The organism is Ruegeria sp. C10 (assembly GCF_056537805.1).
In genome coordinates this window covers 797,202-854,872 of sequence record NZ_JBQFSC010000001.1, presented here as the reverse complement: position 1 = coordinate 854,872, position 57,671 = coordinate 797,202, and the positions used below count along the sequence as shown (strand labels likewise).

The following is a 57,671-nucleotide window of genomic DNA, read 5'->3' as shown; positions in this document are numbered from 1 at the left end:
TTATGGCGGCATAACCTGCGTACCCGGCGGCATAGTTTCCAACCGGATCATAGTAGGGTCGATCCCGCAAAGCCGTGAAGCCCTGCGGCGAACCGTCAATTGTCAGCTTGCAGCCCCCTACCCGAACCCGGTTGTCATAATCCGCCGAGGTGTTTGCTCCGATATACTCCCTCGACTCGAGAACATCCGGAAACGCTACAACGTCGATAGGAAGCCCTTCTTCTGCGGCAACTTTCTTAAGAACTTCGACGATTTCACCTGAAGATCGACCTTCTTGTCCGGTCGTATATCCAAACTTTGCCCAGAGTTCGGTCCCAGCTCGGGCAAATGCTGCCAGACCTTCCTCACCCAAATTCCCCAGCATCGGCACGAGAACCGAAAAGAACGCGTACTCCTCCAGAACACCGTTTGGCTCTCCGGCCTCATCGCGTTGGATCACCCCGCCCGGAGGTGCTTCGGAAGCCGCCGTTATACCAGCCAATTCCAAAGCTTTCGAGTTTGCGACACCTATATGCCCAGACTGATGAATAATGACGACCGGCAAGTCCTCAGACACAATGTCCAGCTCTTGTCGTGTTGGGTGACGGAGTTCCCTTAATTGAGCATTGTCGTAACCAAAGCCGATGATCATTTTGACCTGCTCAACGGCTTGCGCATTCTCCTCGGCCCAGTCAGTCAGCGTGGATTGCAGACTGGCGATATCAATGACATCCCCGTCCGGTGGCGCAAGGAGGTTAGCGGACAGGGCTTGCAGGCCGCCCATGACGACATGTCCGTGGCTATCAACGAAGCCCGGAAGCATCGCGCGCCCTTCCAGATCATAGGTTTCGGTTTCCTCACCCTGATGCACCGACAAGTCAGATAGCGACCCAACCGCAAGAATGCGCCCGTCTTTGACTGCGACAGCTTCGGCGGACGGAGCCGTATCGTTCATCGTTACAATTGGTCCGCCCAAATAGATCCGATCCGCGATCTGTTGTGAGGACGCAGAGGTAGATGAGAAAGCAACCGCTGCGACAAGACAAACTGAACGCGCCCAAAAGTGCATCTTATGACCTCTTTCTAATTGCAATGTCTCAATACGAAAGAAGTTAGCATTACTGTTGGCTTAGGCAAAAACGAAAAAGGGCGCCCCGAGGGACGCCCTTTCTTTGTATATTCGCTTACGCGAATTACTCGATGATTTTCGAGACGACGCCGGCGCCGACGGTGCGGCCGCCTTCGCGGATCGCAAAGCGCAGGCCGTCTTCCATCGCGATCGGGGCGATCAGCTCGACGGTGAAGCCGACGTTGTCGCCGGGCATAACCATCTCGGTGCCAGCCGCCAGGGTCACGGTGCCGGTCACGTCAGTTGTACGGAAGTAGAACTGCGGACGGTAGTTCGCGAAGAACGGAGTATGACGACCGCCTTCTTCCTTGGTCAGGATGTAGGCTTCGGCTTCGAACTTGGTGTGCGGTGTAACCGAACCCGGCTTACACAGAACCTGGCCACGCTCAACGCCGTCACGGTCGATACCGCGCAGCAGGGCGCCGATGTTGTCGCCCGCTTCACCGCGATCCAGCAGCTTGCGGAACATTTCAACACCGGTACAGGTGGTTTTCTGAGTGTCACGGATGCCGACGATTTCGATCTCGTCGCCAACATTGATCACGCCACGCTCAACACGGCCGGTCACAACGGTACCACGGCCCGAGATCGAGAACACGTCTTCAACCGGCATCAGGAACGGCTTGTCGACTTCACGCTCAGGGGTGTCGATGTAGTCATCAACAGCCGCCATCAGTTCCTTGATCTTCTCTTCGCCGATTTCCGGGTTGTTGCCTTCCATCGCCGCCAGAGCCGAACCTGCGATGATCGGAATATCGTCGCCGGGGTATTCATAGCTGGACAGCAGTTCGCGAACTTCCATCTCAACCAGTTCCAGCAGCTCTTCGTCGTCAACCTGGTCAACTTTGTTCATGAACACGACCATCTTCGGGATGCCAACCTGGCGGCCCAGCAGGATGTGCTCGCGGGTCTGCGGCATCGGGCCGTCAGCTGCGTTCACAACCAAGATCGCGCCGTCCATCTGAGCGGCACCGGTGATCATGTTCTTGACGTAGTCGGCGTGGCCGGGGCAGTCGACGTGCGCATAGTGGCGGTTGTCGGTCTCGTACTCCACGTGGGCGGTCGAGATGGTGATGCCACGTGCTTTTTCTTCAGGCGCGCCGTCAATCTGGTCATACGCTTTGAAGTCACCGAAATACTTGGTGATTGCTGCGGTCAGCGTGGTCTTGCCGTGGTCAACGTGGCCAATCGTGCCGATGTTGACGTGCGGCTTATTACGCTCAAACTTTTCCTTTGCCATGATGGCCTCCTTTTTCGGTAATGAAGGGAGCGCGTTAGCCGCGCTCCCTCAAATCTTCGCTTATGCGTATTTCGCCTGAATCTCGTCCGAGATGTTCTGCGGGACCGGATCGTAGTGATCGAACTGCATGGTGAACTGGGCACGGCCCGACGACATCGAACGCAGAGTGTTGATGTAGCCGAACATGTTGGCCAGCGGAACAAACGCGTCGATCGCGATTGCGTTGCCGCGCGGTTCCTGACCAGACACCTGGCCACGACGCGAGGTCAGGTCGCCGATGATACCGCCGGTATATTCTTCCGGGGTGATCACTTCGACCTTCATGATCGGTTCCAGCAGTTTCGCGCCAGCTTTGCGCATGCCTTCGCGCATACACATCCGCGATGCGATTTCGAACGCCAGAACGCTCGAGTCAACGTCGTGGAACTTACCGTCCAGCAGGGCAACCTTGAAGTCGATCACGGGAAAGCCGGCCAGCGGGCCGCTATCCATGACCGAGTTGATGCCTTTTTCAACACCGGGGATGTATTCCTTCGGAACGGCACCACCAACGATGCGGCTTTCGAACGAATAGCCTTCGCCTGCTTCGGTCGGCTGGATCTCCAGCTTGACTTCCGCGAACTGACCCGAACCACCCGACTGTTTCTTGTGGGTGTAGGTGTGCTCGACCGGCATCGAGATGGTTTCGCGATAGGCCACCTGAGGTGCACCGATGTTCGCTTCAACCTTGAACTCGCGCTTCAGACGGTCAACCAGGATGTCCAGGTGAAGTTCGCCCATGCCCTTCATGATGGTCTGACCCGACTCCAGGTCGGTTTCCACGCGGAAGGACGGGTCTTCGGCGGCCAGACGGGCCAGACCCTGGGACATCTTCTCTTGGTCGCCCTTGGTTTTGGGCTCGACCGCGATTTCGATCACCGGGTCGGGGAAGGTCATGGTTTCCAGAACCACCGGATCCTTCGCGTCACACAGAGTGTCGCCGGTGGTGGTGTCTTTCAGACCCGCCAGCGCGATGATGTCGCCTGCAAACGCTTCTTCGATCTCTTCCCGGTTGTTCGAGTGCATCATCATCATACGACCGATGCGCTCTTTCTTACCTTTGGTCGAGTTCAGGATCGAGTCACCCTTGTTCATGGTGCCCGAGTAGATCCGGGTGAAGGTCAGCGAGCCAACGAAGGGGTCGTTCATGATTTTGAACGCCAGACCCGAGAAGGCCATGTCGTCGTCTGCACGACGGGCGATGTCACGAACTTCTTCCTCGTCGCCGGGTTTGAAGCCCATGTAATCAACAACGTCCAGCGGGCTGGGCAGATAGTCGATCACAGCGTTGAGGAGCGGCTGTACGCCTTTGTTCTTGAACGCCGAACCACCCAGAACCGGAACGAACGCGATTTCCAGAGTACCTTTGCGCAGCAGGGCGCGCAGGGTCGGAACGTCGGGCTCATTGCCTTCCAGGTATTCCATCATCGCGTCGTCGTCCATTTCGACGGCCGCTTCGATCATCTTGCCGCGCCATTCGTCAGCCATGTCTTTCAGGCTGTCGCGGATAGGAGCTTTGATCCAGCTTGCGCCCAGATCTTCGCCCTGCCACAGCCACTCTTCCATGGTGACCAGGTCGATCAGGCCTTCCAGCTCGGACTCGGCACCGATCGGAATACCAACCGGAACAGCGCGTGCGCCGGTGCGGTCTTCGATCATGTTGACGCAGTTGAAGAAGTCAGCGCCGATCTTGTCCATTTTGTTGACGAAAACCATACGCGGAACCTTGTAGCGGTCAGCCTGACGCCACACGGTTTCGGTCTGGGGCTCAACACCGGCGTTTGCGTCCAGAACGCAGACAGCACCGTCGAGAACCGCCAGCGAACGCTCAACTTCGATGGTGAAGTCAACGTGGCCGGGGGTGTCGATGATGTTCAGGCGGTGCTTAGGAGTTTCTGCGGTCTGACCGTCCTCGGTGCGTTCCCAGAAAGTGGTGGTCGCAGCCGAAGTGATGGTGATGCCGCGTTCCTGCTCCTGCTCCATCCAGTCCATGGTGGCTGCACCATCGTGCACCTCACCGATGTTGTGGGATTTACCAGTGTAATACAGGATACGCTCCGAGCAGGTGGTCTTACCTGCGTCGATGTGCGCCATGATACCGAAGTTACGGTACAGTTCGAGCGGATATTCGCGTGCCATTGGTCTAAGCCTCTCGGATTACCAACGATAATGGCTGAAGGCTTTGTTCGCCTCGGCCATCTTGTGGGTGTCTTCGCGTTTCTTGACGGCAGTACCGCGGGACTGAACGGCGTCCAGCAGCTCGCCTGCAAGGCGCTCTTCCATGGTGTTTTCGTTGCGGCCGCGCGCAGCAGTGATCAGCCAGCGGATGGCCAGTGCTTCGCGGCGCTCAGGGCGCACTTCGACCGGAACCTGATAGGTTGCACCACCAACCCGGCGCGAGCGAACCTCGACCGACGGTTTGATGTTGTCGAGCGCTTCGTGGAACACTTCGACAGGAGCGCGCTTTACCTTGTTCTCAACGCGGTCAAACGCGTTGTAAACGATGCGCTCTGCGACCGACTTCTTGCCGTCGATCATCAGGTTGTTCATGAATTTGGTCAGTACCTTGTCGCCAAATTTGGCGTCAGGCAGTACTTCGCGTTTTTCGGCGGCGTGACGACGTGACATATCAGCCTCTCCTTCTTACTTGGGACGCTTCGCGCCGTATTTCGAACGACGTTGCTTACGATCTTTGACGCCCTGAGTATCCAGAACACCGCGCAGGATGTGGTAACGCACACCGGGAAGGTCTTTTACACGGCCGCCACGGATCAGAACAACCGAGTGTTCCTGCAGGTTGTGGCTTTCACCCGGGATGTACGAGATGACCTCGAACCCGTTGGTCAAGCGCACCTTGGCAACCTTACGCATAGCCGAGTTCGGCTTCTTCGGTGTGGTGGTGTACACGCGGGTGCAGACGCCGCGCTTCTGCGGGCACTGCTCCAGGTGCATGGACTTCGAGCGTTTTACTTTGGGCTGCCGCGGTTTGCGGATCAGCTGTTGAATAGTTGGCATTCCGGTTTCTTCCCCGTTTTGCAACACACATGACATGCACGCGCGCTGCGTGCGGTTAAATTCGCTGCACTCATGCGTCCACAAGCGCAAAACCCGCGAGCGTTCCCATTCCGAGGTGAACGTCGCGGTTTGTTATCAGAGGGCGCGAACGATAAAAGTGTCCGGGCCTTGACCAGTTCATTACTGAAATCGGTTATGGGGCGGCCCCCGGTACCGAGATGTCGCGCGTATTAAGGGGAGTCGGCCCAAGTGTCAACAGCCCAGCGGGAAAGGCGTGTTGTACATAAGAGCTCCGGCCGTCTATCAGGAACTAATGGAGATTCCCACTGCGCCGACACATTGCAGCACTTCGGCACCGGATGCATAGTGAACATGCCCTGCAAACCATTGGATGCCCCATGCAAGTCTTTGGCCTGTGCCGATTTTCATTCCCTGCTCTGGGCGATTTCCAGATCGAACATGACACGGTCGCAGATCGGCGCGCCCATCTCTACAACCCTGCTCGTCTGGAAGAGCGGTTCCGCTTGTTCGAATCTGTGACGTTGCCCAGCTTTCGCACGCAGACAGATGGGGACTATCAGCTTCTGGTCGTTGTTGGGGACTGTCTGCCGCGAAAGGCGCTCGACCGGCTTAAGGACCTTACCGCTGACATCAAGCAGGTACGAATTGTCCAAAGACCCGTCGAACCAAGCCATAAACACCGGCAGGTCATGAAACGAATCCTTCAGGAAGCGCGTTCAAACCCGGACCGGCCCTGTCTTCAATTTCGCCATGATGACGACGACAGCATTTCGATTGATTTCATCGAAAGACTGCGCGAGTCCGCCGATGATGTTGCCGGGCTGATTGGAAAAAATCAGGCCATAGGCCTCGATTTCAACAACGGATACCAGGCCAGCTTTGGGCCGAATGGGGTTCGGGCGGCACAAGTCTACAAATCTTTGCTTGGGGTGGGCTTGGGCATGCTTATCGCGGGCGGGTGCGCCCACACGATCATAAGTTTTACCCACAACCGGATCGGGCGTTTCATGCCAGTGGTCAGTTATCCTGATCGCCCGATGTGGATCAGGACATTGAACAACTCCAACGACTCGCCGCGCGCTGAAAAGCAGAAGGCGCAGCTTGCGCCGATCACGCCCGAAATCGAGACCGATTTTGCCACGCGTTTCGCGCTAAACCCCGGTTTCGTACGTTTGCCTCACTTCTCCGCTTGACGCGACCGTTCGCGAAACAGAGTGAACATCCCTGCCCCAACTACCAATGCACCACCCAGCATTGTGATCGCGTCCGGCCAGTCACCAAACACAGCCCACCCCAGTCCCAGTGCCCAAAGCAGGCTGGAATAGCGAAATGGCGCAACAAAACCGACCTCGCCCACGCGCATCACCATGACACTGAACAGATAGCCTATCAGAACAAAGACCGCAGCGCTGGCGATCATCGCTCCAGATGCGGTCGAGACCGGCACCCATCCTTCAAACGTGGAGACGATGATCGCTGCCAATGTGATAGTGAGGGATGTCGCCAGTGTTACCACCATAGAAGGTACTTCAGCTGACATTCGGCGGGTGATCAAATCGCGAACTGTAACGGAAGCAACCGCAATCAATGCGTAAATCGCATAGATGCTGAATCCTTCAGGACCGGGCCGAACGATCAACAACATACCGACGAACCCAAGCGCAATTGCAGCAATACGTCTCCATCCAATTACTTCACCGAAGAATAAGGCAGCACCCAAAGTCACGGTCAGCGGCAACGCCTGTAGAACTGCCGTAACGTTGGCAAGCGGCATGTGCATCAGAGCCGTTAAAAAGAAGATGGTCGCCGCCAACTCTGCCAGGCACCGTAATGCGATAAGCCATTTGTCATGGAGGGGAAAATTCAGGTGAAGCGCCCCAAGATAACGGGCCATTATCAACACAAGAACTGTCGCCAAAACTCCGCGCATGGTCACAAGTTGGAACAGAGGCAGATCTTGCCCCACCACTTTCACCAACGCATCATTGACGGTAAAGGCCGCCATGCTGCCCATCATCAGCAGCGCGCCTTTAACGTTAGGACTCATTTAATCAACACCCGGTCTTCAATATATCGTCGTACTAACTGTTCAATCGATCACGAAGTCAATTTGCGCCTGACAATCCTACAGTAATAGTTCCGACGAGCTACACAAACTGTCGACTTTTCAGTCGTTTCAATCTGTCATCTGGGCGGAAGGCGTAGATTTCGAGATCTCGATCTCATCATCCGTCATCTCTTCTTCTACGCCATCAAACAATGGCGTCGAAAGGTAACGCTCGCCCGTATCTGGCAACATTACCAACATGACGGAACCTTCCGGAGCAGTCTCGGCCAGTTTCATCGCGACCGCAAAGGTCGAGCCACCAGAAATACCGGTAAAAATCCCCTCTTCCGCGGCCAAACGGCGCGACCATGCAATACCGTCGCTACCGGGAACGGGAATCAACTCATCATAGTACGAGTTATCAATGGCCTCCTGCAGAACCCACGGAATGAAATCAGGCGTCCAGCCTTGGATCGGATGCGGCTCGAAGTTCGGATGGCTCTCGGTCGGCTGGTGTATTTCATTGCGCGTGTTCACATATCCTGACGACACAATGGCTGCGTTGGCAGGCTCTGTCAGGATGATCTTGGTCTCAGGGCGCGCTTTTCTAAGAGCCCGGGCCACGCCCGAGACGGTCCCACCAGTGCCATAGCCCGTAACCCAATAATCCAGATTCTGCCCGTCAAAATCACCCAAGATTTCCCTCGCGGTGGTATTTTCGTGAATATCGGCATTGGCTGCGGTTTCGAACTGGCTGGCCAGGAACCAGCCGTTCTGCTCGGCCAATTCCTTGGCTTTTGTATACATGCCGAACCCCTTTTGCGCGCGCGGTGTCAGGACAACTTTTGCCCCCAAAAACCTCATCAGCTTGCGCCGCTCGACCGAGAAACTGTCGGCCATCGTCACAACCAAGGGATAGCCTTTGGCCGCGCAGACCATCGCCAGCCCGATACCGGTATTCCCCGAGGTCGCCTCAACTACTGTCTGACCGGGTTTTAAGCTACCGTCGCGTTCTGCCGCTTCGATGATGTTGAGGGCAAGGCGATCTTTGACAGAACTGGCCGGGTTAAACGCTTCGAATTTTACGTAAACCGTCACGTTTGAGGGCGCGATCCTGTTTATTCGTATGCTTGGCGTGTCTCCGACGGTGTCCAAAATACTGTCATACAGTCGCTTTCGCCCATGCGTTTGACGGGTTGTCATTGCGGCCCCCTCCTCTGTTGACGAAAGCATGCCACAAACCGGGTCACATTAGTAACTATCTTTGTGAGAGTTCGCCTCGGAGCGCTCACAACAAGAAAGGCCCCGCGAAATCGCGGGGCCTTTCTTAGTTATTGAGGGTGCCTATTCGCGGCTTTCCGGTGTTTCCACCAGAACGTCCAGCTCATCACCGACCATGTCGTCGTCGAAGGTCGGAGCGGCCAGAGCAGCGGCTGCTTCGGCCTCTTCCCGGCGCGCTTCGATAACCACGTTGTCACGCGACTGCGCGATGTGGCGGACGGCCTGAGTGGCCCCACCGGTCCCGGCGGGGATCAGACGACCAACGATTACGTTCTCTTTCAGGCCAACCAGCTTGTCTTTCTTGCCCTGAACCGAGGCTTCGGTCAGCACGCGGGTGGTTTCCTGGAACGACGCCGCCGAGATGAACGAACGCGTCTGCAGCGAAGCTTTGGTGATCCCCAGAAGGATCGGCTCACCCTGAGCCGGACGACCGCCACGCGAGATAGTCTTCTCGTTGGCTGCGTCGAACTCTTGCTTGTCGACATGTTCGCCTTTCAGCAGGGTGGTGTCGCCTGAATCCAGGATCTCCCACTTCTGCAGCATCTGGCGCACGATGACTTCGATGTGCTTGTCATTGATCTTCACGCCCTGCAAGCGATAGACGTCCTGCACTTCGTCGATCATGTAATCCGCCAGCGCTTCGACACCCATGATGGACAGGATGTCATGCGGAGCCGGGTTACCGTCCATCAGGTATTCACCCTTCTGGATGAAGTCCCCTTCGGCGACCGGGATGTGCTTGCCCTTGGGTACCATGTATTCGATGGTCTCCATGGACTCGTCAGCCGGTTCGATGCTGATGCGGCGCTTGTTCTTGTAGTCGCGGCCAAAGCGCACGTAACCATCGGCTTCTGCGATGATCGCGTGATCTTTCGGACGACGGGCTTCGAACAGTTCGGCCACACGTGGCAGACCACCGGTGATGTCCTTGGTCTTGGCGCCTTCACGCGGGATACGCGCAACAACGTCACCGGCTTCGATGGTCTGACCATCTTCGACGGACAGGATCGCATCCACCGACATCGGATAGTGAACCGGGTTGCCCGCATCGTTGCGGACCGGCTCGCCATCTTCACCGACCAGAATGATCTCGGGCTTGAGGTCGCTGCCTTTGGGGGCCGCGCGCCAGTCGATCACGATCTTCTGGGTCATGCCGGTTGCATCGTCGGTCTCATCCCGGACCGCAAGGCCCGAAACAAGGTCGACATATTTCGCGGTACCGGCTTTCTCGGCGATGATCGGCAGGGTGTAGGGGTCCCATTCGAACAGCTTGTCGCCACGAGCAACCTTGGTGCCGTCCTTGACGAACAGCTTGGAGCCATAGCCCAGCTTGTGGCTGGCACGCTCTTCGCCGTGTTCGTCGCTGATCACCAGCTTCATGTTCCGGCCCATAACGAGGCTTTCGCCTGCGGCATTGACCAGAATCTGCGGGTTCTCGAAGGAAACGACGCCTTCCTGGCTGGCTTCCTGGAACGACTGCTGACCACCTTGCGCAACACCACCGATGTGGAAAGTACGCATCGTCAGCTGCGTACCGGGTTCACCAATGGACTGCGCGGCGATGATGCCGACAGCCTCACCTGTGTTCACCATGGTGCCGCGTGCAAGGTCACGACCGTAGCAGGTGGCGCAGACGCCTTCCTCGGACTCACAGGTCAGAGGCGAGCGGATGCGCATCGACGCAACACCAGCTTCGTCAATGGTGTCCGCCATGCGTTCGTCGATCAACTGACCAGCGGCCACGATCACCTCATCCGTGCCCGGACGCAGAACATCGTCAGCCGCCACACGACCCAGCACACGTTCGGCCAGCGAGGCAACAACCTCACCGTCATTCACGGCGGCTTCGGCTGTGATCGCACGCTCAGTACCACAGTCGATCTCGCGAACGATGCAGTCCTGTGCGACGTCTACCAGACGACGGGTCAGGTAACCCGAGTTCGCCGTCTTCAGAGCGGTATCCGACAGACCCTTACGGGCACCGTGGGTCGAGTTGAAGTACTCGAGAACGGTCAGACCTTCTTTAAAGTTCGAGATAATCGGCGTCTCGATGATGTCACCGTTCGGCTTGGCCATCAGGCCGCGCATACCGCCCAGCTGTTTCATCTGAGTGACCGAGCCACGCGCACCGGAGTGGGCCATCATGTAGACCGAGTTCGGCTCCTGATCCGACCCGTCTTCGGCCTTGGCAACGTCAGAGATGGTGCTCATCATCGCTTCGGTGACGCGGTCGTTACACTTCGACCAGGCATCAACAACTTTGTTGTACTTTTCGCCCTGAGTGATCAGGCCGTCCATGTACTGCTGTTCAAAGTCCTTCACCTGACCGCGGGTGTCATCAACGATGCCCCACTTGTCATCCGGGATGACCATGTCGTCCTTACCGAACGAGATGCCCGCCTTGAACGCTTCTTTGAAGCCCATCGACATGATCTGGTCACAGAAGATAACCGACTCTTTCTGACCGCAGTAACGGTAGACGGTGTCGATCACCTGCTGCACTTCTTTCTTCCGCAGCAGGCGGTTGACCAGCTCGAACGGGGCTTTGTTGTTCATCGGCAGCAATGCACCCAGACGCAGACGGCCCGGAGTGGTTTCATAGCGCTTCTGAACTTCGTTGCCTTCGTCGTCGATCTGCGTGATCCGCGCGGTGATTTTCGAGTGCAGATGCACCTCACCGGCGTCCAGCGCGTGCTGAACTTCTTCGATCGAACCGAAGACCTTGCCTTCGCCCGGCATGCCTTCGCGTTCGAGGGTCACATAGTACAGACCCAGGATCATATCCTGCGACGGAACGATGATCGGTGCACCGTTTGCAGGCGACAGAACGTTGTTCGTCGACATCATCAGAACACGCGCTTCCAGCTGCGCCTCAAGGCTTAGCGGGACGTGAACGGCCATCTGGTCCCCGTCGAAGTCGGCGTTAAAGGCCGAGCAGACCAGCGGGTGCAGCTGGATGGCTTTACCTTCGATCAGAACCGGCTCGAACGCCTGAATGCCAAGACGGTGCAGCGTCGGCGCACGGTTCAGCATGACAGGATGTTCGCGGATCACCTCGTCGAGGATATCCCACACTTCGGGACGTTCTTTCTCGACCAGTTTCTTCGCTTGCTTAACAGTCGAAGACAGACCCTTGGCTTCAAGGCGCGAGTAGATGAACGGCTTGAACAGCTCCAACGCCATCTTCTTGGGCAGACCACACTGGTGCAGTTTGAGTTCCGGACCGGTCACGATGACCGAACGGCCCGAGAAGTCGACGCGCTTACCAAGAAGGTTCTGACGGAAGCGGCCCTGCTTGCCTTTCAGCATGTCCGACAGCGATTTCAGCGGACGCTTGTTGGCGCCGGTGATCACGCGGCCACGACGGCCGTTGTCGAACAGAGCGTCCACGGATTCCTGCAGCATCCGCTTTTCGTTGCGGACGATGATGTCAGGCGCGCGCAGCTCGATCAGACGCTTCAGACGGTTGTTCCGGTTGATGACGCGGCGATACAGATCGTTCAGATCCGAGGTCGCGAACCGGCCACCATCCAGCGGAACCAGCGGACGCAGTTCCGGCGGAATGACCGGGATCACGGTCATGACCATCCACTCAGGCCGGTTGCCCGACTCGAGGAAGGATTCGACAACCTTCAGACGCTTGATGATCTTTTTGGGCTTCAACTCGCCGGTTGCTTCGGCCAGATCAGCGCGCAGCTGCTCGGCTTCGGCTTCCAGATCGATCTGGGCCAGCATCTCACGGATGGCTTCGGCACCGATATTCGCGGTGAACGCATCCATGCCATAGGCATCCTGCGCATCCATGTACTCTTCTTCGGTCAGCATCTGGCCGTAGGTCAGGTCGGTCAGACCGGGCTCGATGACGACGTAGTTTTCAAAGTACAGAACGCGTTCCAGATCGCGCAGCGTCATGTCCAGCATCAGACCGATGCGGGACGGCAGCGATTTCAGGAACCAGATGTGTGCGACGGGCGCGGCCAGTTCGATGTGGCCCATACGCTCGCGGCGGACTTTCTGCAGGGTGACTTCCACACCGCATTTCTCGCAGACAACGCCGCGATATTTCATCCGCTTATATTTACCGCATAGACATTCGTAATCTTTGATCGGGCCAAAGATACGCGCGCAGAACAGACCGTCACGCTCGGGCTTGAACGTCCGGTAGTTGATGGTTTCGGGTTTCTTGATCTCACCATAGGACCAAGACAGGATCCGTTCAGGGCTGGCCAGCGAAACCTTGATCTCGTCAAAGACTTTCGGCGGTGTCAGCGGGTTGAACGGGTTGTTGGTGATTTCCTGGTTCATTTTGATACCTCAAATTTTGCGGAAGGGGGGACGGGAGGAAGGGCCGAGGCCCTTACTCCTCAACCTCCGCATCCAGGAGTTCCATATTCAGGCCGAGGCCACGGACTTCTTTAACCAGAACGTTGAACGATTCCGGTACGCCCGCTTCAAAGTTATCCTCGCCCTTGACGATCGACTCATAGACCTTGGTCCGACCGGCGACGTCATCCGATTTCACGGTGAGCATCTCCTGCAGGGTGTAGGCGGCGCCGTAAGCTTCCAGAGCCCAGACCTCCATCTCACCAAAGCGCTGACCACCGAACTGCGCCTTACCACCCAGCGGCTGCTGGGTAACCAGGCTGTACGGCCCGGTCGAACGCGCGTGGATCTTGTCGTCCACCAGGTGGTGCAATTTCAGCAGGTACTTGATGCCCACGGTGACCGGGCGCGCGAATTGCTCACCGGTGCGACCGTCGAACAGAACCGACTGACCGCTTTCCGAGAAGCCCGCACGCACCAGCGCGTCGTTGACGTCTGCTTCTTTGGCACCGTCGAAGACCGGAGTAGCGATCGGAACACCACGGGTCACGTTGCCCGCAGCCTCGATCAGGCCATCCTCGTCCAGACCGGTGATGCCTTCTTCGTAGACATCCTCGCCATAAGCCAGCTTCATCGCTTCGCGAACCGGGGTCAGATCGCCGGACCGGCGGTATTCACCCAGAGCGTCGTCGATGTTCAGACCCAGACCGCGCGCGGCCCAACCCATGTGGGTTTCAAGGATCTGACCGACGTTCATACGCGAAGGCACACCCAGCGGGTTCAGACAGAAGTCAACCGGAGTACCATCGGCCAGGAACGGCATGTCTTCCATCGGAACAACCTTGGAGATAACACCTTTGTTCCCGTGACGACCGGCCATCTTGTCGCCCGGCTGCAGCTTACGCTTCACGGCGATGAAGACTTTGACCATCTTCATCACACCCGGCGGCAGGTCGTCGCCACGACGGACTTTCTCGACCTTGTCCTCGAAACGGGCGTCCAGAGCACGCTTTTGCACTTCGTATTGCTCGTTCAGAGCTTCAACGATCTGTGCATCCTGCTCGCCTTCCAGCGCCAACTGCCACCACTGACCGCGGGTCAGGGTTTCCAGCAGATCCTCGGTGATCACCGACCCTGCCTTGACGCCTTTCGGGCCTTTGACAGCGGTTTTACCCAGGATCAGACCTTGCAGACGCGCGTAGATGTTGCGGTCAAGAATCGCCAGCTCGTCGTCCCGGTCACGGGCCAGACGTTCGACTTCCTCACGCTCGATCTGCAGCGCACGCTCGTCTTTCTCGACGCCGTGACGGTTGAAGACGCGGACCTCAACGACCGTACCGTAGTCACCCGGCTTCACGCGTAGCGAGGTGTCGCGCACGTCAGATGCTTTTTCACCAAAGATGGCGCGCAGCAGCTTTTCTTCCGGGGTCATCGGGCTTTCGCCCTTCGGAGTGATCTTGCCGACCAGAATATCGCCCGGCTCAACATCCGCACCGATGTAAACGATGCCTGCCTCGTCGAGGTTGCGCAGCGCTTCTTCACCGACGTTCGGGATGTCGCGGGTGATCTCTTCCGGGCCCAGCTTGGTGTCACGGGCGGCGACTTCGAATTCCTCGATATGGACCGAGGTAAAGACGTCATCACGCGCGATACGTTCCGAGATCAGGATCGAGTCTTCGTAGTTGTAACCGTTCCACGGCATGAACGCGACGACCACGTTCTTACCAAGCGCCAGTTCACCCATATCGGTCGACGGACCGTCGGCAATGACTTCGCCCTTTTGGACGGTGTCACCCACCTTGATCAGCGGACGCTGGTTGATGCAGGTGTTCTGGTTCGACCGCTGGAATTTGCGCAGACGATAGATGTCAACGCCAGCGTCGCCCAGTTCCAAATCCTCGGTGGCGCGAATAACGATACGCTGGGCATCGACCTGGTCAATGATACCGGCGCGTTTCGCCTGAATCGCAGCGCCCGAGTCGATCGCAACCTTTTCCTCGATCCCGGTACCGACCAGCGGCGCTTCGGCGCGCAGCAGCGGAACCGCCTGACGTTGCATGTTCGAGCCCATCAGAGCGCGGTTGGCGTCGTCATTTTCAAGGAACGGGATCAACGATGCAGCAACCGAGACCAGCTGTTTCGGCGACACGTCGATCAGGTCCACATTCTCGCGCGGGGCGAGGGTGTAGTCACCGGCCTGACGGGTCGAAACCAGATCGTTGATGAACTTACCATCGGCATCCAGCGTCGCGTTCGCCTGCGCCACGGTGTGACGCATTTCTTCGGTCGCGGACATGTAGTGTACCTCATCGGTCACCTCGGCGTCTTTGACGACGCGGTAGGGTGTTTCGATGAAACCATACTTGTTCACGCGGGCAAAGGTGGCCAGCGAGTTGATCAGACCAATGTTCGGACCTTCGGGCGTTTCAATCGGGCACATCCGACCATAGTGGGTCGGGTGTACGTCGCGCACCTCAAAGCCCGCACGCTCACGCGTCAGACCACCCGGGCCAAGCGCCGAGAGACGGCGTTTGTGGGTGACTTCCGAAAGCGGGTTGGTCTGGTCCATGAACTGCGACAGCTGCGACGAGCCAAAGAATTCACGAACAGCAGCCGCAGCCGGTTTCGCGTTGATCAGGTCCTGCGGCATGACGGTGTCGATTTCGACCGACGACATGCGCTCTTTGATCGCGCGCTCCATGCGCAGCAGACCGACGCGGTACTGGTTTTCCATCAGTTCACCGACCGAACGCACACGGCGGTTGCCGAGGTGGTCGATATCGTCCACGTCGCCTTTGCCATCACGCAGCTCAACCAGCGCCTTGATGCAGGCCACGATGTCTTCGCGACGCAGGGTGCGCAGGGTGTCCGGCGCGTCCAAAGCCAGACGCATGTTCATCTTCACACGACCAACGGCGGACAGGTCATAGCGCTCGCTGTCGAAGAACAAGGTGTCGAACAGAGCCGACGCAGCCTCGACGGTGGGAGGCTCGCCCGGACGCATGACGCGGTAGATGTCCATCAGCGCGCTTTCACGGTTCAGGTTCTTGTCCTGAGCCATGGTGTTGCGCATGTAGGGGCCAACGTTGACGTTGTCGATGTCCAGAACCGGGATGTCGGTGATGCCCGCATCCATCAGGTCCTTGACGGTGCCGCCGATCAGGTCGCCGTCTTTATCATACTCCAGGGTCAGCTCATCACCGGCTTCGACATAGATCGCGCCGTTTTCTTCGTTGATGATGTCCTTGGCGACATACTTGCCGACGATGTTGTCGAAGGGCACCAGCAGGTCGGTAACAGCACCTTCGTCGATCAGCTTCTTGACCGCGCGCGGGGTGACTTTCTTGCCCGCTTCGGCAATCACTTCGCCCGATTTCGCGTCGATCAGATCATATGTCGGACGGGTACCGCGCACACGCTCGGGGAAGAAGGGCGTGACCCAGCCTTTCTTCTTGTCCAGCTTGTAGGACACGGTGTTGTAATACGCGTCCATGATCGCTTCCTGATCCAGACCCAGCGCGTACAGCAGGGTGGTCACAGGCAGTTTGCGGCGACGGTCGATTCGGGCGAAGACGATGTCCTTGGCGTCGAACTCGAAGTCCAGCCAGCTGCCGCGATACGGGATGATGCGGCAGGCAAAAAGCAGTTTGCCCGAGGAATGGGTTTTGCCCTTGTCGTGGTCAAAGAACACACCGGGCGAGCGGTGCATCTGGGACACGATCACACGCTCGGTGCCGTTCACGATGAAGGTACCATTCGGCGTCATCAGGGGCATGTCGCCCATGAACACGTCCTGTTCTTTGATGTCTTTGACCGATTTCGCGCCGGTGTCCTCATCGACATCAAACACGATCAGACGCAGAGTGACCTTGAGCGGCGCGCTGTAGGTCATGTCGCGCTGCATACACTCTTCGACGTCGTATTTGGGTTTTTCCAGATCGTATTTCACGAACTCCAGCACGGAGGTTTCGTTGAAATCCTTGATCGGGAAAACCGACTGGAACACGCCTTTGATGCCTTCGCCGTCTGTGGGCTGTTCTGCATCGCCGGAGCGCAGGAAAAGATCATAAGAAGATTTCTGCACCTCAATGAGGTTCGGCATCTCCAGCACTTCGCGGATTTTGCCGTAATATTTACGAAGACGTTTCTGGCCAAGGAACGTTTGAGCCATGTCAGATGTCACCTTTCGATGTTCTCAGCGGGCAAAGACACCGTCGGGCCCCGGCATCTTGCACAATCGAGACGACACGTCCGGATCAATTCGTGACCACCGTCCCGAAGGTGGCCTCCCGATCCGAAAACCGTGTCTTAGAAAACGCCCCAGACAATGAGGCCCTTTCTAAGACAGGTTCGGCTGGACCCGGATTTCTCCGGACCCAGCCAAATTTTGCGGCGCATCAGCGATGCACCTGTCGGTTGGCTTAGGCCAGCTCGACTTCGGCGCCAGCTGCTTCCAGCTTGCCTTTGACTTCTTCGGCTTCGTCTTTCGACACGCCTTCTTTGATCTTGCCGCCAGCTTCGACCAGCTCTTTGGCTTCTTTCAGGCCCAGACCAGTGATGCCGCGAACTTCTTTGATCACGTTGATTTTCGAAGCGCCGGCGTTCTTCAGAACGACGTCGAATTCGGTTTTTTCTTCCTCAGCTGCGCCACCGGCGTCGCCACCGGCTGCAACCATTACGGCGCCGCCAGCTGCGGGCTCGATGCCGTATTCGTCTTTGAGGATGGTTTTCAGTTCTTGTGCTTCCAGCAGGGTCAGACCCACGATGCTTTCTGCGAGTGCTTTCAGATCAGCCATTGTATTAGCTCTTTCCGTTTTACAGTGTGTGTTCCAACGTCAGGGTGGTCCCCCTACGCAGATCATTCAGTGCCAACCGCTTACGCAGCTTCCGCCTTCTCTTCGATGGTGGAAAGGATGCTTGCGATGTTGCTTGCAGGTGCGCCAATCGCGCCGGCGATGTTCGAAGCAGGTGCGCCAATGCAGCCCACGATCGAAGCAATAAGCTCCTCGCGAGACGGCATTTTCGAAACGGCTTCAACGCCTTTGCGGTCCAGAGCGTTCTCGCCCATTGCACCGCCGAGGATCTCAAAATTCTTGTTATCCTTGGCGAAGTCCTCGGCCACCTTGGCAGCTGCCACGGGGTCCTCGGAATAGGTCAGAACGGTCATCCCTGTCAGCAGGTCGGCCATGCTTTCACACGGCTTACCCTCAAGGGCGATTTTGGCGAGCCTGTTCTTGGCAACACGCACGGCACCACCCGCGTCACGAGCACGTGCGCGAAGGTCCTGCATCTCGGCAACTGTCAGACCGGCGTAGTGCGAAACCACTACGACGCCAGAGCTTTCGAAGATTTGGCCGAGTTCCTCGACCACTTTCTCTTTCTGGGCTCTATCCACAGTTCTCTCCAAGTTAGGGGCGATATCTCACCCCGGCTCATATTTGCCGCAGCTTTCGCTCCGGCGTTCAGGTCCGTTGTTACGGGATTGGCCAAAATGCGCCCGAGGATCGTGACCCTCAGAATTCTTTGGTCTTACCCGTCTCAGGCAGGGAATTAAGGGGCCAGATGGACCCACCCACCGTCTTGGACGAAACAAAATAAAGCGCACGACGAATCGCACGCTTTATTCCGCAGGTCTACTTAGGACAGATAGGCCGAGTTTCCAAGAGGTAAATTTAGGCGACTTGCCCCTCCCGCGCAGGGGCTGCGACATAGTTGAAACTGTTCTGAGGCATCTCGGTTTCCAGAAAACGAGCCGACACTAAGGCTTGCGGATTTCGCTGCGCGCACCATAGCTACACGCCTGCTAAGACATCGCTCAATATCTGTGCGCAGAGCTGGCCAAGCATTCTGCCAACTAACCGCTATCGTGCAAATGCGGTCGCTGCTTGAGGGCACGGCGGCGGGGCGCTTTCAACCGCCGGTAAAGTCGTGCCGAAGCATAGGTGCAAACCTGCGGCGCGCAGTCCGCCAACGGAAATGAAAAAGCGGGTCCGGTATTCGCCAGTTTTCACCGTAACTCTGAGCCAGCAATGCTGGCGCGTCCTGCGGCAGCATGATTTCCCCACCATTAAGTGGTTTTAGCGGGAAAATCGCGCTTTCCGGCAAGTCGTTGAGTGAGTACGGGTACACGCTAAAGCGCCCGTTTTCCGTCCACGCCGGAAATAGATCTATATCAATACCCAAATTATTTTTAACTTTGAAGATTGGTATATTACGCTTTAACGAATTGGTATCCAGGCACTCATTGGCGAGCAACTCTCGCTGATAATCAATCCATTTTTCAGCGACGCCTTCAAGCGTAGACTCACCCAGATGCACTGCAAAATCGACATCGTCGTCGTGACCAATCAATCCACCCTCTCGAACGAGACCCAACAACGCGCCAGCGTATAGAATGATCGGCTTCCCTAAACGAATTACGGATTCAAGCTCGGCGTCAAGTTTTGAAAAGATATCATCGCCAGCCTTTTCTCCGAATGTTCTGTTATAGCCATGTGGTGTAATGTAATCGGGGTGTAGCGTCTGCTTCACGCGCTCAAAAAACGAGGCAAAGCGCGCCTCCATACCCTGTTCTGCATAGCGAATTTCCATATGCTTCAGCCTACCGTGCGTCCGGGCAGGCTTTAATCTTCTGTGGCAGCACAAAAGAAGAAATGTCTCTTCCCAATCATCATAGAGCGACTGGTTCTCCAAGCGCATTATGGGATCCTTTAGCGCCTCAACCGCAAGGCGCGTTTTGCGAGGTCGTGGTAGTGCCGTTTGGGCCGCAGCATGCGTAAAAACATGCTCGCGAAGCGACGCGAGCTCCTTGATCAATTCTGCTTCGGTCATGGTGTTTTTTCATAGATCGCGCGGGCGACGATCGCATCTTCTGTTTTATATTTTGCGAAACCACTGCCTTCGACGCCATAGCATTTTCGGAATTCGGAGGCTTCCATTTTTGAATCCAGATCCGCCGCACTTACGTATCGCCGGAAATGCGGCGCCGCAATTTTCGTTGTGGCTCGGTCCGCCAACGTTCGATATTCGAACGCTACGACATCGCCAGGCCTGCACCCGCTCCGCAGCGCCCGGATCAGAGCATCTTCTTCATCATCTGTGATCGCATGCAAAAAGAACCGAGCATAAACGCAAACGATTTCAGATCGTCGCTCGGACAACACACGCTCAACCAATCCATCTTCGAGATTGGTCTGAACAAATTCAAGATCGTCGCCGCCCTGCTTTTGTGCATGCTTTTGCGCTGACGCAATCGCTGCCTCAGACGCATCCATGCCGGTCACTTTGAACCCGTGTCGTGAAAAGAAAAAACTGTCACGGGCATTCCCACACCCTACGTCAATGACATGTGACTGCCGATCAATCTCATTTGCCACAAACGCTGCGAATTGCGACGGCAAGGTAAGCTCCCATGACCCTGCCGATTTCGCATAAAACTGGTCCCAAAAGGCGCGTCGATCTTCTGGAAGTGATTTCTGACGAATATTTTGGTTCATTGATGGGTATTCTCTAACAGCTACTACACGACAATGGGGGAACTGTGTCAGACCGCACCCCCTAGTTCAATCGCTTCTTTAGCCACCGCTGCTGAGGCATTGAATCTATGTTTGTGCGTATCGCTGCTTTTTAGTCAGCGTAGCTGTAACCGGGTTTGAAATTGGCAAAACTTCAAGATTTCAATTGATGTGCAAGCAACCACGCTATCACAAAACTACAGCCTGTTTCTCATGTGGCACGCAATAAAAATCCCGGGCAGTTCGCACCACCCGGGATCAAGTTCTCACAGCTTAACGCTAAGGCTTATTCGCCCGCAGCAGCCGCCACGTCCAGAGTCACACCCGGGCCCATGGTCGAGCTCAGCGCGATTTTCTTCATATAGGTGCCTTTTGCACCCGACGGTTTGGCCTTCGCAACAGCCGAGATGAAGGCACGGACGTTTTCGACCAGCTTGGCTTCGTCGAAGGACGCTTTGCCAACACCGGCGTGCACAACGCCGCCTTTTTCCGCCTTGAACTGAACTTCACCACCTTTTGCTGCTTCCACGGCTGCTTTCACGTCCATGGTCACGGTGCCAACTTTGGGGTTTGGCATCAGGTTGCGAGGGCCCAGAACTTTACCCAGACGACCGACGATCGGCATCATATCCGGGGTTGCAATGCAGCGATCGAATTCGATGGTGCCGCCCTGAATGGTTTCCATCAGATCTTCCGCGCCAACGATATCTGCGCCCGCTTCTTTCGCTTCGTCTGCCTTGGGGCCACGAGCAAATACAGCAACGCGCATCGCTTTGCCGGTACCGTTCGGCAGGCCAACAACGCCGCGAACCATCTGGTCCGCGTGACGGGTGTCAACGCCGAGGTTCAGAGCGATCTCGATGGTCTCGTCGAATTTTGAGGTTGCGTTGCCTTTGACCAGGGAAACAGCTTCTTCGACCGACAGGTTTTCCTTGCCAGCGACAGCTTCGCGCGCAGCGCGGGTACGTTTACCGAGTTTTGCCATCTTACTTCACCTCGATGCCCATTGAGCGGGCCGAGCCCAGGATGATCTGCATTGCGCCTTCGACGTCGTTGGCGTTCAGATCTTTCATTTTGGCTTCGGCGATTTCACGAACCTGCTTCGAGGTTACGGTTGCCACGGTCTCACGACCTGGGTTTTCCGCACCACGAGGGCGGTTCCGCTTGCCGACCGGCTTCAGACCAGCCGCTTTTTTCAGGTAGTAAGACGCGGGCGGCGTCTTGATGTCCATGGTGAAGGACTTGTCCTGATAGTAGGTGATCACGGTCGGGCACGGGGCGCCGGGCTCCATGTCTGCGGTCTTGGCGTTGAACGCCTTGCAGAATTCCATGATGTTGATGCCGCGCTGACCCAGCGCCGGACCAACTGGCGGCGACGGGTTCGCCTGACCTGCAGGAACCTGCAGCTTCATTGTACCAGCAAGCTTCTTGGCCATTTGGTTTTCCTTTCAACTTAGGTGAAACGCGTTTCACCCAGACTATGTTGCGTGGTCCGATCCGGGATCGCGATCCCAGCAACCTCCCACGAGAGAATCTCGCCCGAAGACGATAGGGGCGGCACTTACAGCGGAACGGCGGGGTTGGCAAGTGGCCTGCCCTGCTCTCACACATCGAATCAAGCCCCCAAGTGGGTCTTATACGCTCACGGCGTACAGATCGTTACTAACAAGGTGCGACTGACAACTCTTAAGAAATTAATATCAATGCAGAATCTGCGCGGTGGTTGCGGGATGGTCGGGTTTCCGCCACCCCCCTCACCTCAATACTCGCAGCTGTGCTATACTCGACGAAATTAGTATTTTTGGTGGAGGTTAATTATGATCATTCGTTTATTAATAACAGTTGGCATCGCGCTGTCATTTGCGGCGTCTTCTCCTCAGACCGCGCGGGCCGATGCTGGCGAGATACTGGGCGGTGCTGTGGTTGGTGGCGTCATCGGCTACGCTATCGGCCGGGATCAGCAGAGAAAACAGCAAGCCCGGACGAGGTCAACAACAACACGCACCTATCGCCCCGGAATTCCGTCGACCACACAAGGGGCGCAAACCCAGACCGCGCTCAACTATTTTGGCTACAACGCCGGTCGCGTTGATGGTCAGGTCGGTCGTGGCACGCGGTCTGCGATCGAACGCTATCAGGTCTCGATGGGCTACCCCGTGAATGGCTATGACTTCCAGCCCTATCAGCGCGACTTCCTGATGCAGGCCTATTACTGGGCGACAAGCGGCGGTCAGACGACAACCCAACTCGCAGGCCAACCGCTTTTGATGGAATACCGTCGGCAGATACAAACCGGCTCTGCCCTGGCTGCTGCCCCTCAGGCACCAGCACAAGCCCCAGCAACCACGATTCCGGTTGTGGTTCCTCAAGCTCAGGAACCAGAGCCCGAGGCCAATACAACTGAAACCGCCTCTGCCAGCCTGCCAAGCCTGTTTTCCGGCGGGACCGGCGGCCCATCGCTGGCCAATCGGTGTAGCGGGGTGATGCTGCAGACCTCGACAAACGGGGGCTACACGACGCTGTCAAATATGACGGATGCCGATTTTGCCCTCAGCGAACAGTTCTGCCTTGCTCGCAGCTATGCAATGGCGCGTGGCGAAGATCTGATGGCGGATATCCAGGGGCTGACGCCGGATCAGGTGAGCGCACAATGCGACTCGTACGGCGAAATGTTGGCACCGCAAGTTGATGCGCTGTCGATCAGCTCGAAGGCAGAAGCTGAAACCCAGGTACGCAAGCTTGCGCTGGACTCGGGCCTTAGCCCCGCTGATCTTGCAGCGACAAGCAAGGTTTGTCTGTCGATGGGCTACCGTCAGGACAACATGGACACGGCAGTCGGTTCTGCATTGATGCTAGTCGCGATGGGTGAGCCTGCCTATGGAGAGTTGATCGGCCACCACCTGCGCGAAGGCTTTGGTGTGCAACAGCGTCGCGATCTTGCGATGCAGTGGTACGATGCGAGCCTTTCGGCGTTGGATGCCGGTTCGCAGGCCGTCTTCCTGCCATCCCAGACCGACCGCCCGCAACTGTTGCGAGCCGCTATGGTTCAAGCGCAGTAAGTCGCGCACTCAGTCGTTTCAGCCTCTGCGAAGCTGATACAAATAACGCCGCGGTGTCAGTTTGCATCGCGGCGTTCTATATTGAGGGTGCCATTATGCCGACCCCACCGGAACCGATCTCAAAACATGACAAGATCGACGCTTTGATCGAGTGGATGGTTGACGGTGCCCGCCCAGCTGGAAATGCGGTCGATATCATCGAAGGTATCTGTACCCGTCTGCTGGATGCCGGTGTCGCCATCGACCGGTTCGGTTTGTTCATCTGGACGCTGCATCCCAATCTGATGGGTCGACGTTTCCTGTGGAAAGCGGGCGCTGGCGTTGATCGTGTCGACGCGCCGTCTCAATTGTTCACCGAGGCGATCTACACCGATAACCCCCTTCCGCATGTGATTGAGCGTCAGCAACCCATCCGCCGCCACCTGGAAGACCCCAGCTGTCCCGAGGATTACATCATTGTCGGCGAATTGCGCGAGCAGGGCTTCACCGATTATCTGGCGCAACCGCTGATCTATCTCAACGGCGATACCCATGTCTGCACCTGGTCAAGTGCCACGCCCGGTGGCTTTTCAGAGAGTGATCTGGCGATCCTGAACCGGGTTCGCGGTCCGCTCGCCCGCCTGACCGAGACCTATATGCTGCGGCTCGACGCGACCTACCTGCTGTCGACCTATGTCGGCCGTAACAGTGGCGCCCACATTCTGGACGGTAAAGTACATCGCGGTGATGGCAGCAAAATCGAGGCCGTTATCCTGTTTGCGGATCTCAAGGGATTTACCCGCCTTTCGAATTCGGTTTCCGGCGATACGCTGGTCCGGCTGCTGAATGACACGTTTGATTGCCTTGTCCCGTCGGTCATGGACCACGGCGGAGAGATTCTGAAGTTCATGGGCGACGGCTTTTTTGCCATCTTCCCAACCAGCACGGATCTTCCGCCAAAGGTGCAGATTCAGGCCGCCATCGCAGCGGTGCGCGAGGGTGTGGCGTCGCTGGCCGAGGCCGATTTCCAGCACAAGCTAGGCGTACGGACTGCGATCCATCATGGTCGCTTCCACTATGGAAATGTAGGTGGTGGGGATCGGCTGGATTTCACGGCCATCGGTCCCGACGTCAATTTGGCGGCTAGACTTGTAGCGGCGGCCACAGACTTGGATTGCGACCATGTCCTTTCGGATACAGCCGCAGCATTTCTCCCGAATCTCTGCGAACCGGTCGGAACTGTATCACTTAAAGGTATTGGTGAGGATCAAACTGTCTGGCAGATGAGCACGCCCCAAACGTAAAAAGGGTGCCCATAAGGCACCCCAAACGATGGTTCGATGGAAACCAATCAGCTCTGCTTGGTGACCTGCGTAAAGTCCAGCTCGACCGGTGTTTCTCGGCCAAAGATCGAAACCGAAACTTTCAGTTTCTGGTTCTCGTCGTCCACACCTTCGACCATGCCGTCGAAATCCTCGAACGGGCCGTCGTTGACCTTGACCTTCTCGCCGACCTCGAAGCTGATCATCAGCTTGGGCGCTTCTTCACCTTCCTGAACGCGGTTGAGGATCTGGTTCACCTCGGCGTCGCGCATCGGCATCGGGCGGCCCTGAGGGCCCAGGAAGCCGGTAACGCGATTGATCGAGTTGATCAGGTGATAGCCCTGATCCGACATTTCCATGTGTACCAGCACGTAACCCGGCATAAAGCGACGTTCGGTGGTGACCTTCTTGCCCCGGCGCACTTCGATCACCTCTTCGGTGGGCACCAGAACCTCGTCGATATCGTCTTCAAGGCCCTGCTCAGCCACCGACGTGCGGATCTGCTCTGCGATCTTCTTTTCGAAATTCGAAAGAACGCTGACCGAATACCACCGTTTCGCCATGAACCTGTCGTCCTTGTTTGCCTTTGGGCTGCGACGCATCGCGCCCTTCGTTGAAATCCTATTGCGTCACCCGGAATAAAAAGCGGCGCGCAGCCCGATTCGCCGCACGCCCATTCCGAATAGTCATGTCACCTACTCTGACATCGCAAGCTGTGCAAGGGGGCAGTCGCGTTTCAGCTTGCCCAAACCGGCTTAGCTAAACGCGCCGAGTACCAGTTGCAGACCGCCGCGAATGCCCAGATCAACCAGCGCAAAGAACACAGCCGTCAGCGCAGCCATGATGAACACCATGACCGTGGTCAACAGCACCTCACGACGGGTCGGCCAGACGACCTTTGCGACTTCGGCGCGGACCTGCTGAATGAACTGGATCGGGTTTAAGGTTGCCATGAGGCTACAATCTCTCTTCTAGCGGATGGGCCGGACATAGCCGGGCATTGCGGCAATTTCAAGGGCTGTTGACGCCTCTGTCAGGGCTTGGGCTTGTCATCCCATTCGTCGCTTAGGATACGGCGCGCATCGCCTTCCGGATCCTCATACTGGTTCGAGCGGACCGTGTAGATAAACGCAACCAAGCCAACCCCGCCCAAAAGCAGGGAAATCGGGATCAGATAGGCAAGCACTTCCATCAGAGTTACCTCAGCCGCAAGGCGTTCAACGACACGGTAATCGACGAGGTCGACATCGCCAATGCCGCAATAAGGGGTGTCGCCAACCCGGCAACGGCCAGCGGGACCGCGATGATGTTATAGACAGTGGCGATCCGGAAATTCTCGCGAATCCGACGGGTCGCCCTGACGGCTGTATCGCAAGCCTCAGCGATTGGGGACAGATCATTGCCCAGTAGCACGATATCCGACGCTACCCGCGCGGCATCCAAGGCGCTGGCCGGAGAAATCGACACATGCGCCGCCGCCAATGCCGCCGTATCGTTCAGCCCATCGCCGACCATCAGAACGTGCCGACCCTGATCACTCAGCTGCTGCACCTTGGCGGCTTTGTCTTGAGGCAAGGCCTGGGCGATCCAGTTCTCAATGCCAAGCTTGCCCGCCAAGGCCTGAACCGCGCCTTCCGTATCGCCGGAAATCAGGATGACGTCTTTGCCTGCCGCACGGAAAGCCGCGACCGCCTCGGCAGCGCCTGCGCGCAGACTGTCGGTAAAAGTAAAGCGTGATGGCGTCCGCGATCCGATTGCGAGCCAGGCTGCGGTCTGCTCACCATCTTCGCCGCCGACCCAGGCCGCTCGACCCAGCCGGACCTGCTGATCACGGTAAACGCCCTCAGTGCCATATCCCGGCACCTCAACAACATCGTGCAACTTGGCAGGCTTGATCCCGGCTTCACGCGCAGCCTTTGCAAGGGCAAGAGACAAGGGGTGCGAAGACGCTTCGGCCAATGCCAGAGCCACTTGCAAATCGGTACGCGAATGATCACCAAGGTTGGTCAACTCAGGCGCACCGGATGTGAGGGTTCCGGTCTTGTCGAACACCACCGTATCCACTTCGGCCAACCGTTCTAACGCGGTCGCGTGTTTGATCAGCATGCCACTGCGGAACAATCGGCCTGATGCTGCAGTGGTTACCGCCGGCACTGCCAAGCCCAGCGCGCAGGGACATGTGATGATCAAAACCGCCGCAGCGATATTCAGCGCCGTCCGGATATCGCCCGAATAAATATACCATCCTAAGAAGCTGAGCGCGGAGAGTATATGCACCCCCGGCGCATAAAGCTTGGCCGCCTTGTCTGCCAGCGAGGTATACCGTGACCGGCCCGATTCAGCGATGGCTACCAGATCCGCCATACGGTGCAGCGAGGTATCTTCCCCGACTGCCGTCGCACGGATGGTCAGAGGGCCGGTCAGGTTAACCTCACCTGCACTGACGTTCAGCCCGGCCTCGGCAAAGACCGGGAGGGTTTCCCCGGTCAGCAGCGACCGGTCCAACTCGGACTGGCCCGAGATGATTTCGCCATCCACTGGCATACGCCCTCCGGGGCGAACCAGAATCAGATCACCCACGTTAAGGCTCGCCACCGCCACTTCCGCTTCGGTCCCATCCACGAGCCGGATGGCGCGCGGGACCTCCAGCGCGGTTAGTTCTTCGGCAGCCGAACGTGCCGCGGCACGGGTGCGATAGTCCAAATACCTGCCCGCTAGCAGGAAGAATGTCAGGGTCAAAGCCGCGTCGAAATAAGCATGTTCACCGCTGAGTGCAGTTTCCCAAAGCGACGTGACCAGAGCTAACAGTATCGCCAAAACAATCGGCACATCCATATTCAACCGGCGTACGCGCAGCGCGCTCCAGGCGTTGGAAAAGAAAGGCTGGGCCGAGAACGCAATTGCAGGCAGCGCAATCGCCGCAGATATCCAGTGGAACATGTCGCGCGTCGCATCGGTGGCGCCGGACCAGACCGACACCGATAACAGCATCACGTTCATCGAAGCAAAACCCGCCACTGCCAGCCGCATCAGCAGATCGCGCCCGGCCTTATCGGTTTGCGTAGCCGAAAGCGCACCCGGATCCAGTTCGTGGGCTTCAAAGCCAGCGCGCTCCAGCACCGGGATCAGATCGGCGGCGCGCGTATCCGGTGCCGCCTTGATCATCGCGCGTTTCAGCGTGAGATTGACCCGCGCGTCTTCAACGCCGGGATGGGCATTCAACTCACGCTCGACCGTAGAGATGCAGGCCGAGCAGTGGATGCCCGGCAGCGACAGCGCGATCTGCACATCCTCTGGGATTGGCCGCGCCGCTTCCGCCGGGGCTGCGATGCAGCCAGGACAGGCTGCCCGAGATGGAGTGGCTTGCGCAACCATCTCTAACCTTTCACATACAGGGGCACACGTTGCGCGAACTCGGCACCATCTTTTGCTTTGGCCACAAGGCGAATGTTCCAGTTCCCTTCGCCCAGGGCAGCCGGAGCGGCATAGGTGATGCCATCAAAAGTAAAGTCCGGCGAGAAGTCTTCCTTCACATGGGTGGCGCGCCCCACCACGGCCTGCAGATCTGCCACTTCAACAGGGGAACCGGTCTGATCGGTTATGTATAGCACCAGCAGCCCTCCGGTCAGCTCGGCCTTGATGTTCCAACCCAGGGCCTGCTGTTCCTTCAAACGTTCATTGAACTCCTGGCTGGCTACATAGGAGTTCTTCACCTCAAGCCCCGGAAAGGTCTTGATTGCACTATAAGCCAAGACGAGGTTCACCGTGATGATCACGCCAAAGGCCGCCACAAATACCGCCAATGCGTGTTTGCCTGTGAATTGACGTTCTGCCATTCTCAGCTTCCTCGTCCGTTGAAACTGGTATCCTTGTAGGCCCGCTCACCACTTTCCAGATCTTCGACCCAGATGCGAACCGATGTGCTGTCAGCCGCTGCAGGGGCAGTACCCTGCGGAGCGGTGATATAGACGCGGGTCAATTGTGCCGTATCTGCAGTGACATTAACAGTCTCGCCTTCAACACCTTCGATTTCAATCTGCAGCGATGGATCGCCCGCAATCGTCAGTTTGAATGGCCGATCCTCGCCATGTTTGTTGCGCAGGCGTACATCATAGGTGTTACGGATCGTGCCATCTGAAAGGGTAACGAAAGTCGGGTTCCGCACCGGCGCAACCGTCAAATCGATATCCGAACGAATGAACAGCGCAAAGAGCAATGCAAATCCGACCAGTGACCATAGCGCCGTGTAGAGGATCGTGCGCGGACGCAGGATGTGTTTCCAAACGTTTTTGGGTGGCTGACCTTCGCGTTCGCGGGCCTCATCACTCAGCGCCATGTAATCGATCAGACCACGGGGCTTGCCTATCTTGGCCATCATGTCATCGCAGGCGTCGATGCAAAGCGCACACGTAATGCATTCCAGTTGCTGACCGTCTCGGATGTCGATCCCTACCGGGCAGACATTGACGCAAGCCATACAATCGATGCAATCGCCCAGCTCGCTGTCAGCCGTACGTTTGCCTTTGCCGCGTGGTTCACCCCTCCATTCGCGATATCCGACGACCAGGGTATCCTCATCCATCATCGCGGCCTGAATGCGCGGCCATGGGCAGGCATAGATGCAGATTTGTTCGCGTGCAAAGCCACCGAAGAAAAATGTGGTGCCGGTCAGAATCAGCATCGTCGTATAGGCCACTGGATGCGCGTTTCCGGTGACCAGATCACGCGCCAGAGTTGGTGCATCCGCAAAATAGAAAACCCAGGCGCCACCGGTTGCGAGCCCGATGAAGAACCAAGCGATCCACTTGGTCAGGCGCAGCCGCGCCTTGCGGAAATCTAACTTTTTCTGCCTGTGCAGACGCAGGCGCGCATTACGGTCGCCCTCGATCCAGCGCTCGACAAGGATATACAGGTCCGTCCAAACCGTCTGCGGGCAGGCATATCCGCACCAGACCCGCCCAAGCGCCGAGGTGAACAGGAACAGACCCAATCCTGCCATGATCAGCAGCCCAGCGACAAAATAGAACTCGTGCGGCCAAATCTCGATCCAGAAGAAATAGAATCGGCGGTTCGCCAGATCTAGAAGAACGGCCTGATCCGGAAGGCTTGGCCCGCGATCCCACCTGATCCAAGGCGTCACATAGTAAATGCCCAGCGTCACCGCCATGATGATCCATTTCAAATTGCGAAACGGGCCGGACACACGTCTCGGGAAAATCGGCTCTCTGGCGGCGTAGAGACTGGGGGTGGGATTGGAATCGCTCACAGGCTGGCTCCGCAACTGGCTATTCTGAGTGTGTGTTCTTCCAGATCACGAGGCAAGGGACTTTGACATGGGTCAAAACGCGCATCGAGCAGACACCTTTAGACGCGTGAATTACTGCTGGCTTCGCGCTTCGCGCCTCAGCCAGTTGATGAAGATTTTCACGGATCGCCTAAGAACTTGTTTTTGCGTAACTATATGATACCCGCGCGTATCCGGCTCGGCGAACAGTTCGACGATGCGGCCCGCTTTGATGTCCGCTTCGACGAATTGTCGCACAGTGACGGTGACCCCTTGCCCAGACCGCAAACCATCCAGCAGAAGGTTACCGGGAAGCTGCGTACGCCCCGCGCCGCGTTCGGGTCCGACACCTCGCTCAGTCAGCCATTTTGTCCCCTCAGTCGTGCCAATTTCCTCAAGCCACGGCAACTGCGCAAGTTCTGCCGGGGACCAATCGGTCTTGTTACCCAATAGTGTGGGTGAGGCGACGATGACCATCGGCGTCTGCAACAACATCTCACACTCCACCCCCGGCCAACCGCCGGCGCCATAACGGATCGCTACATCCACCCCACCCGGTTGCAGCTCGACCACCTCAAAGGTTGGATCGAGGATCAGGTTTACGTCGGGATGCGTCGCGCGGAAACTCGGCAGTCGCGGCATCAGCCAAGATGCAGCGAAGGAAGACGTCAGCGACACATGAACCGGGCGGTCCTGAGCCGAGCGAGCCAGATCACCCACAGCAGCCTCGATCGCACCAAATCCAAGCTGCAGGGCACGGGCCAGATGCTCACCTTCCGCGGTAAGTGTCAGCGCTTTGCCCGTTCGGTCCAGCAGAGCCGCGCCCAGATGTTTCTCGAGCGCGCGAAGCTGCTGGCTGATTGCAGCGTGGCTAACATTGAGCGCAGCACCGGCCTCGACAACACTTCGCTTCTCAGCGAAGGCTGCAAAGGCCCTGAGAGAGGCCAACGGCGGCAGTGATAGCCAGTCCATATGTAAACCCTACTTACACATTAAAATGGTAATTGAGTCGCATTCGGCGTGCGAAAGGTCAATCTTAAAGCTCAGAAACGACTCTGCACAGGAGGGAAACCATGCTGACCGTATTCGCCAGATCTTTTTTGAACGCGACACGCATCAATACGCCTCACATCTACGATGCGCCAAAGCCGGGCCGTCGCAAGCGGCGCTGGCTGCCCGAACATCATTGGTGGAGAGAAAACCCGCGCGATGTAAATCTGAACGATCTTTGATACTGGTTTGAATGCCGTATCTGGACCGGCAGAGATTGCAGCCCTATTGTTTGAAAATCGGCACCGGCTGTTCTGGAAACGCGCGAACAGATGGAACAGCCGGTGCCTAGACCTTCGGGCGGGAGACCGCCCGGAGGTGTTCTTTTAACCCTTACTGACCACCACCCAACTGATGAACATACGCCGTCACGGCGCGGATTTGCGCGTCGGTCAGGCGATTTTCCCATGGGGGCATCACGCCAAAGCGGCTGTAGGTGACCGTCTCGGTCAGGGCCTCTTGGCTGCCGCCGTAAAGCCAGATCGCATCGGTCAGATTCGGCGCACCCTGGGAAACGTCGCCTTTGCCGTCATCACCGTGGCAAGCCGCGCAGTTGTCTTCGAACACAACCTTGCCTGCCTGCGCCGCCGCGTCATCGGTCTGGGCGTTGGTCAGGGACATGACGTATTGAACCACTTGAGTGATCTCATCCTTTTCGAGGATCTCACCAAAGGCCGGCATCTCGGAATAGCGTGCGTCGTCGCTTTCCTCGTTCCGGATGCCATAGGCGATGGTGTACTCGATATCCTCAAGCGAGCCGCCCCACAGCCAGGCATCATCCAGCAGGTTCGGGAAACCCGGCGCACCCTGCGCCCCCGATCCGTGGCACTGCGCACACCAGGTTCGGAACACAGCGCCACCAGAGTTAACTGCGTATTGTTGCAGCTCCGCGTCGGCCGAGATTTCTTCCAGCGGCGTTTCCACCAACTTGGCATTCCACGGCGCATTCGCTTCTTCGAACGCGACCATTTCCTGCTGCACCAGCTCGCGCGAGGACCAACCCAGCACACCGGCGGTTGCCGATTGAACCAAGGGCCATGCGGGGTACATGATCGTGTAGATCACGCCCCAAATGATGGTCGCGTAAAAGGTCCAAAGCCACCAGCGTGGCATCGGATTATCGAATTCCTCGATTCCGTCCCAGCTGTGACCCGTGGTGTTAGGATCGCCCGGCTGTTTTTCAGGTGTCTTACTCATTGCCGCGCCTCCTTGGATGTGGCGGGTTTGTCGTCGCCCCGACGGGGCGCTGGGGCATCAGCGTGCCGGAACGGGATGTTGGCGGTGTCCTTGTATTCCTTGCTGGCACCAGGGCGGAAAACCCAGATGATGATGCCAATAAAAAACGAGAACAGGAGCAGCAACATCCAGCTATCCGCGAACTGCCTTAGAATTGTGTATAGTTCCATCACACCCTCCTTTAACGGCTTGCGTCCGGGGTGAAGGTCGAGAAATCGACCAGCGTGCCCAGCATCTGGAGGTAAGCAACCAACGCATCCATTTCAGTCAGCTCGGGCTGACCGTCAAAGTTACGCACATTGACCTTGTCGCCATAGCGTTCCAACAATCCATCATAATCGCTGTCCGGATCGGCCTGCGCCCGAAAATCGGCCTGCGCCTGTTCAAGCATCTCGTCGGTATACGGGGTGCCGACCACGGCATTTGCCGCCATGATGTCACCGATATACTTGCCGTCTAGCTTACGATCCTCAAGGAAGCCGTATTTCGGCATCACCGATTCCGGCACCACCGATTGTGGATCGCGCAGGTGGTCCACCTGCCATTGATCCGAATACCGGCCACCGACGCGGGCAATATCCGGCCCGGTGCGTTTGGACCCCCATTGGAACGGATGATCATACATGGATTCAGCCGCCAGCGAGTAGTGGCCATAACGTTCAACCTCATCCCGCATCGGGCGGATCATCTGGCTGTGGCAAACATAGCAGCCTTCGCGCAGATAAACCTCACGCCCCGCCAGTTCGAGAGGGGTGTAAGGGCGCATACCCTCCACCTTCTCGATGGTGTTCTCAAGATAGAACAGGGGCGCGATCTGTACGATGCCACCGATGGTCACGACCAGAAAGCTGAAGATCAGCAGGAGGGTCGCGTTGGTCTCGAGGATCTTGTGTTTGTCGAGAATTGCCATTGCTCCGGCCCTCCTTATTCAGCCGGGACCGCGACGGTCAGGCTGGCCTCTTTGGCCGGCGCTTTCCGTACAGTCATCCACAGGTTGTAGCACATGATCAGCGAGCCAGCGACGAACATCACGCCACCCAGCGCACGCACCACATACATCGGGAACTTCGCGGCAACGGTGTCAGCGAACGAATTCACCAAGAAGCCATTGGCGTCCACTTCACGCCACATCAGGCCTTCCATGATACCGGTGACCCACATCGACGCCGCGTAGAGAACGATGCCAATGGTGGCGAGCCAAAAGTGCCAGCTGACCAGCTGCAGCGAGTACAGACGCTCACGCTTCCACAGAACAGGGACTAGGAAGTAAAGAGCACCAAAGGTGATCATACCGTTCCAGCCCAGCGCGCCCGAATGTACGTGACCGATAGTCCAGTCGGTATAGTGGCTGAGGCTGTTCACAGCGCGGATCGACATCATCGGACCCTCGAACGTGGACATGCCGTAAAAGCCGACCGAAATCACCATCATCCGGATCACTGGGTCAGTGCGTAGTTTGTCCCATGCACCCGACAGGGTCATCAGACCGTTTATCATACCACCCCACGAAGGCATCCATAGGATCACCGAGAATACCATGCCAAGGGTCGAGGCCCAATCAGGCAGCGCGGTATAGTGCAGGTGGTGCGGGCCGGCCCAGATATACAGGAAGATCAGCGCCCAGAAGTGGATGATCGACAGCTTGTAGCTGAATACTGGACGCTCAGCCTGTTTCGGGATGAAGTAGTACATCATACCCAGGAAACCGGCAGTCAGGAAGAAGCCCACGGCGTTGTGGCCATACCACCACTGGATCATGGCATCCTGAACACCAGACCAGACGATGACCGATTTCGATCCCCAGATGCTGACCGGGATGGTCATGTTGTTGACCAGGTGCAGCATGGCGACAGTCACGATAAAGGCCAGATAGAACCAGTTTGCCACGTAGATGTGCGGCTCTTTCCGCTTGATGATCGTGCCCAGATAAACAGCCAGGTAGGCAACCCAGACAACGGTCAGCCACAGGTCAACGTACCATTCAGGTTCGGCATATTCTTTCGATTGCGTTCCACCAAGTATATAACCGGTTGCCGCAAGCACGATGAACAGCTGATAGCCCCAGAACACGAACCATGCCAGGTTTCCACCCCAAAGTCGCGCAGCGCTGGTGCGCTGTACGACATAGAACGAAGTTGCGATCAACGCGTTACCGCCAAAGGCAAAGATAACCGCCGATGTATGTAACGGCCGCAGACGCCCGAAATTAAGATAGCCCTGCGCCCATTCGAAGTTCAGCGCCGGAAAGGCTAGCTGGAACGCAATAAAAGTCCCCGCCAGGAACCCGACTACCCCCCATAATGCGGTTGCGATCACGCCGTAGCGGATCACGTCATCCATATACTCACCAGAGCGGTCGACGAGGATATCTGGCTCTTCCGTGTTTCTAAGCGTCCAGATGAACAGACCGCCGGCGATCAACATCACCAGAATCGCGTGCACCTGATACGCCAAATCCCGTGCGTAGTTAGAGCCGATGGCTGCGAACAGCACCACCAGCCCAAGCACGATCAGCTTGATGTAATTTGACATATTGCGTCCCTTTGCCATGCCTCGCGCGATTCTTCGTGTCACGCGAAACCTTTTTGACTGCATGCTGTAATGCAGCGAGGTCGCCTTTGACGCTTTGATCTGCATCAAGACAAGCCCCTGTTTTCTGTGAGAGGTATTTTGCAGAAACAGACACGCGCTGGCAACGGACAGCGCCGGAAACATGAGGTCGACATGGCATTTAAATCTCTTCTTACGGTCATGACGGAAACCAAGCTTTCTCAGAACGCACTGGCACAAATGGTGGCATTGGCAGAAGGGCAGGACGCCCATGTCGAAGCGTTGTGTCTTGGCGTCGATCGCAGTCAGACCGGTTATTATTATGCCGGTGCAAACGCTTTGATCCTGCAGGAGACCCTGAGCCGCGCCAATGCCGAGGCGGACGAGATACTCGCCTACGCTCAGGATTATCTGGGTAAGTCGGGCGTGCGCTGGTCCGCTGAAAACGGGGTAGCTCAGATCGCTGATCTCGGGCGACATGTCGCACGCCGCGCACGCTTTTCGGATCTCGTGGTATTGCCGCGACCTTATGGAAAAGACCGCGACGCAGAAGCGGAACCCATCGTCGAGGCCGCCATGTTCGAAGGCCATTCGCCGGTGCTATTGGTGCCCGATGATAACAAACCGATTTCGGCCCCTAAAACCGTCATGGTGGGCTGGAACGAAAGCGTCGAAGCGATGCGCGCCATCCGTCGCGCGTTGCCATTCTTGAAGCAGGCCGAACTCACACGGATTGTTGTGATTGATCCACCGCGTCATGGGCCGGATCGATCGGACCCGGGCGGTCTGCTATCTCAGATGCTGGCGCGACATGGGGTGAAGTGCGAAATCGACGTGCTCAGCAAGACCATGACGCGCGTCTCGGACATCCTCAATCGCCACGCTGCCGATACCGAGGCCGATATGATCGTTATGGGGGCCTATGGCCATTCGCGCTTTCGCGAGGCCATTTTGGGCGGTGCGACCCGCAATATGCTGGAGCAATCAGAAATCCCCGTGTTTCTGGCTCACTGACGACGCCAACAAACGCAAAAGCCGCCCGTCTCTGGTGCGGCTTTATGTCTTGCGGATCAGGCCGATCAGGAACAGCAGGATCACCGCGCCGATAGTGGCAAAGAAGATCGAAGAGATGAGCCCTCCGCCAACCGCAAAGCCCAGGGCTGGAAAGATCGTGCCTGCCAGAAACGCACCGACAATCCCGACTATAATATTCCCGATCAGGCCGAACCCACGCCCTTCCATGATTTTTCCCGAAAGCCAGCCAGCAATCGCGCCGATGAACAGCATGGCGAGTAAACCGCTAAATTCCATAAGGGACTCCCAATTGTTCGAGGGCGGCGGGCTGAGGCATCAGACCAGAAATCCGCCATCGGTATCGTCGCCCGCCTCTTCCATTAGGCGCCCCATATCGGGGATTGTTACATGGCGTTTACCTTCCAGAGTAATGACCTGATCTTTCTTCAAGGCGGAAATCTGCCGGCTGACAGTTTCCAGGGTCAGCCCAAGATAGTCGGCCATCGCCTCGCGCGTCAGTGGCAGGTCAAAGACAATCGGAGCTACCATTCCGGCTTGATGAATCGATGCGTCCCGGCGCGCGATGATCGAAAGCAGGCTGGCAATCTTTTCCCGCGCCGTCTTGCGCCCAAGCACCAGCATCCACTCACGGGCCGCATCCAATTCGTCCAGCGTCATTTCCAGCAGACGCTGCGAGATGTGCGGCGTCGTGATCATCATGTCCTCGAACGGCTTTTTGCGGAAACAACACATCATCAGATCGGTGGTCGCCACCACGTCGTATGGCGCGTTGTCTCGTCCAGGGCGACCCACGAAATCGCTGGGCAGCAGCAGGCCGACCATTTGCCTGCGCCCATCCTCCATCGTCTGTGTCAAAGACGCGATTCCCGACACGACCGAGCCGACAAAATTCATCGGATCGCCGGACCAGATGATTGTCTGCCCCGCCTCAAAGCTGCGGTAGTACTTGATGTTCTCAAGCTCTTCCAGCTCGTCCTTTTCGCAATGCGCGCACACCGCACGATGCCGGATCGGGCATTCTGCGCAATTGGTGTGGTCGAATTGGGCCTTGAGTGTCATTCGCGCTTCCATTTGATTTCGGTCAAAGTACCCTGGGCCCTCCAGCTATAGTCATATCTTTATGACACTGAAACCTCAACTGGCACGGCTTGGACTTTTTGACGCGAAAGTACCGCGTTACACAAGCTATCCCACCGCACCCCACTTCAGCAATGACGTTGGGGCCGATCTGTTTAGCGACTGGATTTCCGGGATTGCTCCGGGCAGTTCAATCTCGCTTTACATCCACGTACCCTTCTGCCGTCGGCTGTGCTGGTTTTGCGCCTGCCGGACACAAGGCACCCAGACTGATAACCCGGTCATTGCCTATGTCGACGTGCTAAAGGCCGAGCTGGACCTGCTGGCGGCACGCCTGCCAGAGGGTGTTAAATTGTCGCGGCTACACTGGGGCGGCGGTACGCCGACGCTGTTGAATGCAGACCTGATGCGGGATCTGGCCGCGCGAATCCTTGAGATTGTGCCTTTAGGCCCAGACGCCGAGTTTTCCGTCGAGATCGATCCGAATGAGATCGACGAAGCTCGGCTGGATGCACTGGCCGAAGCCGGGATGAACCGCGCATCGATCGGCGTTCAGGATTTTGACGACGAAATCCAGAAAACCATCGGTCGCATTCAAAGCTATGACACCACCCGCGAAGCTGCCGAGATGATCCGAGCGCGTGGTATATCCAGCCTGAATGCGGACATCCTTTATGGCCTGCCCCACCAAACCAAGGCACGCATGACCGAAAGTGTGCAAAAGCTGTTGTCGCTGAACCCTGACCGGGTCGCACTCTATGGCTACGCGCATGTGCCGTGGATGGCCAAGCGCCAGCAGTTGATTCCATCAGATGCCCTGCCCACACCGGAACAGCGACTGGAACTTTTTGAAACCGCCCGGCGACTGTTCCTATGGGACAATTATGCCGAGATCGGGATCGACCACTTTGCAACGCAGGACGATGGACTGACCCACGCGTTGCGCGCGGGTCGCCTAAAACGAAATTTCCAGGGCTATACAGACGATCAAGCTCCTATTCTGATTGGCTTGGGTGCCAGCTCGATCTCACGCTTCCCGCAAGGATATGCGCAGAACGCACCGGCAACCTCGGCTCATACGAAGGCCATACGCGAAGGGCGGTTCTCGACGTCGCGCGGGCATTTGTTCAAAGATCAGGATGTTCTACGGTCTCGTCTGATCGAAGCATTGATGTGCGATTTTCAGATCAACTCGGCCGAGATTCTGCGCGATTATGACATTTCAACTGCGGAACTGCAGCAAATGTACGCAACGGCAAACGCGGCCTTCGACGGGTTGCTACGCGTGGATGAAAACGGATTGTTCATACCGCCCGAAGCACGTGCGCTGACCCGCATGATCGCGCGCAGCTTTGACACGTATGATCTGAGTAAGGCTGGGCATAGTTCCGCGATCTGAACACTCTTCGGCAGGTCGTTTTTCGCGACCTTCCCTTACAAACCGGCACGGGGGCTTGACGCATGCCTTCGGTTTTCTCCACACTCAAGGGGTGGAGAGACCCACCTCTTCACAGCCTGAGGCAGGCAAACGCAGACAGTTCTTGCCGACGCGCATGCGTTCGACAGCCCTTTTCGTGCAGCCATACTGCAACCTGAAAGAGGGACAGCACTCATGCGCGTTTTCACCGTCCTCGGCCCCAGCCAATCGGGCAAATCCACCTTGGTCGAAGCGATCAGCCGCCTCGACGGGCGGCCCACCACATTCGATGTTGCCGGAACCGTGCATCTGCACGGTTTTTCTTATTTAAACGAACCGTGGTGCGCGGTGGACGTAGACGGAGGCGGCGATGCGCTGGCCTATGTCGGCCCGGCCATGGCGATCTCGGACGCAGCAGTTGTGGTTGTCCCACCTGACCCCGATGCTGCCGTTCTGTGTGCCCCGTATCTGAGGTTGGTCGAAGAAGCAGGCATTCCCTGTTTTTTATTCATCAACCGCATGGACAGCCCCAACGGTCGCATCCGCGACATCGTTGCTGCACTGCAGACCTATTGCACCCACCACATCGCCCTGCGGCAGGTGCCGATCCGCGACGGAGACACCATTATCGGCGCAGTCGATCTGATCTCGGAACGCGCCTGGAAGTATCAGGAGGGGCAGCCCTCGGCCCTGATCGAGCTACCGCAATCAGTGGAAGACCGCGAACAGGAAGCACGCACCGAGTTGTTGGAGACCCTATCGGATTTCGATGACAATCTGCTGGAGCAACTGATCGAGGACAAACAGCCCCCCAGCGAGGAGGTCTACGAGCTGGCTGCACAGGTCTTGCAGAACCATCAGCTGATCCCGGCTTGTCTGGGTGCCGCGAGCCATGGCAACGGTCTGACCCGCTTGATGAAGGCGCTGCGCCATGAGGCACCGGAATTCAACATTGCAGCTGATCGGGATGAGGCCGAAGAAGACGCACGTGCCATCGCAGGCTTTGCAGATGTGAAGAAGCATATCGGTAAGATCACCGTATTGCGTGGTCTGGGCGACGGTGTGAAAGCACATGAATCCCTTGGTGGCGAAACTGTGGGAAACCTGACAACCCTGGACGCCAAGACCCAAATCAGCGCGCTTGAAGCCGGGCAGATCGGCCTTGCTGTCAAATCAGACCACCTCAATCCCGGTTTTATCTATGACAGCGCGGCGGCAACGCCGCTGCCGGAATGGGCCTCATCCCATCCAGCCGCGCATCGTCAGGTCGTATCGCCCGCGCATGAGCGAGACGACGTGCGCCTGTCGAACGCATTGACCCGGTTGGTTGAGATCGACCCCGGCCTGCACCTGGAGCAAGACGAGTTGAGCGGTCATTCTATTCTGGGCTCACAAGGCCCGCAGCACATGCGCCGCGTGACCGCCAAACTCGCCGAAGATTTCGGCATCGAGATTGAGGCCGAAGCCGCCGGAACCGCCTATCGCGAGACCATCCGCACGAAGGTCGATCATCGCCACCGCCACCGCAAGCAATCCGGCGGTGCAGGTCAATTCGCTGATGTGGTGATCTCAATCGCGCCGCTGCCGCGCGGCTCGGGGTTTCAGTTCGAAGAAGTGGTCAAAGGCGGGGCCGTGCCCCGGAACTACATTCCTTCGGTTGAACATGGGGCCAAGGACGCACTGGTTGAGGGGCCTGAAGGTTTCCCTGTGGTGGACGTCAAGGTGACGCTCAGCGACGGCAAACACCATAACGTGGATAGTTCCGACTATGCTTTCCGCACCGCTGGCAAGAATGCCGTGCGCGAAGCGCTACCCGAGGCGAAACCCGTCGTCCTGCAACCTATCCTGAACGCCGAAATCCATCTGCCCTCAACCTTCGTCGGCGATCTTGTCCCGACGATCAGCTCGCTGCAGGGGCAGGTTCTTGGGTTTGAAGGCAACCCCAACGCCTCAGGCTGGGAAATATTCAATGCGACACTCCCCGCCGTGGCCGAGGATGAACTGCACCGCACACTTGCCAGTGCTACCCGCGGGACCGGTTGGGTCAAACTACAATTCGATCACTATGAAGAGCTACGCGGCCCCGTTCCCGCGTCAGCCAAAAACAAGGAAATAGCCTGACATCAAAGGCGCGGGCTGCGTATCAGCCCGCTGCCGCGATCAGTTCGCGCGTGTAATCGGTCTGGGCGTGTTCGAACAAATCTTCGGCAGCGCCCATCTCGACGACATCGCCGTTTCGCATGACGATTACGTTATGTGACATCGCGCGCACGACCTTCAGGTCGTGGCTGATAAACAGGTAGGCCAGCCCGTATTTCCTTTGCAGGTCACGCAGCAGGTCAACGATCTGCACCTGCACGGTCATGTCCAGCGCACTTGTAGGCTCGTCCAGAACCAGCAGCTTGGGCCGCAACACCATGGCGCGGGCGATGGCGATCCGCTGGCGTTGCCCGCCGGAAAACTCATGCGGATAGCGGTCCATCGCAGAGGGGTCCAATCCGACCTCGTTCATCACTTCGGCCACCAGATCGCGCGGGGCGCGATGAGGATCGACCTTATGGATGGCCAACCCCTCGGCGATGATCTGCATGCAGGTCATCCGCGGGCTGAGGCTGCCGAACGGATCCTGAAATACGATCTGCATGTCCTTGCGCAATCGCCGCAACTCGCGCGTTGACCAGCGGCGCACATTCTGGTCGCGGAAAGTGATCCCGCCCTCGGACGCGATCAGACGCATGATCGCCAGCGCCAGCGTCGTCTTGCCCGAGCCGCTCTCCCCCACGATCCCAAGCGTTTCCCCGGCACGGACGCTGAGGGTCGCGTCGTTGACGGCCTTCACATAGCCTACGGTCCGTTTCAGGAAACCGCGCTGGATCGGGAACCAGACTTTCAGGTGATCGGTGCGGGCTACCTCTTCGGCATCCGGGGCCACCGGGTCGGGGTGCCCGGACGGCTCGGCCTCCAGAAGCTTGCGAGTATAGGGGTGTTGCGGGTTGTCGAAAATCTCCGTTGTCACTCCGGCTTCGACGATTTCACCGTCCTTCATCACGCAAACCCGGTCGGCGATGCGGCGGACGATGCCAAGGTCATGGGTGATGAACAACATCCCCATGTTCTCGGACTTTTGCAGTTCGGCCAGCAACTCCAGAATCTGCGCCTGGATGGTGACGTCCAGCGCCGTTGTCGGCTCATCCGCGATTAAAATGTCCGGCTTGTTCGCCAACGCCATCGCGATCATCACGCGTTGACGCTGCCCGCCGGACAACTGGTGCGGATAGCTGTCGAGCCGTTCCTCGGGGTCTCGGATGCCGACCTTGGTCAGCAGTTCTACAATCCGTTCCCGCGCCTCATCGCCGGTAACGCCCTGATGCAGAGCCAGCGATTCCGCCATCTGTTTCTGGATCGTGTGCAGCGGGTTGAGCGAGGTCATCGGCTCCTGAAAGATGAAACTAATGTCGTTGCCGCGCACGTCCATCAACCTGTCTTCGGACGCGCCGATCATCTCTTGCCCTTCATAAGTGACCGAGCCTTCGACAATTGCGCTATCACCCAGCAGCGACACAGTGCTCAACGCCGTCACGGATTTGCCCGAGCCGGATTCGCCCACCAAAGCCACCGTTTCACCCCGGTCGACGGTAAAGGACACGCCTTTGACTGCCGCACTCACCTGCCCGTCCTGCCGAAACGAGACCTTGAGGTTGTTCACATCCAAAAGGCTCATGAGAAGGTCTTTCTGGGATCAAACGCATCGCGGACGCCTTCAAAAATGAAGACCAACAGCGACAGCATGATGGCAAAGGTGAAGAAGGCAGTGAAGGCCAGCCACGGTGCCTGAAGGTTCTGTTTCGCCTGCAAAGTCAACTCTCCAAGCGACGGTGCTGAAGACGGCAAACCGAAGCCAAGGAAATCCAGCGAAGCCAGCCCACCGATGGTTCCAGTCACGATGAACGGCATGAAGGTCAGCGTGGCGACCATCGCATTAGGCAGCATGTGGCGAAACATGATCGTCATGTTACCCACGCCCAGCGCCCGCGCGGCACGGACATACTCCAAATTTCGTGCCCGCAGGAATTCAGCGCGCACGACGCCCACCAGTCCGGTCCAACTGAACAGGATCATCAGAATCACCAAGAGCCAGAAACTTCGCCCAAGAATCGCGAACATGATGATAATGACATAAAGCGAGGGTGTCGCCGACCAGATCTCGATAATACGTTGGAAGATCAGATCCAGCCAACCGCCAAAGAACCCCTGAATGGCCCCAGCAAAAATGCCGATCAGACTGGCCACGCCGGTGACGAGTAAAGTGAACAGGATCGACAGGCGGAAGCCATAGATGACACGAGCCAGCACATCTCGCTTGGTGTCGTCAGTGCCGAGCAGATTCTGACCATTAGGCGGCAGCGGTGCAGCGCCCGGGCGGTCCACGCTGGTGTTGAAGGAATACGGGATTGGAGGCCAGATGGCCCAGCCTCGCTCAAACCCATCCGCTTCGAACGTGCCCGCCTTGATTTCGTCGATGATACCTTCGGGGTCGTCGAAGCACTGATCCAATCCGCCGCTATCGATCAGGCACATGACCTCGGGGTCGCGATAGATCGCCTCGGTCTGGAAATCGCCTCCGAATTCCGTTTCAGCGTAAAAGTTGAAGACAGGCGTGTAGATTTCACCCCGGTACTTTACCAGGATCGGTTTGTCGTTGGCGATGAACTCGGCAAACAGCGATAGGCCGAACAACACCGAGAAGATGATCAGCGACCAGAACGCCCTGCCATTGCGCCGGAAATTGCGCCAACGGCGCTGATTGAGAGGGGAGAGTGCCATTTACCCCTCCCGCTTTTCGAAATCGATACGCGGGTCAACGAGCACATACATCAGATCGCTGATAATGCCGACGACCAGCCCCATCAGGCCAAATATGAAAAGCGTACCAAAAATCACCGGATAGTCGCGCGCCACTGCCGCCTCAAAGCCCAGACGCCCAAGACCATCGAGCGAGAAAATGGTTTCGATGATGATCGATCCACCGAAGAACACACCAATGAATACAGCAGGGAAACCTGCAATCACGATCAGCATCGCGTTGCGGAAGACATGACCATACAGCACCTTGCTTTCACTCAAACCCTTGGCGCGAGCGGTCATCACGTACTGCTTCTTGATCTCATCCAGAAACGAGTTCTTGGTCAGCAGCGTCAGCGTCGCAAAGGCCGAGATGGTCAGCGCGATTATCGGCAAAGCGATGTGCCAGAAATAGTCAGTAATCTTTCCAAACAGGCTGAGGCTGTCCCAATTGTCCGAGGTCAAACCCCGTAGCGGGAAAATCTGCCAGTAAGAGCCACCGGCGAACAACACCAGCAGCAGAATGGCAAACAGGAAACCGGGGATAGCATAGGCCACGATGATCGCACCGCTGGTCCAAGTATCAAAGCTCGACCCGTCCTTGATCGCCTTGCGGATACCTAGCGGGATCGAGACCAGATAGGCGATCAGCGTCGACCACAGACCCAGCGAAATAGACACCGGCATCTTTTCCAGCACCAGATCAATCACACTGATCGAGCGGAAATAGCTCTCGCCAAAATCCAGCGTCAGGTAGTTGCCCATCATGCCTAGAAAGCGTTCCAGTGGCGGTTTGTCGAAGCCAAACTCTTTTTCCAGTTCAGCGATGAATTCGGGCGGAAGGCCACGCGCACCGACGTATTTGTCATCAAAGGCACCACCTGCGGGCTCGGCCCCGGCTCCGGCATCGCCACCACCAGCGAACCCAGCAAAGACGTCGCCCTGCCCTTCGATCTGCGCGATGATCTGTTCAATGGGACCACCGGGCACGAACTGCACCAGCGTGAAGTTGACGATCATGATGCCCAGAAGGGTCGGAATGACCAGCAACAGGCGTCTTAGGATATAGGCGCCCATGTTATCGCAGCGCACCTTTGGCTTTCAGGTCAGCCTCTTTCTCGGGGTTGATCCACCACAGATCGAGATACCCAAGCGAGAATGGAGGCAGGTTTTCAGGGTATTCGTACATGTCGTAATAAGCCGTCCAGTAATCCGCCACATACCCATCGGGAATGACGAAGAACTCATAACGCAAGACACGATCCAACGCCATCAGCGCAGCATCCTGTTCCGCCTGATTTGTCGTGTCGAATGACGCTTCGATCACAGCGTCAACAAGTGGGCTGGCAAGACCGGCAGGGTTGAACAAGCTAAACGCGGCTTCTTCCGATCCGTACATCTGACTGAGACCCCCGCCGGTCGACAGGAACGAGCCGTAGCGGTTCGAATATACCATATCATAATCACGCTCACGCCGCCGCAGGGTGAATTGAGAAGGATCTACCTTCTCGGCCGAAGCATCCACACCGATCGACTGCAGGTTCTGCACATAGGTCTCGATCATGGTGGCGGTCGAGGTAGGAATGCTCGACGCATACGGAATATTGACCTTCAGCGTCTGCCCATCGGCATTGCGGCGCAGATTGCCGTCGCCGACGGGCCAACCAGCCTCGTCCAGCAGTTTCGAGGCTTGCCGCAAATTGCGACGGTCGTTCAACCGAGCTGGATTGGATTCGTGGACGACAAGCGCAGGCTCGCTGAACACCTCGGCCGGAACCACGTCACCCAGCGTTTCCAGAAACGCCAGTTCGGCACCCTCCGGCACGCCTGTCGCTTCAAGATGTGTCCCCTGCACAAATGAACTGCGCGGTGCGTTCAGACCGAACATCAGCGATTCATTTGCCCATTCGAAATTGAACGCCAGCGCCAGCGCTTTACGCACATTCTTGTCGGCAAATTGAGGCTTGCCCAGATTGAAAACGAAACCCGACGGCGTTGGTGGGCTACCATCCACGATCTCGTCCTGCACGACAAACCCTTCGCTGAGTTTCGGGAAATCGTAACTAGAGGCCCAGAGCTTGGGGTCACTTTCGATACGCATCGTGTATTCGCCCGCCTTGAACCCTTCGAAGGCTGCGGTTTGATCCGCGAAATACTCGATCCGGATAGTGTCGTAATTGTTGCGGCCTATGTTGATCGGCAGATCCTTGCCCCAATAATCGTCGCGACGCTTGTAGACGATCCGACGATTGATGTCGTAGCTGTCCAGTTTGTAAGGGCCAGAGCCAACCGCGACCTCCAACCGGGGTTCGTCGAGGCGACGGCTTTCATCAGCCTCGAACCAGGCTTTTGAAAATACCGGAGTAGACCCGACGGTTTCGATCAACCCGCGCCGGGTGACATCCGGACTAAAAGTAAATTTTACAGTGTGGTCGTCCAGAGCTTCAGCCCCTGTAACCATGCGCCCGACGGCTTGCGCATAAGACGGCAAACCCTGCTCAATGAACAAACGATGACTATAGACGACGTCTTCGGCAGTCACCGGGGTGCCATCCCAGAACATAGCTTCGGGGCGCAGATTGAAGATCACATAATTGCGCCCTTCGTCATATTCCATACTTTCCGCAATAACCCCATAATACTGCCCGACACTGTCCGCGGTACTTTCGATCAGCGGGTCATATTGAAGCGTGGTCAAAGCGCCTGCTCGCCCCTTGCGCGAATAAGGGTTCAGGGAATCAAACGTACCTGAGCCCGCCAAAGACAGCTCTCCGCCCTTTGGTGCGTCTGGGTTGACGTAGTTCAAGTACGGATAGTCGGCCGGATAATCCAGATTTCCGAAATAGGAATACCCGTGGCTGCGCGTGACGCCCTCTTCATTGGCACGGGCAGGATCGCTGCTGCCCAGAACCAGTGTCGCCGAAATCCCCAAAGCCGCAGCCCAAGCGTGAATTCCGGTAAAGCGCATCTGGGGCAGAAGGGGTTTCATCAGGCTCGTCCTCTGAATTTCTGTCGTCTTCATTGTCGTGCCCGCCAGCTAAAGGTCCAGCACTGTCAGTTGCAAGTTTAGAATGCGTGAACGCTTTGTGAAGTTCTTCTCAGACAAAAAATAAAGCCGCTGCGCAAGGCAGCGGCTTTAAATCCTGCAAATCTGATCAACAGATCAGTTGCCGATGGTCTGCAGATACGCAATCAGATCGGCGCGTTCTTGTGGTTTTTTCAGGCCAGCAAAGCTCATCGAAGTGCCCGAGATATAGGCGCTTGGGCGTTCCAGGAACGCGTCCAGGGCTTCGGGTGTCCAGTTGCCGCCATGCGCCTGCATCGAGGCCGAATAACCGGTGAAGCCTTTTGCTGAGGCAACCGGGCGATCTACGACACCGTAAAGGTAAGGACCTGTACCATTGGCGCCGTCTTCCAGTTTGTGGCAAGCGGTGCACTTGCGGAATACGCGCGCGCCTTTTTCCGGATCGGCTGCAGCCAACATATCTTCAAAGACTACTTCTTCGCCGTCCGCGCTTTCGCCCGAGCTTTCGGTTTCGATAATGTAAGCAGCTTCGGCAAGATGGCTGTCAGAGCTATAGAGGACATCCGCCCCCCATTTTGCCAGAAGCAACACCAGGAAGGTGCCAAACAAGCCGGCTGCGGCTTTGGTAACTGTCATCGTGTCGAACATTTTGATCGCGTGTCCATTTCAGCTGTCTGCGGGGTGTCTAAGGCTTCCCCTGAGAAGACGCAAGGTATAGACACCGCGACTAAACGCCCAATTCAAGAACTTGTTGCACGGAAACGACCAAATGACCAATCGCATAGCATTTCAGGGAGAACCCGGGGCATACAGTCACGAAGCCTGCCGGAACGCGCGACCGGATATGGACGCCCTGCCCTGCCGCACTTTCGAAGATGTGATCGAATCAGTGCGCTCAGGTGAGGCTGATCTGGCCATGCTACCGGTGGAAAATACCACCTATGGTCGTGTGGCCGATATTCACCGCCTGCTTCCGCATAGCGGGCTGCACATCATCGACGAAGCATTTGTGCGCGTGCACATCAACCTGTTGGGCGTACCGGGCGCGACTCTGGAGGATATCACTGAGGCGCATTCCCACCTCGTCTTACTTCCACAATGCGCAGGTTTCCTGAAGCAGCACGGAATTCGTGGCAGGGTCAGCCCCGATAATGCTCGTGCCGCACGCGAGGTCGCCGAGATCGGCGACCAACACTCCGCAGCGTTAGCCAGTGAGCTGGCAGGTGAGATTTACGGCCTCAACGTTTTGGCCCGTCACATTGAGGATCAGGGCGACAACACGACCCGTTTTCTGGTGATGTCTCGTGAGGCCGACGAATCGCGCCGTGGTGATCACGGCATGATCACAAGTTTTGTCTTTCAGGTGCGTAACATCCCGGCAGCGCTGTACAAAGCGATGGGCGGATTTGCCACCAACGGAATCAACATGACCAAGCTGGAAAGCTATATGGTCGACGGGTCCTTCACCGCGACCCAGTTCTATGCCGATATCGTGGGTCATCCAGGCGATCGAAATGTGCAACTGGCGATGGATGAGCTTGAGCATTTTACCACCAACGTAGAGGTCCTCGGCGTTTATCCGGCGGCGCAACCTCGTGGTTAGTGCAGGCAATCGGCTCGCCCCTTCAAAGGAACGGCCTGGATAGGCGGGGCAGCTACGCTTGCAGCTTAGAACGGTAGCTAGAGTCCTTCGGAGCGACATCCTGAAAGTGCGGCGGACTACGGGTTGGTCACTCCGGTCCCCATGCGAAAGACCTTGCATATCGCGCCATCCATCTGCCGGTACTCTCTGAATCCCATCGCCTCATAATAGCCAAGGCCGTCGGAATTATTGGCCCCGATCGTAGCATCGATAGCGGGCAATCCCTGCTGCCTAGCGGCTTGAAGAGAACGTTTGAACAACGCCCGACCGATACCACATCGCGCAGCGGACGGTTTGATATGCGTCCCAATGATGCCCCACCCGACCGCAACGCCATACGGGTTGTTTCGGGTGGCAAGCTTCAACGACTGGAAACCCAGTATCTGTCCGTCCGGCGCAACGGCAAGGCTACACTGAATCCGCTCAGGGTCGCAGATGTAATGCGTCAGTGCAAAGGCGCTGTCGGCGGGCTTGGTCCGCTTTCCAGCCGCTACAAGCGCTGTTAGCACACCGGACAAGCCATCCGCATCGGCTTCGACAGCGTCGCGTATGATCGGTCTCGTTAAAGTGCTCATCTACTTCTCGGTTGTCAGACACCATGGAGGTGTCGTTCCTCCATATCGCGCGCGAATTCGCTGAGACGGGTCTGGAACTGCCGCCTGAATCGGGATTGCCCTAACTTCAGGGATTGAAGCAATAGGCGGGCGGGCAGCGTTTTCGCACCCAGCGATGTTTCAACGCGCAGCCGTGTCCGACGTTGGGAAAGCGCCAAAAGCTCGATCACCGTGTCGCCGTTCATTCCCTTGCTGCTGGACTGGAACCGCATCAAGGACGGGCGGTCGCATTCAGTCATCTCGATAATAATATGACGTGGCTTGCCACGTATCTTGAATTCGGTCTCCCAGCTTATTCCGGCCTGCGGCACAACCGACCCCGTGACCCGACGCACATCGACCCCGCGCCGCAAGGCTTTGCGTTCGAAGCGTTCAAAATCCGAGACCATGGTGAAGACCGTCTCGATTGGGACATCGATATCTTCCTGCGCTGAAAACTGCATGTTTGCTTTTCTCTGCCCTAGATTGGGTTCAGTTTCTCGTCAGTCCAACGTGTCTGCAAGCCAATGTTGCAACAAAAAGTGCGCAATCGCACCTTTTCGGGCAGGCAACAGCTTAGGGTGATCCCCAGCGAAGACCTGCATCATCTCGGTCCGAGTGACCCAGATCGCATCCTCGATCTCGACCGGATCGATCTGGATATCGCGCGATAACGCCTCGCCTGCGCATCCAAACATCAGGGATGCGGGAAAGGGCCAGGGTTGGCTTGCGAGATAGCTCACCGCACCCACGGGCACGCCCGCCTCTTCCATCACTTCGCGCCGCACAGCGGCTTCCAGCGTTTCACCGGGCTCAACAAAACCAGCCAAAAGCGAATACATGCCTTCAGGCCAGCCCGGAGAGCGCCCCATCAGCACCGAATTGCCATGGGTAATCAACATGATGACCACAGGATCGGTGCGCGGGAAATGCTGGCCGCCGCAGGCCGGGCAACTGCGCTGCCACCCACCCTGAGACATCTCGCTGCGGGCACCACATCGGGCACAGAATTGATGCGTTTCGTGCCAGCCGATCACCGCCTTGGCGGTTGCCGCAATCTCTGCGTCTCGTGGGTTGAGGCGTGTCATGATGCGGCGCAGCTCGGCAAAGACACACCCCTCGGGCAGATCAGGGTGCTGCTGTTCGCTGCGGTCGACAAAATCTCCGACACCGGATAAATCCAGCCCTTCAGCCGCCCAGCCCGAGATGTCCATGGCAAAAAGCGGCGATCCATCCTCGGATTTTCCAAGGAAAATCGGTTGCTCGATCACACCGCCCGGGCCCTGTTCGAGAATCTTGTGCGTCATCGGAAGCCGGACGAGCCGGTCCAGTGCCTCACCCTCAACCAACAGTTTGCCGCGCCACAGCAACACACATGTTGCCAAAGGGTCACGATAAACCTGTGCCAGTTTGTCCGCGTCGCCGCGCAGCAAACCCGCCCGATCCAGTGCCGAGCCGCCAAATGTCACCTGTTCTGCGCGTTTCATGCCTGCCGTTCCTGACTGCCGCGCAAAGGGCTGCCACGTCTTACCTGATCGTGCAACGGGTATCGACCAAACATTTTTCGACCCTGCCGCGGAATGACCGCAGCATCGCCCCGGAAATTGCATTAAATCGACCCCATGGTGAAAACGTTGGCACACTGACAGCTAGAAGTTGAAGATATTGAAATCAAAGCATTTAATGCGACAACCAAGAGATGCAGATGATGGCGCACGGATTCGAATCCTTGCTACATCCGATCTACACATGCACCTAACGTCATATGATTACTATTCGGATCGCCCCGAACCCGCGATTGGTTTGACCCGTACCGCCAACCTGATTCACGAGGCGCGCAGACAGGCTGAACGCGATGACGCCCTTGTGCTGTTGTTTGACAATGGTGATAGCCTGCAGGGAACGCCATTTGGCAACTGGGCAGCTGAAAACGTGCCAGACGCCCATCCCCTGCCACGCGCGTTCAACACGTTGAACTATGACGCGATCGGATTGGGCAATCACGATTTCGGGTTTGGGCTGGAACTCGTCAATCGCATCGCTCGCCAAACCGCCTGCCCAATGATTTGCAGCAATATGCAAACCACTCAGACCGAACAAGGTTGGGATGCACACACGATTCTGCATCGGGTTGTCAGACTAAATGGACAGGACACCGCAATCCGCATCGGGGTTCTTTCTGTTTTGCCCACTCAAACCGCACAGTGGGAAGCACATCTGCTAACGGACCGGGTCGTGGTAACAGACATTCTGGCCGCTGCGTGGCGCGCTGCTGAAGATCTCAGCGTGCAAGGTTGCGACCTGATTGTCGCCCTTGCGCATACCGGACTGGGATCGGCAATGGCCGAGCCGGATATGGAAAACGCGATCATCCCGCTGGCCGAGATGCCGCTGATTGATGCCGTCGTCGCAGGCCACACCCATCTGACACTGCCCGGAAAGGCGCATGATGGTTATCCATTCGTCGACAGTACGCGGGGGTTTGTGCATGGAACTCCGGTTGTCATGCAGGGTTGGGCCGGGTCTCATCTTGGGATCATTGATCTGACACTGCAAAAAGATACCACCGGCGATTGGCGCATTACAGGCAGCCATGTCGAAGCGCGGGCAATCGCTCAATCGGGCGCAGAAATACCCGAATGCCAAAGGATCACAGAGCTGTTTGCGACCGGCCACGCTGCGACGCGCAAAAGGGTGACCAGGCCAGTGGGCACAATCCCACACACGCTGCACAGCTACTTCTCATATTGCTTACCGGATCGCGGTCTGGCCTTGGTTGCGGCGGCTCAGGCCGCTGCCCTACGCCCGCATTTGGTCGATACCGACTGGGCAGATTTGCCTATCATATCGTCAGCCGCCCCGGCAAAGTTCGGCGGGCGCGCAGGAAGCAAGTACTACACGGATATCCCCTCAGGCGAGATTTCAGTTCGACATATCGCCGATCTCAGTGTCTTTCCTAATGAATTGCGCGCGGTGCTGGCCTCAGGTTCTCAGATTCGGGACTGGCTTGAGATGTCAGCCGGGCTGTTCCATCAACTTGGATCAGACGCCCCGATCGATCTTGCCGATCCTCAGCGCACAGGCTTCAACTTCGATGTCCTGCATGGCGTCACCTACCAGATCGATCTTTCGCAACCGGCACGGTTCGATACGCTCGGTCGAGTGATTGATCCGGCATTTTCCCGCATACGCAACCTGGAATTCGATGGGCAGCCGATTGCGCCTGACCAGAGTTTCCTTGTCGCCACCAATAACTACCGGGCCAATGGCGGTGGTCATTTTCCAATTGCGCGACAAGCCCGTATGATTGACCTGCCGCAGATCAGCATACAGGATGTTCTATGCAAATACGTCGCGGGCACATTGCCCGCCGACCCACTTGCGCATGCACCGCGCCCCTTTTCTTTTGTACCAAACCAAAGGCAGGGCGCGATCCTGACAACGGGGCCGCGCGCGCTACACCATGTTGCAGAGCTTGCTGAGTATCATCCACGCATTCTGCCCGACGATGCGGATGGTTTCATGCGCATTCATCTGACCTTCTGACGGGTTGCCATTTTCAGGGGATGCACCTATATCGGCTTTGAGAGGTTGGCGCGGGCGAGCGCCTCGCCAACCTGGTCAGGTCCGGAAGGAAGCAGCCACAACGAGCCCCGCTTGGGTCGATGTCCAACCTCTCACTTAGAACCCATCAGCCGCAGGAGGGCGTTTATGATTGTAGCAAATTCCCTTCGGGCAGACCGGTTCTGATCCTTTCCGATCAACTGACTGCCTGAACACATCACCAGCGGATGCGCGATTGCCATCCGGCGGGATTGCTGTTTCTGATCACAGGCAGACCAATGTTACTTTCCTTATCGGACCTCGGATGGTCCTCTCATTTCGCGGCTCAGCATGCGGCTGATCCGTCACTTCTACCGTATCGCATCTCGGCCGTACACCGGGATCGACTGATCGGGCTGAGCCCTGAAGGTGAATCGCCTTTGTTATCTCTGGATCAATCAACCGGCGCATATGCCGTTGGGGATTGGGTTCTGGCGGATGAAAACAAACGCATACGCCGCGTGCTGGACCGGCGCAGCCTGCTGCAGCGCCGGGCCGCAGGTACAGGGGCAGCGGCGCAGCTGATTGCTGCAAATGTTGATGTGCTGTTCATCGTCAGTTCCTGCAACGCCGATTTCAATATGCCACGATTGGAGCGGTATCTTGCGCTGGCACATCAGGCAGGCTGCTATCCGGTGGTCGTTCTGACCAAATCGGACATGTGCGATGATCCGAGCCTTTATGTAGATCAAGCCCAATCGCTCGCCCCGTTTCTGACGGTACTTGCGGTCAACGCGCTGGATCACGGCGATCTCGAACAAGTTCTGTCGTGGTGTCCGAAAGGACAAACCAGCGCCTTGCTTGGATCATCCGGCGTTGGGAAAACGACGCTCGCCAACGGGATGACGGGGCAGGATCAGGCCACCGCAGGTATTCGCGAAGACGATGCGCGCGGCAGGCACACAACAACCTCACGCGCCTTGCATCGCATGCGCAATGGCGGCTGGCTGATCGATACGCCCGGCATGCGCGCGTTACGTCTGCTAGATGCGCAAGAGGGGTTGGATGAGGTGTTCTCGGACATCTCAGACCTCAGCCTGAATTGCCGCTTCTCGGATTGTCAGCACGAGACCGAGCCCGGATGTGCGGTGCAGGCGGCAATCGACGCTGGTACGCTTGATCCCGCGCGGCTGGACCGCTGGCGCAAGCTGCGGCGCGAAGACCAACACAATTCCGCTTCGGTGGCGCAGGCCCGCGCCCGCGACAAGGCGTTCGGCAAGATGGTGCGCAGCGTGATGCACGAGAAAAAATCCCGTAAAGGGCTATAACGAAGCTGGGCACCGGCCTACCGGTGCCCAGCGCTATCAGGCGATCAGCCTAGGCCAGACTGCCGCATTCCGTCTTGCGAATGCACCGATATGGCCGATCTTGGATACTCCGAATTCGCTTGGTGCAAGCAGATGGCGCCCGGCTTTGGGTCCATAGAGATCGGCAAGACGCCAGACAGCATCCGGCGGCACCATTTCATCATCTGCGAAGGTAAACAGATCGACACGTTTGCCCAAGTCTTCCCAGCGGGCGGCGGGCAGTGTCGTGCCGATCTCTGGCACATAGCTTTTGGGGGCGGTGCACCATTTGCGCCATTGCCAATAGACTTGGGCAGGCAGGTCCGATCCAAACCCGACCAACCGTCCGGGCAGGTAGCCAAGCGCCTTGACCACCAGCGGCGCGTGACCATACCAGAACAACGCCGCCAAAGCGCGATAAGGCCAAGGGTGATCCGCCAGCGTTACCAGACCCGAACAGACACAGATCATCCTGTCAATCTGATCGATATCGGGTTGGATCGGACCAAACATTCCGCCCAAGGAATGACCGATGCTCCATAGCTTGGCCTGCGGAAACCGTCGGCGCATCTCGGCCCGGGCGGCTGGAATGTCGATCAACGCCCAATCGGCCATGGTGACATTTGACCGCTTTTGCGAACCCACCAAAGAGTGACCAAAATCCCGGTAGTCATAGGTCAGGCAGGCCATACCCTGTTCCTCGGCAAGCCATCGGGCGAAGTGCTGATAGTAATCCCTCGGCACCCCAGTCGCACCGTTTATGACGACCACCTTTTCGGGGTCGGCAACCGGACGGTAAAGCCGCGCCGACAACATTGCCGGGTCGGACGGGATCTGAAAATCCTCGGTCACAACCGCCTGCTGCGTGTCCAACATGGTGCCCTCCAATACCGACTGAACTGATCAGTTCACCCGAAGCGCCTCAAGTCAAGGTTGACGTGGCTGGACCGTACGTCACTTGCCTGACGCAATCTTCTTGACTCGGGCACGGCGCAGCCGCTAGCCATGTCGCGATGGTTCTCGCGCCCAATCGGGCCGGGATGAAAAGGGAACACGGTGCGGTTCTGCACGGAGAAAACCGGAAAGAACCTAGTCCGAGACTGCCCCCGCAACTGTAAGCGGAGAGCAATGCCGAGATACCACTGGCCTTGAAGGCTGGGAAGGTCGGCAAAGCGATGACCCGCAAGTCAGGAGACCTGCCATCAGATGTAGAACCGAAACTCGGGCGGGGTGTCCGGGACGGGTTTGATCGTGCTCTGCACCGACCAACCTGTGCCACGCCCTCGCCCTGCGCGCGGAGGGCGCATTGATGATCTGGAAGACTAAAACGCACGAATTCGCGGCGACCGTGTGCCAACGTACTGGGGCAACCTGCCCCGCACTGGCGCAAATGGCGCGGGCTCTAACGCAGGCCATGTCCACCACAAAACCGGTCACAAAATCTGGGTTTGAGATTGAAGGCAGTATTGACCTGTCGCACTGCCCAGAGGGATGTACCGCCCGCTTTCGCGCCCAATGCGACCAGATACGTGTATTCTGCGGAACCGATCCTGAAATCGATACCGGCCGGCTGGATGACTACGCAGACATGATGTTCGGAACCGAGTACCGCAGCCTACCCGCAGACCTGCTAAGGAATCCTCCTTGCGCCATGCTTGAGGCTTCGCTTCTGGTGCAGCACAACGGTGGCGAAATCTCGCCACATGTTGGTGTCTAAGCCGTCAAACGGCTTGAACACGGGCCGGTTCAACGGCCCAAAGCATCTGGGCATTTGTCTCGACTGCGCAAGGACGCACCGTACGCAATCGCTTCAATGCCGCCTCAGGCCGTTCACCGCATTCAACCATCAGACGCAGAACCACCATCCCGGATCGGCCACAGCCACCACGGCAATGCACTAGCACACGGCCACCACCTGACAACGCCTGACGGGCAGTCGCGCCAACGCGGGGCCAGCGCTCCACAATCTCCTTGGGTGGCGTGCCAAAATCTTCGATCGGCAAATGCACCCATCTGCTGGCACGCCCCTGAATATCAGCGCCAAAATTCCGCGCACCATCCTGAATCATCTCAACCTCAGTCGTCATCGAGATCACAAGCCCGGGCTTCCAGTCTGCGATAAGATCAAGGTCTTCTGTATACGTTCCTCCACGCCCAGGCATCGAGGACAAGGCCAAGGTGCCTCCGCCGACCTGCAACGCATAAACCACCAGTTGCGACATAATCTCCCCCCAAACAAACTTCACCCAACAACATACTGGTCCAGTAAATAGAATAGAGTGGATTTTAGCCGCATACCCACGCATTCCAAAATGAAAATCGTCCCGGCTGGCTGTGGACGCGGGCGGCGGGGGCCTCTACGCTGCGGCGTAACGCGAATCCGACAGAGCAGACATGACCGAGACGCCCAGCCCCGCCTACCAGGTTCTTGCCCGCAAATACCGCCCCGAAACCTTTGCCGATCTGGTCGGTCAGGACGCCATGGTGCGCACTCTGAAAAACGCCTTCGAGGCGGACCGGATCGCGCAGGCCTTCATCATGACCGGTATCCGCGGTACCGGCAAGACGACGACCGCTCGGATCATAGCCAAGGGTATGAACTGCATCGGTCCCGATGGCAGCGGCGGCCCTACAACCGAACCCTGCGGTCAATGTGAACATTGCGTGGCTATCATGGAGGGCCGCCATGTCGACGTGATGGAGATGGACGCCGCCAGCCGCACCGGTGTCAATGACATCCGCGAGATCATCGACAGCGTACGCTATCGCGCTGCATCCGCGCGCTACAAGATCTATATCATCGACGAGGTTCACATGCTGTCGACCAGCGCTTTCAACGCGCTGCTCAAGACGCTGGAAGAACCCCCCGAACACGTGAAGTTCATCTTTGCCACCACCGAGATTCGCAAGGTCCCGGTGACCGTCCTGTCCCGTTGCCAGCGCTTTGATCTGCGCCGGATCGAGCCGGAGGATATGATCGGACTGCTGCGCAAAATTGCAGGTGCCGAAGGGGCACAGATTGCCGAGGATGCGTTATCGTTGATCACCCGGGCCGCCGAGGGATCGGCGCGGGATGCGACCTCGCTGCTTGATCAGGCGATCTCGCACGGGGCCGGTGAAACCAGCGCGGATCAGGTGCGCGCGATGCTGGGGCTGGCCGATCGGGGCCGGGTGCTGGATCTGATGGATATGATCCTGCGCGGCGATGCTGCAGGCGCGTTGACCGAGCTGAGCGGGCAATATGCCGAAGGGGCTGATCCACTCGCCGTCTTACGCGATCTGGCAGAAATCACGCATTGGGTTTCGGTGGTCAAGATCACCCCGGATGCCGCCGAAGATCCCACCGTTTCCCCCGACGAACGCGCCCGAGGTCAACAAATGGCCGAGGCTCTGCCCATGCGAGTCCTTACACGCATGTGGCAAATGCTGCTGAAAGCGCTCGAGGAAGTTTCCGCCGCACCCAACGCAATGATGGCTGCGGAAATGGCCGTGATCCGCCTGACCCATGTGGCCGACTTGCCTAGCCCGGAGGAGCTGATCAAGCGTCTGCAAGATACGCCTCCGCCGCCCAATGGTGGGCCCGGCAAGGGAATCGGTGCGCCGGGACATGCTCCTGCCGTGCCGCAGGCTGCGGCCCGACCGGCCTATGCCGCATCGGGAATCGGCGGCAACGCAGGCGGGCCAACAGCCGCGCTAGCCCAAGATGTGCAGGCAGCGCTGGCACGCTATCCAACATTTGAACATGTGGTCGAACTGATCCGAGCGAACCGGGACGTGAAGTTGTTGGTCGAGGTTGAAAACGGCGTGCGTCTGGTATCCTACCAACCAGGCAGGATCGAGTTCGCCCCAACCGACAACGCCCCGACCGACCTGTCACAACGATTGGGCGCGTCGCTGCAGCGTTGGACAGGCAACCGGTGGGCCGTTTCTATTGTCGCTGAGGGCAACGCACCGACCATTGCCGAGGTACGGGACGCTGCAGACTTGGCCCTGAAGGCCGAGGCTGAACAGCATCCTCTGGTGCAAGCAGTGCTGACTCATTTCCCGAAAGCGCGGATCAAGAGCATCGAAACCGCAGAACAA

50 protein-coding genes, 1 other RNA gene and 1 riboswitch (2 of these 52 cut by a window edge) are annotated in these 57,671 nt (G+C 57.5%); of the genes, 13 read left to right on the top strand and 38 right to left on the bottom strand.

What is annotated here, in order from left to right; all coding sequences use genetic code 11:
- The 5 genes from ACR0DE_RS03910 to rpsL all read right to left on the bottom strand — a co-directional run.
- Positions 1-934: the 5' portion of an amidohydrolase gene (locus ACR0DE_RS03910; protein WP_480751949.1), read on the bottom strand. The gene continues 779 nt to the left of window position 1, outside the view; only the first 934 of its 1,713 coding nucleotides appear in the window; its start codon is at positions 932-934; its stop codon lies beyond the left edge, outside the window.
- Positions 935-1,172: 238 nt separating this feature from the next.
- On the bottom strand, positions 1,173-2,348 hold the full coding sequence (gene tuf / locus ACR0DE_RS03905; RefSeq protein WP_010441214.1) for an elongation factor Tu: 1,176 nt from the start codon (positions 2,346-2,348) through the stop codon (positions 1,173-1,175).
- 60 nt (positions 2,349-2,408) lie between these two features.
- A complete protein-coding gene (fusA, locus tag ACR0DE_RS03900) occupies positions 2,409-4,526 on the bottom strand; it encodes an elongation factor G (RefSeq protein WP_170328783.1) in 2,118 nt (705 codons plus the stop codon).
- 18 nt (positions 4,527-4,544) lie between these two features.
- Positions 4,545-5,015, bottom strand: a complete 471-nt coding sequence (gene rpsG, locus ACR0DE_RS03895) for a 30S ribosomal protein S7 (protein WP_010441203.1) — start codon at positions 5,013-5,015, stop codon at positions 4,545-4,547.
- 15 nt (positions 5,016-5,030) lie between these two features.
- Complete coding sequence (gene rpsL / locus ACR0DE_RS03890; RefSeq protein WP_005621086.1) at positions 5,031-5,402, bottom strand: 30S ribosomal protein S12; 372 nt, start codon at positions 5,400-5,402, stop codon at positions 5,031-5,033.
- 398 nt (positions 5,403-5,800) lie between these two features.
- Here rpsL and ACR0DE_RS03885 point away from each other — a divergent pair, with 398 nt between their 5' ends.
- Positions 5,801-6,616 carry a glycosyltransferase gene (locus ACR0DE_RS03885; protein WP_170611177.1) on the top strand — a complete coding sequence of 272 codons (816 nt, stop codon included), beginning with the start codon at positions 5,801-5,803 and terminating at the stop codon, positions 6,614-6,616.
- Here ACR0DE_RS03885 and ACR0DE_RS03880 read toward each other — a convergent pair.
- The 10 genes from ACR0DE_RS03880 to rplK form a co-directional block, all read right to left on the bottom strand.
- A complete protein-coding gene (locus ACR0DE_RS03880) occupies positions 6,601-7,470 on the bottom strand; it encodes a DMT family transporter (RefSeq protein ID WP_170398562.1) in 870 nt (289 codons plus the stop codon). The two genes, ACR0DE_RS03885 and ACR0DE_RS03880, sit on opposite strands and share 16 nt — an antisense overlap.
- A gap of 129 nt (positions 7,471-7,599) precedes the next feature.
- A complete protein-coding gene (locus tag ACR0DE_RS03875; RefSeq protein WP_480751946.1) occupies positions 7,600-8,673 on the bottom strand; it encodes a PLP-dependent cysteine synthase family protein in 1,074 nt (357 codons plus the stop codon).
- Between the two features lie 141 nt (positions 8,674-8,814).
- On the bottom strand, positions 8,815-13,056 hold the full coding sequence (gene rpoC, locus ACR0DE_RS03870) for a DNA-directed RNA polymerase subunit beta' (protein WP_170406489.1): 4,242 nt from the start codon (positions 13,054-13,056) through the stop codon (positions 8,815-8,817).
- A gap of 52 nt (positions 13,057-13,108) precedes the next feature.
- The gene (gene rpoB, locus ACR0DE_RS03865; RefSeq protein ID WP_170562470.1) at positions 13,109-17,245 is read right to left on the bottom strand and encodes a DNA-directed RNA polymerase subunit beta; all 4,137 of its coding nucleotides are present in this window, start codon (positions 17,243-17,245) and stop codon (positions 13,109-13,111) included.
- 250 nt (positions 17,246-17,495) lie between these two features.
- Positions 17,496-17,870: a 50S ribosomal protein L7/L12 gene (gene rplL / locus ACR0DE_RS03860; protein WP_010441182.1), complete on the bottom strand. Its 375-nt coding sequence runs from the start codon at positions 17,868-17,870 to the stop codon at positions 17,496-17,498.
- A gap of 80 nt (positions 17,871-17,950) precedes the next feature.
- Entirely contained in the window at positions 17,951-18,469 is a 519-nt protein-coding gene (gene rplJ, locus ACR0DE_RS03855) for a 50S ribosomal protein L10 (RefSeq protein WP_170406495.1), read from the bottom strand.
- A gap of 515 nt (positions 18,470-18,984) precedes the next feature.
- Positions 18,985-19,905 (bottom strand): hypothetical protein, encoded by a 921-nt coding sequence (locus ACR0DE_RS03850; protein ID WP_480751941.1) that lies wholly within the window; start codon positions 19,903-19,905, stop codon positions 18,985-18,987.
- Positions 19,902-20,570 (bottom strand): class I SAM-dependent methyltransferase, encoded by a 669-nt coding sequence (locus ACR0DE_RS03845; protein WP_480751936.1) that lies wholly within the window; start codon positions 20,568-20,570, stop codon positions 19,902-19,904. The genes ACR0DE_RS03850 and ACR0DE_RS03845 overlap by 4 nt, the downstream gene beginning before the upstream one ends.
- 304 nt (positions 20,571-20,874) lie before the next feature.
- Positions 20,875-21,573 (bottom strand): 50S ribosomal protein L1, encoded by a 699-nt coding sequence (rplA, locus tag ACR0DE_RS03840; RefSeq protein WP_010440987.1) that lies wholly within the window; start codon positions 21,571-21,573, stop codon positions 20,875-20,877.
- Between the two features lies 1 nt (position 21,574).
- Positions 21,575-22,024 (bottom strand): 50S ribosomal protein L11, encoded by a 450-nt coding sequence (gene rplK / locus ACR0DE_RS03835; protein WP_010440985.1) that lies wholly within the window; start codon positions 22,022-22,024, stop codon positions 21,575-21,577.
- Positions 22,025-22,405: 381 nt separating this feature from the next.
- On the opposite strand from rplK, the gene ACR0DE_RS03830 reads away from it, so the two are divergent.
- Positions 22,406-23,647 (top strand): peptidoglycan-binding domain-containing protein, encoded by a 1,242-nt coding sequence (locus tag ACR0DE_RS03830; RefSeq protein ID WP_170398593.1) that lies wholly within the window; start codon positions 22,406-22,408, stop codon positions 23,645-23,647.
- Between the two features lie 95 nt (positions 23,648-23,742).
- Complete coding sequence (locus ACR0DE_RS03825; RefSeq protein ID WP_480751932.1) at positions 23,743-24,930, top strand: adenylate/guanylate cyclase domain-containing protein; 1,188 nt, start codon at positions 23,743-23,745, stop codon at positions 24,928-24,930.
- A 47-nt stretch (positions 24,931-24,977) separates the two neighbouring features.
- On the opposite strand, the gene nusG is transcribed toward ACR0DE_RS03825, so the two are convergent.
- The 7 genes from nusG to ACR0DE_RS03790 form a co-directional block, all read right to left on the bottom strand.
- On the bottom strand, positions 24,978-25,511 hold the full coding sequence (nusG, locus tag ACR0DE_RS03820) for a transcription termination/antitermination protein NusG (RefSeq protein ID WP_152459924.1): 534 nt from the start codon (positions 25,509-25,511) through the stop codon (positions 24,978-24,980).
- Positions 25,512-25,703: 192 nt separating this feature from the next.
- The gene (gene secE / locus ACR0DE_RS03815) at positions 25,704-25,901 is read right to left on the bottom strand and encodes a preprotein translocase subunit SecE (RefSeq protein ID WP_170398600.1); all 198 of its coding nucleotides are present in this window, start codon (positions 25,899-25,901) and stop codon (positions 25,704-25,706) included.
- Between the two features lie 80 nt (positions 25,902-25,981).
- A complete protein-coding gene (gene ccoS, locus ACR0DE_RS03810) occupies positions 25,982-26,140 on the bottom strand; it encodes a cbb3-type cytochrome oxidase assembly protein CcoS (RefSeq protein ID WP_074737762.1) in 159 nt (52 codons plus the stop codon).
- Positions 26,141-26,145: 5 nt separating this feature from the next.
- Positions 26,146-28,323 (bottom strand): heavy metal translocating P-type ATPase, encoded by a 2,178-nt coding sequence (locus ACR0DE_RS03805; RefSeq protein ID WP_480751929.1) that lies wholly within the window; start codon positions 28,321-28,323, stop codon positions 26,146-26,148.
- 2 nt (positions 28,324-28,325) lie between these two features.
- A complete protein-coding gene (locus tag ACR0DE_RS03800) occupies positions 28,326-28,784 on the bottom strand; it encodes a FixH family protein (RefSeq protein WP_480751925.1) in 459 nt (152 codons plus the stop codon).
- 2 nt (positions 28,785-28,786) lie between these two features.
- Positions 28,787-30,214, bottom strand: coding sequence for a cytochrome c oxidase accessory protein CcoG (gene ccoG, locus ACR0DE_RS03795; RefSeq protein ID WP_480751922.1), 1,428 nt, complete (start codon positions 30,212-30,214; stop codon positions 28,787-28,789).
- Between the two features lie 111 nt (positions 30,215-30,325).
- Entirely contained in the window at positions 30,326-31,204 is an 879-nt protein-coding gene (locus ACR0DE_RS03790) for a LysR family transcriptional regulator (protein ID WP_480751917.1), read from the bottom strand.
- A gap of 101 nt (positions 31,205-31,305) precedes the next feature.
- On the opposite strand from ACR0DE_RS03790, the gene ACR0DE_RS03785 reads away from it, so the two are divergent.
- On the top strand, positions 31,306-31,464 hold the full coding sequence (locus tag ACR0DE_RS03785) for a hypothetical protein (RefSeq protein ID WP_170398617.1): 159 nt from the start codon (positions 31,306-31,308) through the stop codon (positions 31,462-31,464).
- Positions 31,465-31,615: 151 nt separating this feature from the next.
- Here the strand turns inward: ACR0DE_RS03785 and ccoP are convergent, their stop codons facing one another.
- From ccoP to ccoN, 4 genes are read right to left on the bottom strand one after another with little or no spacing between them, the layout of a single operon-like run.
- Positions 31,616-32,479, bottom strand: a complete 864-nt coding sequence (ccoP, locus tag ACR0DE_RS03780; protein WP_170398621.1) for a cytochrome-c oxidase, cbb3-type subunit III — start codon at positions 32,477-32,479, stop codon at positions 31,616-31,618.
- Positions 32,476-32,688: a cbb3-type cytochrome c oxidase subunit 3 gene (locus ACR0DE_RS03775; protein WP_170398624.1), complete on the bottom strand. Its 213-nt coding sequence runs from the start codon at positions 32,686-32,688 to the stop codon at positions 32,476-32,478. The genes ccoP and ACR0DE_RS03775 overlap by 4 nt, the downstream gene beginning before the upstream one ends.
- Before the next feature lie 11 nt (positions 32,689-32,699).
- Positions 32,700-33,428: a cytochrome-c oxidase, cbb3-type subunit II gene (gene ccoO, locus ACR0DE_RS03770; protein WP_170398627.1), complete on the bottom strand. Its 729-nt coding sequence runs from the start codon at positions 33,426-33,428 to the stop codon at positions 32,700-32,702.
- A gap of 14 nt (positions 33,429-33,442) precedes the next feature.
- A complete protein-coding gene (ccoN, locus tag ACR0DE_RS03765; protein ID WP_480751914.1) occupies positions 33,443-35,050 on the bottom strand; it encodes a cytochrome-c oxidase, cbb3-type subunit I in 1,608 nt (535 codons plus the stop codon).
- A gap of 192 nt (positions 35,051-35,242) precedes the next feature.
- Here ccoN and ACR0DE_RS03760 point away from each other — a divergent pair, with 192 nt between their 5' ends.
- Complete coding sequence (locus tag ACR0DE_RS03760; protein ID WP_170398633.1) at positions 35,243-36,082, top strand: universal stress protein; 840 nt, start codon at positions 35,243-35,245, stop codon at positions 36,080-36,082.
- Positions 36,083-36,124: 42 nt separating this feature from the next.
- On the opposite strand, the gene ACR0DE_RS03755 is transcribed toward ACR0DE_RS03760, so the two are convergent.
- Positions 36,125-36,379: a GlsB/YeaQ/YmgE family stress response membrane protein gene (locus tag ACR0DE_RS03755; RefSeq protein ID WP_170398637.1), complete on the bottom strand. Its 255-nt coding sequence runs from the start codon at positions 36,377-36,379 to the stop codon at positions 36,125-36,127.
- 39 nt (positions 36,380-36,418) lie between these two features.
- Positions 36,419-37,162, bottom strand: coding sequence for a transcriptional regulator FnrL (gene fnrL, locus ACR0DE_RS03750; RefSeq protein ID WP_170406526.1), 744 nt, complete (start codon positions 37,160-37,162; stop codon positions 36,419-36,421).
- Between the two features lie 61 nt (positions 37,163-37,223).
- Between fnrL and hemN the strand changes: the two genes are divergently transcribed.
- Together hemN and ACR0DE_RS03740 are read left to right on the top strand one after the other, a co-directional pair.
- Entirely contained in the window at positions 37,224-38,579 is a 1,356-nt protein-coding gene (gene hemN / locus ACR0DE_RS03745) for an oxygen-independent coproporphyrinogen III oxidase (RefSeq protein WP_170406528.1), read from the top strand.
- A 213-nt stretch (positions 38,580-38,792) separates the two neighbouring features.
- Positions 38,793-40,718, top strand: a complete 1,926-nt coding sequence (locus ACR0DE_RS03740) for an elongation factor G (protein ID WP_480751911.1) — start codon at positions 38,793-38,795, stop codon at positions 40,716-40,718.
- A 22-nt stretch (positions 40,719-40,740) separates the two neighbouring features.
- Here the strand turns inward: ACR0DE_RS03740 and ACR0DE_RS03735 are convergent, their stop codons facing one another.
- From ACR0DE_RS03735 to ACR0DE_RS03715, 5 genes are all read right to left on the bottom strand, one after another.
- Positions 40,741-42,318, bottom strand: a complete 1,578-nt coding sequence (locus ACR0DE_RS03735; protein WP_170398649.1) for an ABC transporter ATP-binding protein — start codon at positions 42,316-42,318, stop codon at positions 40,741-40,743.
- Entirely contained in the window at positions 42,315-43,421 is a 1,107-nt protein-coding gene (locus tag ACR0DE_RS03730) for an ABC transporter permease (RefSeq protein ID WP_170398652.1), read from the bottom strand. Before ACR0DE_RS03730 ends, ACR0DE_RS03735 begins: the two co-directional genes overlap by 4 nt.
- A complete protein-coding gene (locus ACR0DE_RS03725) occupies positions 43,422-44,516 on the bottom strand; it encodes a microcin C ABC transporter permease YejB (RefSeq protein WP_170398655.1) in 1,095 nt (364 codons plus the stop codon).
- A gap of 1 nt (position 44,517) precedes the next feature.
- On the bottom strand, positions 44,518-46,428 hold the full coding sequence (locus tag ACR0DE_RS03720; protein WP_480751909.1) for an extracellular solute-binding protein: 1,911 nt from the start codon (positions 46,426-46,428) through the stop codon (positions 44,518-44,520).
- 174 nt (positions 46,429-46,602) lie between these two features.
- A complete protein-coding gene (locus tag ACR0DE_RS03715; RefSeq protein WP_170398660.1) occupies positions 46,603-47,112 on the bottom strand; it encodes a c-type cytochrome in 510 nt (169 codons plus the stop codon).
- Between the two features lie 121 nt (positions 47,113-47,233).
- Between ACR0DE_RS03715 and ACR0DE_RS03710 the strand changes: the two genes are divergently transcribed.
- On the top strand, positions 47,234-48,067 hold the full coding sequence (locus ACR0DE_RS03710; RefSeq protein WP_480616339.1) for a prephenate dehydratase: 834 nt from the start codon (positions 47,234-47,236) through the stop codon (positions 48,065-48,067).
- 116 nt (positions 48,068-48,183) lie between these two features.
- On the opposite strand, the gene ACR0DE_RS03705 is transcribed toward ACR0DE_RS03710, so the two are convergent.
- Genes ACR0DE_RS03705 through nudC form a run of 3 tightly spaced genes read right to left on the bottom strand, consistent with a single transcriptional unit; the run spans position 48,184 to position 50,186 of the window.
- Positions 48,184-48,681: a GNAT family N-acetyltransferase gene (locus ACR0DE_RS03705; protein ID WP_170406540.1), complete on the bottom strand. Its 498-nt coding sequence runs from the start codon at positions 48,679-48,681 to the stop codon at positions 48,184-48,186.
- 14 nt (positions 48,682-48,695) lie between these two features.
- The gene (locus ACR0DE_RS03700; protein WP_170398669.1) at positions 48,696-49,163 is read right to left on the bottom strand and encodes an SRPBCC family protein; all 468 of its coding nucleotides are present in this window, start codon (positions 49,161-49,163) and stop codon (positions 48,696-48,698) included.
- A gap of 39 nt (positions 49,164-49,202) precedes the next feature.
- Positions 49,203-50,186, bottom strand: coding sequence for an NAD(+) diphosphatase (nudC, locus tag ACR0DE_RS03695; RefSeq protein ID WP_480751905.1), 984 nt, complete (start codon positions 50,184-50,186; stop codon positions 49,203-49,205).
- Positions 50,187-50,382: 196 nt separating this feature from the next.
- On the opposite strand from nudC, the gene ACR0DE_RS03690 reads away from it, so the two are divergent.
- The 3 genes from ACR0DE_RS03690 to rsgA all read left to right on the top strand — a co-directional run bounded on the left by ACR0DE_RS03690 (position 50,383) and on the right by rsgA (position 53,570).
- Positions 50,383-52,245 carry a bifunctional 2',3'-cyclic-nucleotide 2'-phosphodiesterase/3'-nucleotidase gene (locus tag ACR0DE_RS03690; protein ID WP_480751902.1) on the top strand — a complete coding sequence of 621 codons (1,863 nt, stop codon included), beginning with the start codon at positions 50,383-50,385 and terminating at the stop codon, positions 52,243-52,245.
- Between the two features lie 38 nt (positions 52,246-52,283).
- An RNA gene (gene ffs, locus ACR0DE_RS03685) (signal recognition particle sRNA small type) lies at positions 52,284-52,382 on the top strand.
- 159 nt (positions 52,383-52,541) lie between these two features.
- On the top strand, positions 52,542-53,570 hold the full coding sequence (gene rsgA / locus ACR0DE_RS03680) for a ribosome small subunit-dependent GTPase A (protein WP_170611237.1): 1,029 nt from the start codon (positions 52,542-52,544) through the stop codon (positions 53,568-53,570).
- Between the two features lie 36 nt (positions 53,571-53,606).
- Here rsgA and ACR0DE_RS03675 read toward each other — a convergent pair whose 3' ends face one another.
- The gene (locus ACR0DE_RS03675; RefSeq protein WP_480734961.1) at positions 53,607-54,464 is read right to left on the bottom strand and encodes an alpha/beta hydrolase family protein; all 858 of its coding nucleotides are present in this window, start codon (positions 54,462-54,464) and stop codon (positions 53,607-53,609) included.
- Positions 54,465-54,586: 122 nt separating this feature from the next.
- A riboswitch (cobalamin riboswitch) is annotated at positions 54,587-54,806 on the top strand.
- Positions 54,807-54,897: 91 nt separating this feature from the next.
- Here ACR0DE_RS03675 and ACR0DE_RS03670 point away from each other — a divergent pair.
- Complete coding sequence (locus tag ACR0DE_RS03670) at positions 54,898-55,305, top strand: hypothetical protein (protein WP_170625809.1); 408 nt, start codon at positions 54,898-54,900, stop codon at positions 55,303-55,305.
- A gap of 4 nt (positions 55,306-55,309) precedes the next feature.
- Here ACR0DE_RS03670 and ACR0DE_RS03665 read toward each other — a convergent pair whose 3' ends face one another.
- Complete coding sequence (locus ACR0DE_RS03665) at positions 55,310-55,810, bottom strand: phosphatase domain-containing protein (RefSeq protein WP_170625808.1); 501 nt, start codon at positions 55,808-55,810, stop codon at positions 55,310-55,312.
- 172 nt (positions 55,811-55,982) lie between these two features.
- Here ACR0DE_RS03665 and ACR0DE_RS03660 point away from each other — a divergent pair, with 172 nt between their 5' ends.
- Positions 55,983-57,671 carry the 5' portion of a DNA polymerase III subunit gamma/tau gene (locus tag ACR0DE_RS03660; RefSeq protein ID WP_480751896.1) on the top strand. It continues 72 nt past the right edge of the window, so the window shows 1,689 of its 1,761 coding nt (coding positions 1-1,689); its start codon is at positions 55,983-55,985; its stop codon lies off the right edge, out of view.

Excerpts from the sequence above, each read along its gene's own strand:
- ACR0DE_RS03740 (WP_480751911.1), top strand. The coding sequence starts at position 38,793 with ATGCGCGTTTTCACCGTCCTCGGCCCCAGCCAATCGGGCAAATCCACC.
- tuf (WP_010441214.1), bottom strand. The coding sequence starts at position 2,348 with ATGGCAAAGGAAAAGTTTGAGCGTAATAAGCCGCACGTCAACATCGGC.
- ACR0DE_RS03805 (WP_480751929.1), bottom strand. The coding sequence starts at position 28,323 with ATGGTTGCGCAAGCCACTCCATCTCGGGCAGCCTGTCCTGGCTGCATC.
- ccoN (WP_480751914.1), bottom strand. The coding sequence starts at position 35,050 with ATGTCAAATTACATCAAGCTGATCGTGCTTGGGCTGGTGGTGCTGTTC.
- rpsL (WP_005621086.1), bottom strand. The coding sequence starts at position 5,402 with ATGCCAACTATTCAACAGCTGATCCGCAAACCGCGGCAGCCCAAAGTA.
- ccoO (WP_170398627.1), bottom strand. The coding sequence starts at position 33,428 with ATGGCAATTCTCGACAAACACAAGATCCTCGAGACCAACGCGACCCTC.
- ACR0DE_RS03850 (WP_480751941.1), bottom strand. The coding sequence starts at position 19,905 with ATGACCGAAGCAGAATTGATCAAGGAGCTCGCGTCGCTTCGCGAGCAT.
- rpoC (WP_170406489.1), bottom strand. The coding sequence starts at position 13,056 with ATGAACCAGGAAATCACCAACAACCCGTTCAACCCGCTGACACCGCCG.
- ACR0DE_RS03880 (WP_170398562.1), bottom strand. The coding sequence starts at position 7,470 with ATGAGTCCTAACGTTAAAGGCGCGCTGCTGATGATGGGCAGCATGGCG.
- ACR0DE_RS03830 (WP_170398593.1), top strand. The coding sequence starts at position 22,406 with ATGATCATTCGTTTATTAATAACAGTTGGCATCGCGCTGTCATTTGCG.
- rplK (WP_010440985.1), bottom strand. The coding sequence starts at position 22,024 with ATGGCCAAGAAGCTTGCTGGTACAATGAAGCTGCAGGTTCCTGCAGGT.
- ACR0DE_RS03845 (WP_480751936.1), bottom strand. The coding sequence starts at position 20,570 with ATGAACCAAAATATTCGTCAGAAATCACTTCCAGAAGATCGACGCGCC.
- fnrL (WP_170406526.1), bottom strand. The coding sequence starts at position 37,162 with ATGACACTCAAGGCCCAATTCGACCACACCAATTGCGCAGAATGCCCG.
- ACR0DE_RS03700 (WP_170398669.1), bottom strand. The coding sequence starts at position 49,163 with ATGCAGTTTTCAGCGCAGGAAGATATCGATGTCCCAATCGAGACGGTC.
- ACR0DE_RS03735 (WP_170398649.1), bottom strand. The coding sequence starts at position 42,318 with ATGAGCCTTTTGGATGTGAACAACCTCAAGGTCTCGTTTCGGCAGGAC.
- ACR0DE_RS03825 (WP_480751932.1), top strand. The coding sequence starts at position 23,743 with ATGCCGACCCCACCGGAACCGATCTCAAAACATGACAAGATCGACGCT.
- hemN (WP_170406528.1), top strand. The coding sequence starts at position 37,224 with ATGACACTGAAACCTCAACTGGCACGGCTTGGACTTTTTGACGCGAAA.
- ACR0DE_RS03885 (WP_170611177.1), top strand. The coding sequence starts at position 5,801 with ATGCAAGTCTTTGGCCTGTGCCGATTTTCATTCCCTGCTCTGGGCGAT.
- rplL (WP_010441182.1), bottom strand. The coding sequence starts at position 17,870 with ATGGCTGATCTGAAAGCACTCGCAGAAAGCATCGTGGGTCTGACCCTG.
- ccoS (WP_074737762.1), bottom strand. The coding sequence starts at position 26,140 with ATGGAAGTGCTTGCCTATCTGATCCCGATTTCCCTGCTTTTGGGCGGG.
- ACR0DE_RS03670 (WP_170625809.1), top strand. The coding sequence starts at position 54,898 with ATGATCTGGAAGACTAAAACGCACGAATTCGCGGCGACCGTGTGCCAA.
- ACR0DE_RS03720 (WP_480751909.1), bottom strand. The coding sequence starts at position 46,428 with ATGAAACCCCTTCTGCCCCAGATGCGCTTTACCGGAATTCACGCTTGG.
- ACR0DE_RS03875 (WP_480751946.1), bottom strand. The coding sequence starts at position 8,673 with ATGACAACCCGTCAAACGCATGGGCGAAAGCGACTGTATGACAGTATT.
- ACR0DE_RS03665 (WP_170625808.1), bottom strand. The coding sequence starts at position 55,810 with ATGTCGCAACTGGTGGTTTATGCGTTGCAGGTCGGCGGAGGCACCTTG.
- ACR0DE_RS03760 (WP_170398633.1), top strand. The coding sequence starts at position 35,243 with ATGGCATTTAAATCTCTTCTTACGGTCATGACGGAAACCAAGCTTTCT.
- nudC (WP_480751905.1), bottom strand. The coding sequence starts at position 50,186 with ATGAAACGCGCAGAACAGGTGACATTTGGCGGCTCGGCACTGGATCGG.
- ACR0DE_RS03790 (WP_480751917.1), bottom strand. The coding sequence starts at position 31,204 with ATGGACTGGCTATCACTGCCGCCGTTGGCCTCTCTCAGGGCCTTTGCA.
- ACR0DE_RS03710 (WP_480616339.1), top strand. The coding sequence starts at position 47,234 with ATGACCAATCGCATAGCATTTCAGGGAGAACCCGGGGCATACAGTCAC.
- secE (WP_170398600.1), bottom strand. The coding sequence starts at position 25,901 with ATGGCAACCTTAAACCCGATCCAGTTCATTCAGCAGGTCCGCGCCGAA.
- ACR0DE_RS03725 (WP_170398655.1), bottom strand. The coding sequence starts at position 44,516 with ATGGGCGCCTATATCCTAAGACGCCTGTTGCTGGTCATTCCGACCCTT.
- ACR0DE_RS03705 (WP_170406540.1), bottom strand. The coding sequence starts at position 48,681 with ATGAGCACTTTAACGAGACCGATCATACGCGACGCTGTCGAAGCCGAT.
- ACR0DE_RS03800 (WP_480751925.1), bottom strand. The coding sequence starts at position 28,784 with ATGGCAGAACGTCAATTCACAGGCAAACACGCATTGGCGGTATTTGTG.
- ACR0DE_RS03755 (WP_170398637.1), bottom strand. The coding sequence starts at position 36,379 with ATGGAATTTAGCGGTTTACTCGCCATGCTGTTCATCGGCGCGATTGCT.
- rplA (WP_010440987.1), bottom strand. The coding sequence starts at position 21,573 with ATGGCAAAACTCGGTAAACGTACCCGCGCTGCGCGCGAAGCTGTCGCT.
- ACR0DE_RS03675 (WP_480734961.1), bottom strand. The coding sequence starts at position 54,464 with ATGTTGGACACGCAGCAGGCGGTTGTGACCGAGGATTTTCAGATCCCG.
- ACR0DE_RS03715 (WP_170398660.1), bottom strand. The coding sequence starts at position 47,112 with ATGTTCGACACGATGACAGTTACCAAAGCCGCAGCCGGCTTGTTTGGC.
- ACR0DE_RS03785 (WP_170398617.1), top strand. The coding sequence starts at position 31,306 with ATGCTGACCGTATTCGCCAGATCTTTTTTGAACGCGACACGCATCAAT.
- ACR0DE_RS03690 (WP_480751902.1), top strand. The coding sequence starts at position 50,383 with ATGCGACAACCAAGAGATGCAGATGATGGCGCACGGATTCGAATCCTT.
- rpsG (WP_010441203.1), bottom strand. The coding sequence starts at position 5,015 with ATGTCACGTCGTCACGCCGCCGAAAAACGCGAAGTACTGCCTGACGCC.
- fusA (WP_170328783.1), bottom strand. The coding sequence starts at position 4,526 with ATGGCACGCGAATATCCGCTCGAACTGTACCGTAACTTCGGTATCATG.
- ACR0DE_RS03775 (WP_170398624.1), bottom strand. The coding sequence starts at position 32,688 with ATGGAACTATACACAATTCTAAGGCAGTTCGCGGATAGCTGGATGTTG.
- ccoP (WP_170398621.1), bottom strand. The coding sequence starts at position 32,479 with ATGAGTAAGACACCTGAAAAACAGCCGGGCGATCCTAACACCACGGGT.
- ACR0DE_RS03730 (WP_170398652.1), bottom strand. The coding sequence starts at position 43,421 with ATGGCACTCTCCCCTCTCAATCAGCGCCGTTGGCGCAATTTCCGGCGC.
- rsgA (WP_170611237.1), top strand. The coding sequence starts at position 52,542 with ATGTTACTTTCCTTATCGGACCTCGGATGGTCCTCTCATTTCGCGGCT.
- nusG (WP_152459924.1), bottom strand. The coding sequence starts at position 25,511 with ATGGCGAAACGGTGGTATTCGGTCAGCGTTCTTTCGAATTTCGAAAAG.
- rpoB (WP_170562470.1), bottom strand. The coding sequence starts at position 17,245 with ATGGCTCAAACGTTCCTTGGCCAGAAACGTCTTCGTAAATATTACGGC.